Below are 57,671 nucleotides of genomic sequence, written 5' to 3' on the forward strand. Positions count from 1 at the left end.
TTGTTGCACAATATTTGGTTAAAGAACTCAAAGAACTTGGTTTATCGCCAACAATTCAAGAAGGTTTCACGCTTTCAGATGGCGGAACTTTAGTAAAATCCAAAAATATTTTAGCCAAAATAAAAGGCAGTTCAAGCGACAAAGCTTTGTTATTGCTTTCGCATTATGATTCTGCGCCACATTCACTTTCGCCTGGCGCAAGTGACGATGCTTCTGGAGTTGCCACAATTCTTGAAAGCGTTCGTGCTTTTTTATACAACAAAACAGCGCACAAAAACGACATCATTATTCTTTTTAGCGATGCCGAAGAATTAGGATTAAACGGTGCGGCACTTTTTGTAACCCAACATCAATGGGCAAAAAACGTTGGATTGGTTTTGAACTTTGAAGCACGTGGCAGTTCTGGTCCAAGTTATATGTTGATGGAAACCAATAAAGGAAATGCCAATATGGTCAAAGCATTTACCGATGGAAAAGCTGATTATCCCGTTTCTAATTCATTGATGTACAGCATTTACAAAATGTTGCCCAATGATACCGATTTGACCGTTTTTAGAGAAAGCGGAAAAATTCAAGGTTTCAATTTTGCCTTTATCGACAGTCATTTTAATTATCATACTGAAAGAGATAATTTTGAAAATCTTAGCCCAAAAACATTGGCACATCAAGGAAGTTATCTTTTTCCGTTGTTGAATTATTTTTCAAATGCTGATTTATCTAATTTAGATTCCAATGATGACAATGTGTATTTCAACATACCATTTGCGTTTGTAAGCTATCCTTTTTCGTGGATTATTCCGATGTTAATTATTGCTTTTGGATTGGTTTTTACTTTTTTATTCATCGGTTTTGGCAAGCATGTTTTGCGAATAGATGAAGTCCTGAAAGGATTTGTTCCTCTATTGTTATCGCTTATAGTTACTGGAGGAATTACGTATATCGGATGGAAATTATTACTCGAATTTTATCCGCAATATCAAGATATTCTTCACGGATTTACCTATAACGGACACGATTATATTTATGCTTTCACGAGTTTATCGATAGCGATTTGTTTCCTTTTTTATCAAAATTCAGGAAAACGAAATGCCGAAATGAACCAAGCTTTTGCGCCATTATTTCTTTGGTTACTTTTAAATCTTGGTATTGTAATTTTCTTAAAAGGTGCAGGGTTTTTAATTATTCCGGTAATTTCAAGCGCATTGATGCTTGGAATTTATGTTTTAACACAAAAATCAAATTGGTTAATCAATTGCATTTTGGCCATTCCAACTTTAATAATTCTTCCACCATTTATTCAAATGTTTCCTGTTGGTTTAGGTTTAAAAATACTTTATGGAAGTGCGATTTTAACCGTTTTAACCTTCGGATTATTAATTCCTGTTTTTGGTTCATTCAACAAAAAAGGAATTTGGTCAGCCGTTTTCTTTTTGCTGAGCATCGGATTATTCGTAAAAGCGCATCAAACCTCTGATTATACAATTGAACGACCAAAACCAAACAGCTTGGTTTATCTTCATGATGCTGACGCAAATAAATCGTATTGGACAACGTATGATGTGAATTTAGACGAATGGACGAAAGGTTATTTAGGCGAAAATCCCAAAAATGCCGAAACGCTGAATACCAATAAATTGTACAGCAAATATGGTTCTCAATTTACATTTATGAGCGACGCGCCAAACAAAAATATTGCAACACCAACGATTGAGTTTCTTCGTGATACTTTGAAAGGAAACCAACGTTTGTATCAAATAAAAATCACACCAAATCGTGCTGTAAACCGTTATGATATTTTCAATGCGAATAACGCAAAACTTCATAATTTGGTTGCTAATGGTGCCAAAGCAATTGATTTCAAAAGCAACATCAGCGGAAGAAATTCGGGTAAAATTTTGAGTTATTATGTAGTGAATAACGAACCGTTGATTTTAAGTTTTTCAATTTCAAATGAAAACAAACTCGATTTGAATTTGGTGGAAAGTTCGTTTGATTTATTAACCAATCCAAAATTTACTGTTACCAAAAGAAAAGATTGGATGATTTCTACGCCATTTGTATTGAATAATGCGATTATTATTCGTCAAAAAATAAAACCAACGCCAGTTTTAGAAGACAATCCAAAACCTCAACTTTACCGAAGAAACGTTGCTTCACGCGACAGTTTATCAGTAAGAAATGATAGTTTACGATAATGACTATTTCGATTTTAGGTTGCGGTTGGTTGGGTTTTCCTTTGGCAAAATCACTTTTGAAAAAAGGGTTTTTGGTAAAAGGTTCAACAACAACTTTGGAGAAAATATCAGTTATGGAAAATGCTGGAATTGATGCTTTTCATATTGCTTTATCCGAAGTAGAAATTGTTGGCGAAATGGATGCTTTTTTGTCCAATTCAGAAATCTTAATTATTGATATTCCACCAAAATTAAGAGGAAATTCTAATGAAAATTTTGTTGCTAAAATTCAAAATCTAATTCCGTTCATAGAAAAATCATCGGTTGAAAAAGTGATTTTTGTGAGTTCTACTTCGGTTTATTCTGATGCTATTTCTATAGATTTAATAACTGAAAAGACCATTCCAAATCCTGATACAGAAAGTGGAAAACAACTTTTGGAAGCCGAAAAAATATTGCAAAATAATTCCAATTTCAGAACTACCGTTATTCGTTTTGGTGGATTGATTGGCGAAGATCGACATCCAATAAAGTTTTTAGCCGGAAGAGAAAATCTTGAAAATCCTGAAGCACCAATTAATTTAATTCATCAATTAGATTGCATTGGAATTATTACAGAGATTTTAGAGAAAAATTGTTTTGGTAAAACATTTAACGCTGTTTCGCCATTTCATCCGACACGAAAAGTTTATTATTCTAAAAAAGCGTTGGAACTTAATTTACCATTACCAAAGTTTGACGAAAGCAAACCTTCGGTTGGGAAAATCATTTCTTCAGAAAAAATTGAAACCGTTTTAAAATATACTTTTCAGAAACCTGAGTTATAATAAAAAAACCTGACAGGTTTTGAAAACCTGTCAGGTTTAAAATTTCATTAACTTGTAATTACCAAATTTTCACTCGTTTTTCTGGAGCTAAATACATTCCGTCGCCAGGTTTTATATTGAACGCTTGATGGAAGGTTTCCAAGTTCAACAACGGAACGTAAGCGCGGTACATTCCTGGTGAATGCGGATCGGTTTTCACTTGATTTTTGATGGCTTCGTCACGCATTTTGCTTCTCCAAATGGTTGCCCATGAAATGAATAATCGTTGTTCTGGTGTAAATCCATCGATTAATCCTGGGTTTCCATTTTCTTTTAAATACAATTGTAAGCCGTCATAAGCTGCGTTAATTCCACCTAAATCACCAATGTTTTCACCCAATGTAAATTTTCCATCAACTTTTGTTCCCGGTAATGGTTCCAATGCTGAATATTGTTCGGCCAACGCAGTTCCAAGTGCTGTGAATTGTTTTAAATCTTCGTCTGTCCACCAGTTGACCAAGTTTCCGTCGGCATTATATCGTGAACCTGAATCGTCAAAACCGTGTGAAATTTCGTGGCCAATTACTGCTCCAATTCCACCATAATTTACAGCTTCATCGGCTTTGTAATCATAAAATGGCGGTTGTAAAATTGCCGCTGGAAATACGATTTCATTGTTTGACGGATTGAAATAAGCATTTACTGTTTGTGGCGACATTCCCCATTCGGTTTTGTCAACTGGTTTTCCTAGTTTGTCGATATTTTTCTTGAAACTCCAATTGGCAATATTTTTAGAATTTTCAAAATAGCTTCCTCCTTCGGCTGGACTTTTAATTATTAATGCCGAATAGTCTTTCCATTTATCAGGATAACCAATTTTTACGGTCATTTTATTTAATTTTTCAATGGCTTGTTTTTTGGTAGTTTCTGACATCCAAGGCAAGTTGTTGATACGGATTTCATAAGCACGAATTACGTTTTTAATCATTTTTTCGGCTTTGGCTTTAGCTTCTGCTGGGAACATTTTTTCTACGTACAATTTACCTAAAGCTTCGCCAGTTGCGCCATTAATTACTTGTAATGCATTTTCGTTTCTTGGTCGTTGTTTGATTGCACCGCTTAAGGTTTTGCTGTAAAAATCCCAATTGGCTTTTTCAATATCGGTTGAAAGTTTGCTTGCAGCATTGTTCAACAAAGTCCAACGCATATAAGCTTTCCAATCGTCAACTTTATTTTCTGCAAAAATAGTTTCCAAAGCTTGCATGTATTTAGGTTGCGATACAATTAACGTATCTACTTTTGGCAAACCAATTCCGGTGATGTATTTTTCCCAATTTACTGAATTTGTCAATTTTTGCAAATCGGCAATCGTCATCGGGTTGTATGATTTTCTTCTGTCGCGACGTTCTACTCTGTCAAATCTTGGTTTAGACATGGCAATTTCTAAAGCCAAAATTTTCTCTGCATTCTTTTGAGCCACTGCTGGTTTGTCGCCAAGAAATTATAACATTCTGGCTACGTGTTTTACATATTTTTCGCGTTTTTCTTTAGAATCAGCATCGTCAGAAACATAATAATCTCTATCAGGCAAACCAACTGAACCTGGACCAACGTTTACCACATTTTTGTTGCTGTCTTTAGCATCTGTTCCAACACCAACACCAAAAAAACCAATTCCGCCTTGTGGTGCCATTTCAATCATCAATTTTTGTAAATCGGCTACATTTTTTACTGCATTTATTTTTGCCAAATAAGGTTTTAATGGAGCAATTCCCGCTTTGTTTCGGGCAATGGTATCCATGATGGTTTTGTATAGATTTACTGCTTTTCCTTGATCAGTAGCCGAAGTATATTTTGGATCTTTTGACGCTTCATCCAAAATTTTCAATGCGTCAATATCGGTTTTTTGGCGAAGCTCATCAAAACTTCCCCAACGCGTTCTATCAGCAGGAATTTCAGTATTGTTCAACCAGGTTCCATTTACAAAACGGAAGAAATCATCACTTGGTTTTACCGATTTATCCATAAGTGAAACATCAATTCCGGAGTGTTTTTGTTGTGCATTTGTTTCATTGATTCCCAAAGCAATCAATAATGCCAAGAAAGTTTAGTACTCGTTTTTCTCATAATTAAACAATTGTAGTTTCTACAAATTTATCGATAATAACTCGATTTTACCATTTTTAACAAAATTATAAGACTTGATAAAGTGATAAAAATTAGTCGTTGCCGATTGCTTTTGTACTTTTGTAAAAAAATAATTATGCTTGCTTTTTTCAAAAAATATAAGCTTTTCTTCATCGGACTTTTTGTTTTTTCAGTTGTAACCATTGCTTTGTTTTACAATGCTTTGAAACCTGAAAAAGAGTTGCCAATCTTCAATCCATCTGATGTAAATTCTGAATTGGTTGATAGTACCGTTCAACATGTTGGGAAATATCATACGATTGCCGATTTTTCTTTTACCAATCAAAACGGAAAAACAATAACTCAGAAAGACTATGAAGGAAAGATTTATGTAGCCGATTTTTTCTTTACTACTTGTCAAACGATTTGTCCAATCATGACAACAAACATGACCGAAGTTCAAAAAGCTTTCAGTAAAAATCCGAAAGTGATGATTTTATCACATACCGTTACGCCTGAAATTGACAGTGTTCCGGTTTTGAAACAATATGCTTTGAAACAAAATGTTGATGATAGCAAATGGAATATGGTAACTGGCGATAAAAAGGACATTTATTACATTGCTAGAAAATCTTATTTAGCAGTGAAAACAGGTAAACCAGAAGAAATGTATGATATGGTTCATACCGAAAATTTTGTTTTAGTTGATACAAAACGAAGAGTTCGCGGCTTTTATGACGGAACAAAAAAAGAAGATGTTCAGCGGTTGATTGAAGACATTAACTGGTTATTGGAACACGATTAATTTGCCAAAATTGATAATTATCATCCTTTTTCCTTTTCTATTTTTTATCTTTGTATTTTAATTCAATCTAAATAAGATTTGCAAACAACTATCGACACACTTCAAAAAGGTCAAAAAGCAGTCATCCTTTCATTTGACGACGCTATCATTCCGTTGAAACTCATAGAAATGGGTTGCATGGAAGGAAATTTTGTAGAAGTAATACAAATTGCGCCACTTGGAGATCCGATTTTTTTATCAGTAAATGACACAAATCTTGCTATTAGAAAAGAAATGGCAAGCAGGATTTTTGTGGAAATACAAAAGTAAAATGACAAAAAACGACACTTTAAAAATAGCTTTAGTTGGTAATCCAAACACAGGAAAGACTTCGTTATTCAACTCGCTTACAGGTTTGCGTCAGCAAGTAGGAAACTATCCTGGAATTACGGTTGAAAAAAAACAAGGTTCGTTTCATTTAGAAAACCATCAAAAAGTTACCGTAATCGATTTGCCTGGAACGTATAGTTTAAATCCAAGTTCGATTGACGAAAGTGTTACCACTGAATTTTTGTTAAACAATGAAGACAAAAATTTTCCTCAAGTTGCTATTGTCGTTGCCGAAGCCGAAAATTTAAAGCGAAATCTGTTGCTTTTTACACAAGTAAAAGATTTAGGAATTCCAACGATTTTGGTCATCAATATGGCAGACAGAATGCAATTGAAAGGAATTTCGATAAACAAAGAAAATCTGGAAAAACAACTCGATACCACCATAATTTTAACTAGTACTCGAAATAATTCTGGAATTTCTGAACTGAAAAATTGTATTCAGAATTTTCAAAAATTATCTGGAAAACCACTTTTTTCAAACGATATTTCAACCTATAAAGATTGGCTTTCTTCTACCTATAAAATTGGTTTTGTTGAAATTGAAGACAAACAAAAACAAATTGCTGTAAAAAAAGAACAACATCAAGAAACCGTAAAACGATACCAATTTATCAATTCGGTTTTAAAAGGAAATTTTGAAAAAGACAAGACAAAAGCAACCGATTTTGATTCGAGATTGGACAAAATCCTGACGCATAAATTTTTTGGTTATATTATTTTTTTAGTGTTGTTAATGCTAATGTTTCAGGCGATTTTTTCTTGGTCTGGACCGTTTATGGATTTCATTGACGAAAGTTTTGCTTCTTTGTCTGAAACTATAGCTTCAATTTTACCCGAAGGAAAAATTAATGAACTCATTAGTCAAGGAATTATTCCTGGAATTGGCGGAATTGTGATTTTTGTGCCACAAATTGCCATGCTATTTCTATTCATTTCCGTTCTAGAAGAAAGCGGTTATATGTCGAGAGTTGTGTTTTTGATGGACAAAATTATGCGAAAATTTGGACTGAACGGAAAAAGTGTCGTGCCATTAATCTCCGGAAATGCTTGTGCCATTCCAGCCGTTATGGCAACTAGAAATATTGAAGATTGGAAAGAACGATTGATTACTATTCTGGTAACGCCATTTTCGGTTTGTTCTGCACGATTACCAGTTTATACCATATTAATTTCGCTAATTGTACCTGAACAAAAAATCTTAGGGTTTATCAATTCGCAAGCTTTAGCTTTGTTAGGAATGTATGTTTTTGGGATTGTTTTGGCTTTACTTTCATCCATTATTTTGACCAAAATCATTAAGGCAAAAAGCAAATCCTATTTTGTTATCGAAATGCCTTCGTATAAAATGCCACTACTTCAAAACGTTTTTTACACAGTTTTTGAAAAAACAAAATCATTTGTAATTGATGCCGGAAAAATCATTTTGGCGGTTTCGGTTGTGCTTTGGTTTTTGGCTTCTCATGGCGGAGAAACTTTTGACAATGCTGAAAAAATTGTGAGTAGTCAACTTGAAAATCAAAACCTTTCTGAAGCGGAACTTACTGCAAAAATTGCTTCGTTTCAAATTGAAAACTCCTATATTGGAACAATGGGAAAAGCTATCGAACCTGTAATAAAACCTTTGGGTTACGATTGGAAAATTGGAATTGCAATCATTACTTCATTTGCCGCAAGAGAAGTTTTTGTTGGAACATTAGCAACGATTTATAGCGTTGAAAATGCTGAAGACGAAGGAACGATAAAATCGAGAATGCAAACCGCAACGTTTACTAACGGCGAAAAAGTATTTACTACTGCAACCGGAATTTCATTATTGTTCTTCTATGCCATTGCTATGCAATGTGGCGCAACTGTTGCTATTGTAAAACGCGAAACCAATTCGTGGAAATGGGCTTTACTTCAACTTTTCGGGCTAGGAATTATGGCTTATTTAGCCGCATTAGTCGCTTATCAAGTGCTAAATTAGTTCAACAAAAGTTAAACTTTTTTTCTATTTTTTTGATATTCATTTAATTATAAAATATTTTAAATTTTAATTATTTATAATTTGTCTAAATAAATATTAGATAGTATTTTTGCAGCGTAGATTTAATCTAAATAAAATGAAGCGAATACTATTTGCCCTTTCCGTACTAACTTGCAGTACACAAATTCAAGCTCAAGAAAAACAAAACAATCAAAAGCGACAAGATAGCACAAGTACTTTGAAAGAAGTAGTTATCAATGCTAGTAAAATTTTAGGAAGTAAATTTGAAGCCGAAAACAGAACTGGTTCCGCTTCTTATATTTCGCCCGAAGATTTAAAAAAATTCAATTATACTGACGTTAACCGCATTTTGAGAACCGTTCCCGGTGTGAATGTTTTTGAAGAAGATGGTTTTGGACTTCGACCAAACATCAGTTTGAGAGGAACTTCAGCTGAAAGAAGTTCAAAAATTACATTAATGGAAGATGGTGTTCTAATTGCACCGGCACCATACAGCGCACCAGCAGCTTATTATGTTCCGTCGTTAGCCAGAATGAACGCTGTAGAAATCTTAAAAGGAAGCAGCCAAATCCAATATGGTCCGTTTACAACTGGTGGTGCAATTAACTTTATTTCTGCTCCAATCCCAAATAAATTCAGCGGAAGTATCATCAGCGATTATGGCAGTTTTAATACGAGTAGAACCAATGCTTCAATTGGTGTTGCCGACAAAAATGTTGGTGTTTTGGTACAATACTTAAACTTTAATTCGGATGGTTTTAAAAACCTATTGAATGATCAAAATACCGGTTTTGACAAAAATGATTTCATGGCAAAACTGCATCTTACAACAGATACTGATAAAAAAATAGTCAACTCATTGGACTTGAAAATTCAATATGCAGATGAAGATGCCAATGAAACCTATTTAGGTTTAACTCAGGCTGATTATGACAAAAATCCGTTTATGCGATATGCATCGTCTCAAAAAGACAATATCACAACAAAAAACAACCATATTGCCATAACACATACTCTAAAAGTTGATAAATATTTCAGTTTGACGACTACAGCTTACCGAAATCATTTTTCAAGAAATTGGTATAAATTGGATGCTGTGAGTTTTGGCGGAACTAAAAAAGGAATTTCAGAAATTCTAGAAAATCCAGAAACTTTAAGCAATTATTATGCTATAATCACAGGAGAAACTGATGGTGCAAATAATTCTTTATCGGTAAAAGCAAATAACAGAAACTATTTATCACAAGGTATTCAAACTAAATTTGATTATCATTTTGCTACCGGAAATGTATTCCACGATGTAGAAATTGGCGCAAGACTTCACAAAGATGAAGAAGATCGTTTTCAATGGGCTGATGGTTACAACATCGTTAATAATGTTATGAATTTGACAAATGCTGGAACGGCAGGTTCTGATGATAACCGAGTTGCTCATGCAAAAGCACTGGCATTGCATATTCAATACAAATTAAAATACAACAAATTAACCGTTACTCCTGGATTACGTTTTGAAACTATTGATTTATGGAATCAAAACTATGGAAAAGTTGATCCAACAAGAACCGGAGCTAATTTGGTTGAAAATGATAACCATGTTAAAGTTTGGTTACCCGGAATTGGAGCAAACTACAAATGGAACAACAATGTATCTGTTTTTGCAGGCGTTCACAAAGGATTTGCACCACCAACGAACAGAACTGGTCAAGATGCCGAAAGTAGCATAAACTATGAATTAGGAACTCGTTTTAGAGTGAAAAAATTATACGCAGAAATAGTTGGTTTCTACAACGATTACAGCAACATGTTAGGAAGTGATTTAGCAGCAAGTGGCGGAAGCGGAACCTTAGACCAATTCAATGCCGGAGAAGTTCGCGTTAACGGAGTTGAAGTACTTTTAAACTACAATGTTTTAGCGGAAACAAGCAAATTCAAAGTTCCTGTAACGTTTAGCTATACCATGACCAATACCGAATTCCTAAATGATTTTGCAAGCACTGACGGAACTTGGGGAACAATTTCAAAAGGCGACGAGATTCCATATATTTCAAAACATCAATTTCAATCGTCAATTGGTGTTGAGCACGAAAAATTTGAAGCAACCGTTTCTGGTAGATTGAATGGAAAATTCAGAACGCAAGCCGGAAAAGGTAGTATTCCTGCAAACGAATTGGTTCCAAATAGCTTTGTAGTTGATTTTGCCGCAAAATACAATTTGAACAAATACATTGGCATCATAGGAAACATCAACAATGTTTTTGATACTACTTATTTGGTATCGAGAGTTCCGGCAGGTTTACGTCCGGGAATGCCATTTTTTGCTTCAGCAGGTTTGGTAGCACAATTTTAATTTTCATCATGTTTAGTTAATAAAAAAGCAATCTTAGTAAATTAAGATTGCTTTTTGTTATTTTTGATAAATGGATATACAAGAAATTTTGGTTTATGTAGTTTTGGCAGTAGCAATCGTTTTCCTACTGAGAAAATTTGTGTTTAAACCTAAAAACAAAAAAGGGAAATGTGATACCGATTGCGGTTGTCATTAACCCAAAGCCACGTCAAGTGTCATCATCACTATAAATCCGCCAATAAAACCAAGTGTAGCAATATCGGTATTTTTGTCTTGTTGCGTTTCGGGAATTACTTCTTCAACTACTACAAATATCATTGCGCCTGCGGCAAATGCCAAAGCATAAGGTAAAATTGGAATAAAAAACATTACTGCAACTGCGCCCAAAACTCCAGCAATTGGTTCTACTAATGCCGATGATTGTCCATACATAAAACTTTTGGTTCTGCTCATTCCCATTCGTCGTAGCGGCATCGAAACCGCAATTCCTTCAGGAAAATTTTGAATTCCAATTCCAATTGCCAAAGTCACAGCTCCAGCAATTGATGCTTCGGGAATTCCTGCAGCAACTCCGCCAAACAAAACTCCAACCGCTAAACCTTCGGGAATATTGTGTAAAGTAATCGCTAAAACCAATAGCGTTGTACGTTGCCAAGGCGATTTTATACCTTCGGTTTCTTTGAAATTAATGTGTAAATGAGGTAATGTTTTGTCTAATGCAAAAATGAAAAGTGCGCCCATTAAAAACCCAACTGCAGCCGGAATTACCTTTACAAAACCTTCGCCTTTACTCATTTCAATGGCTGGTGCCAATAAACTCCAAAAACTTGCTGCAACCATTACACCACCTGTAAAACCAAGCATTCCATCAAGAACAACACGGTTCATAGTTTTAAAAAAGAATACAAATGATGCACCAAGTGCCGTTAAAAACCAAGTAAATAAAGTAGCATACAATGCAGCTAAAACTGGATTTATACTTTCGAAATATTCAATTATTGTTTCAAACATAATTATTGAACGTATAAGTTATTTGCAATTTTATTGGAAATAGTAATCTGTTTTGAATTGACTTCAACTAATAATGTATCGTCAAAACTTTCTTTTTCTTTTACTACAAAAGTGGAACCCAATGCAATTTTTTGTTTGTCTAAATATTTCAAAAACTCCGAAGAAGAGTCTTTCACACCAACACATTGATATTCTTTGTTGATTTCAACTTCTGAAAGTAATAATTTGTTCACTTTTTTCATCACGCCGTTAACATCAGGAATTGGATCACCATGAGGATCAAATGCAGGAAAATCCAAGTATTCATCCAATTTATTAATCAAAGTTTCCGATTTTATATGTTCCAATTCTTCGGCAATATCATGAACTTCATCCCAAGCAAAACCCAATTTTTCTACCAAAAAAACTTCCCATAAACGGTGCTTTCTCACAATCATTTTGGCAGAACGAAAACCATTTTCAGTTAATGTTACGCCTTGATATTTTTGATAAGCAACCAAATCTTTCTCGGATAGTTTCTTCAACATATCGGTAACCGAAGATGCTTTGGTATCAAGCATTCCGGCAATAGCATTGGTGTTTACGCCTTTGGGAGAAACCAGCGATAAATGATAAATTACTTTTAAATAATTTTCTTCTGAAATTGTCATTGAAAACGAATTATTTACAGCAAATAAAAGAAATTTATTTCTACATATAAAAATAAATTTTTAGTTTTGTCTAAATTTTTATTTTGATTAATGAAAAATATTTGGATAGTTTTCCTGTTTTCAACTTTTTCTAGTTTTGCACAACAAAAAGATACCATAACTCAAAAAACGGAAAATCAACTCGAAGAAGTGGTTATTTCTGGTACTTTGAAAGCGGTAAAACGATTGGAAAATCCTGTTCCAGTAGAAGTTATTACGGCTACTTTTTTAAAACAAAATCCAACTTCGAATGTATTTGATGCTTTGCAAAATGTAAACGGCTTGCGTCCACAAAACAACTGTAATGTTTGCAATACTGGCGACATTAGAATTAACGGACTTGATGGTCCATATACAATGGTAACGATTGACGGAATGCCGATTGTTAGCGCGTTGGGAAGCGTTTATGGTTTGTCGGGAATTCCAAATTCGATGATAGAAAGAATTGAAGTCGTAAAAGGTGCTGCTTCTACTTTGTATGGTAGCGAAGCCGTTGGCGGATTGATTAATATTATTACTAAAAGACCAAAAGCTGTTCCGCAATTCACTGCCGATATTTTCTCAACTTCTTGGCTCGAAAACAACATCGACATTGGTTATCGCACTTCTTTAGGCAAAAAAACAGATGTTTTAATCGGAATTAATTATTTCAATTACAATAATAAAATTGACAACAACAACGATAATTTTACAGATATGTCGTTGCAAAACCGCGTGTCTATTTTTAGTAAATGGAACTTCAACCGAAAATCAGAAAAAGAATTTAGTCTAGTTTCACGTTATTTATACGAAGATCGTTGGGGTGGCGAAATGCAATGGAATAAAAACTATCGCGGCGGAGATGAAGTTTATGGCGAAAGTATTTACACTTCACGTTGGGAACTTTTAGGAAAATATCAATTGCCAACAACTGAAAAAATGTTTCTTCAATTTTCATTAATCGGTCACGACCAAAATTCGGCTTATGGAAATTCGTTTTTTCTTGCCAATCAAAAAATTGCATTCGGACAATATCTTTGGGACAAAAACCTAAAAAATCATTCGTTGCTTTTCGGTACGGCGTTTCGTTATCAATATTATGACGATAATACGCCAGCAACTAATTCCAGTAATTCGTCTGAAATTTATAGTTTGTTTGTTCAAGACGAAATTCAATTTTCTGAAAAATCGAGTATTTTGTTGGGTTCACGATACGATTACAATTCGGCTCACGGTTCGATTTTTACACCAAGATTGGCAGTAAAATGGAAACCAACCACCAATGATATTTTGCGATTAAACTTTGGAACAGGTTTTAGAATTGTTAATCTTTTTACCGAAGATCATCAAGCATTATCCGGTTCGCGAGAAGTAATTTTAACCGAAAATCTAAAGCCTGAAACATCCTATAATTTGAATTTGAATTATTTAAAAAAATACGTTTTGAATAATTCTGGTATTATCAATCTTGAATTTTCGGCTTGGCATACCTATTTTACCAACAAGATTTTTGCCGATTATGATGTCAATCCCAATCAAATTGTTTACGATAATTTGAACGGTTATTCCAAAATTTTCGGACTAAGTACCAATGCCGATTGGATTACGCCTTTTGGTTTAAAAGCAACCATTGGAGCTAGTTTTTTTGATGCCAAAACGAAACAAGACAACCGAAAATTCACACCACTTTTTACCGAAAAATATACAGTAAATTGGGCAATTAACTATGAAATTCCCAAGTGGTTTGTATCGTTTGATTACACCGGAAATCTTACCGGAAATATGCGCTTGCCGTTACTTGGCGAACTCGATCCAAGACGAGAATATTCGCTTCCGTTCAGCATTCAGAATATTCAAATTACGTATAAAAAAATTCACGATTTAGAAATTTATTCGGGTGTAAAAAATCTTTTTAATTGGACACCAAATCGTGGAAATCCGTTCATTATTTCGCGTTCAAATGATCCTTTTGACAAAAATGTACAATTTGACACTTCAGGAAATGTAATTCCAACTCCTGACAATCCTTACGGACTGACATTTGATCCAACGTATGCTTACGGTCCAAATCAAGGAATTCGATTTTTTCTGGGATTGCGCTATCATATTGATTAACATTTGTTTGATTTCATATTCCTTTAGATTGCTTATTTTTGAAACATGCAACACTATCATTACATTTTTACAGGTTCAGGATTATCCGCGTTGATGACGGTTTATGAAATGATTTTATCAAAGAAATTTAACGATAAATCCATTCTAATACTTGATCAAAACCCAAAAAAAACCAACGACCGAACTTGGTGTTTTTGGGACGAAAAACAATCTTTTGATGAAATAGTTTCAAAAAAATGGGAGGTGGCACTTTTTGCTGATGAAAACTTTCGAAGAGATATAGATTTGCATCCGTATCAATACAAAATGGTTCGCGGATTGGATTTTTACAATCTAGTTTTCGATTTAATTTCTAAGCAAAAAAATATCCGCTTTGTAAACGAAAAAGTAATTGACTTTGAAGAACTTGGCAATCATTGTGTGGTAAAAACAGAAAGTGAAAATTTTACTTGTAACAAAATCTTCAATTCTATTTACAACCCAGAAATTGTAAAAAATCAATCGAAATATCCGTTGTTGCAACAGCATTTTATCGGTTGGTTTATACAATCCGAAGAAAAAGTTTTCAATCCAGCCAAGGCAACTTTTATGGATTTTTCGTTGGAACAAAAAGGAAATACCCGATTTATGTATGTCTTGCCAACTTCCGAAACAGAAGCTTTACTGGAATACACATTATTTTCGCCAGATTTACTTTCTAAGGAAGAATACGAAAACGAAATTCAAAATTATATTCAAAAATTAGGAATCACCAACTACAAAATCATCGAAAAAGAACACGGAAACATTCCAATGACATGTTATGCTTTTTGGAAACACAACACTAAAAACATCATCAACATTGGTTCTGCTGGTGGATGGACAAAAGCAAGTACCGGTTATACTTTTGCCAATACCATAAAAAAATCAAAAGCTTTAATTCGATTTTTATCGAAAGAAACCGATTTTCGAAAATTCCATAAAAAAGATAAATTTTGGTTGTATGACCTATTGTTTATCGATGTTTTATTCCGAAGAAATGATTTAGGTTCAACTGTATTTTCGGCTTTATTTAAAAAAGGAAATCCAAGCTTGATTTTCAAATTTCTTGATGAAGAGACCACGCTTTGGGAAGACTTGCAAGTCATTTGGAAATGTCCGAAAGGATTGTTTGTTAAAGCATTATTTGGAAGAATTTTTTAGTCATAAATTGACTATCAAACCATAACAAATCTTTATGATTCGGTTTCTCATAAAAAGCGAAAAACTTTGTAACTTTGCAGTAGATTTTTTAAATCTAAAATTTAATATCAAATATTTAATATCAAAAAATATGTATCCAGAAGAAATGGTAAACCCGATGCGTGCTGAACTAACAGATGCCGGTTTTCAAAATTTATATAATGCAGAAGAAGTAAAAAATGCGATTAAAGCAGAAGGAACAACATTAGTTGTGGTAAATTCAGTATGCGGCTGTGCAGCAAGAAATGCTCGTCCAGGAGCAAAAATGAGTTTGGATGGAGCCAAAAAGCCAGATCATTTAGTGACTGTCTTTGCAGGAGTTGACAAAGAAGCAGTTGATGCTGCAAGAGAAGAAATGTTTCCTTTTCCTCCATCTTCTCCAAGTATGGCGTTGTTCAAAAATGGTGAATTAGTTCACATGCTAGAACGTCATCACATTGAAGGTCGTCCGGCAGAAATGATTGCAGAAAACTTAAAAGACGCTTACGCAGAATTTTGTTAATTTTTGCATTCTTAAAAATTGCAACCCTTCTTGAATATAAAATTCTAGAAGGGTTTTTTTATTTCCTAACGCAACCTTTTATATTTTTCTCATCTTACTATTAAAACCTATCAAAAATCTATGAAGAAAATTTTACTCCTAGCCGTTTTTCCGCTTTTTGCATTTCAATGTTCTGAAAACAATGATGCTAATTTAAGCGATGAATTGACAGAAAAAAAACAAGAAATTGTTGACTATATCAATAGTTTTGACTGTACTGAAAGTTGTAGCTATATCGCTTTTGGTTCTAAACCTTGCGGCGGACCAAGAGAATATTTGTTATTTTCGAGCAATGTAAATTTGGGACAATTACAACAAATGGTTGCAGAATATAACGAAATGGATCATCAAAATAATATTCAAACTAACGCAGTTTCTGATTGTGCTGTTGAATTACCTCCAAACGCTGTGGATTGCGTAAACGGTGATTGTGTGGTTATAAATTAAAGGTTAAATTTGCTATGAAGAAGAAATCCCTTTCCGTTGAAAAACGGTTAGGGTTTTTTGTTTTTTTAAACCACAAAGAATACAAAGAAAGCACAAAGAACACTATTACTTTAGCAGTATTTTATTCTTTGTGATCTTAGCGTATTCTTAGCGCACTTTGTGGTTAAATTAAAAAATGTAAATTTGCACTCGAATTCTTCCATTTAGAATTCCTAACATATTTCTCACTTAAACGTTTATAGCATGCAACTGTATAACACCTTAAGCGCAGAAGAAAGAGCACAATTAATTGATGAAGCCGGACAACAACGTCTTACATTATCTTTCTATGCGTATGCCAAAATTGAAGATCCTAAAAAATTTCGCGACGATTTATTTATCCAATGGAACAAGCTCGATGCTCTTGGTCGAACCTATGTAGCCAAAGAAGGTATTAATGCTCAAATGAGTGTTCCAGCCGAAAACTTTGAAGCTTTTCGTGAAACTTTAGAAGCGTATGATTTTATGCGTGGCATTCGTTTGAATGTTGCTGTTGAACACGATGATCATTCTTTCTTAAAACTAACCGTAAAAGTTCGTGACAAAATTGTAGCCGATGGTTTAAATGACGAAACCTTTGATGTAACCAATATCGGAGTTCATTTAAAAGCAAAAGAATTCAACCAAATCTTAGAAGATCCAAACACTATTGTAGTTGATTTTAGAAATCATTACGAAAGTGAAATTGGTCATTTTAAAGGTGCAATTACGCCAGATGTAGAAACTTTTAGAGAAAGTTTACCAATTATCAACGAGCAATTAAAAGATTTTAAAGAAGATAAAAATCTGGTAATGTATTGCACAGGCGGAATTCGTTGCGAAAAAGCTTCGGCTTATTTCAAACATCAAGGTTTTAAAAATGTATTCCAATTGGAAGGCGGAATTATCAATTATGCAAAACAAATCAAAGAAGAAGGTTTGGAAAGTAAATTCATCGGAAAGAATTTCGTTTTCGACCACAGATTAGGTGAAAGAATTACCGATGATATCGTTTCACAATGTCATCAATGTGGAAAACCTTGTGATAATCACACAAACTGTTTAAATGATGGTTGCCATTTATTATTCATCCAATGTGACGAATGTAAAGCAGCAATGGAAAATTGTTGTTCAACCGAATGTTTAGAAATTACACATTTGCCATTAGCCGAACAAGTTAAACTTCGTAGAGGAAAACAAGTTGGGAATAAAGTATTTAGAAAAGGGAAATCAGAGAATTTGAAATTCAAACATTCAGGTGAACTATCCGATATTGCTTTAGCAAAAACACAAGAGACAAAAGACATTCGTCAAAAGATAAAAATCAAAAAAACACTTGTCGGTAAAGCCGAACATTATTTTGTAAAAGCACAAGTTGCACTTTTTGTTGTAGAAAAAAACGAAATAAAGCTTGGCGACAAAATCTTAATTTCTGGACCAACAACTGGAAATCAAGAATTGGTTTTAGAAAAAATGTTCGTCAACGGAAGCGAAAATTCATCAGCAAAAGTTGGTGATAAAATCACATTCGAAGTTCCATTTAGAATTCGATTATCGGATAAATTGTATAAATTAGATGCCTAATCAAGTTTTAAATGGATATTTACAAAATACTAAAGTTCAATAATGCCATAAAAAATCACCGAGTTAAATTTCTCGGTCTTTGGTTGCTTTCGGTTTTGAACAAACGGTATTTGGCCATACAATTGGATCCAGTTCTAGCGTGTAATCTTCGTTGTAAAATGTGTTATTTTACCGATGATGACTATGTTAGAAAAAACATGAAAGGCATTTTTAAAGAAGAAAGTATAGACGAAATTGCCAATGTTATTTTCAAAAATGCTTTGAAATTACAAATCGGTTGCGGTGCTGAACCAACACTTTTTAAACACAACACCAAGCTGATTGAAACGGCAAAAAAACATCAAGTTCCATATATAAGTATGATTACCAATGGTAATTTGCTTGAAAAAGAAGATGTAGAAAGTTTTTCCAATGCAGGTTTGGACGAGTTTATTTTGTCGATGCATGGCGTTACTAAAGAAACCTATGAAGACATGATGGATAAAGGAATTTATGAAAAATTCCATGATATTTTAAGGTTTATTACTGAGCAAAAAAAGGTTAATCCAAAGCTTCGTTTACGAATTAATTATACGTTTAATCAAGATAATTTTCACGAATTAAAAGATTTTTTCAAGGTTTATGATGAATATGACATCGATATTATTCAGCTACGACCAATTGATAAAATTGGAGAAACAACCTATAACGAATTCAGTTTAAAAAAAATTGAAAGCGATTATTTTGAAGTTTCTAATTTTCTTAAAAATGAAACCCAAAAAAGAAAAATAACACTGCTTTATCCGCAATCAATTTATAGAAACGAAACCCAATCGCTGAAGGTAAAAACGCAAAACGACAGTTCTTATCTTATTCCTTACACCTATTGTTATGTTTCGCCAAAATATTTTTGGAAAGACGATTTCGATTGGAAAAACGAAACTTTTTCTTCTTGGAAAAAACGAAATAATTGGAATTTTACGCTGCTAAAAAACGTGTTCAAATCCCGAAAAAAACTTGATGAAACTAATCGAAATATGCTAAATTATTCAGTAGAAATAAATTAAACAAATACCAAAACGCCAATTTTAAAGTTGGCGTTTTTATATTAATTAGCTTCTTGTATAAACCTCAATTACAGACTCATCATCTCCATCACCATCGAAGTCATAATTAACTTTCACTCTTAATGTAGATGAGGATAACTCAACTATTTGAGCAGTTGCAGATTCTCCACCCATAGTAATCGTGATTGAATTTGATGTTTTTGTATAGGTAAAATTTTCAGAATCTTCTTCACAATCCCAAACATCAACCGATCTTCCTGTTCCATTTGAGTTAAATTGAATATAGTCTTTACCACATTCTTCGTGATCGTCATACGGAATTGTTTGACCAGCAACTTTATACTCTTTATTGTACCATTTTCCAGTTAATTCTCCTGAAGTACTTGGTCCATCATCAGACGAACACGAAAACACCAAAATGCTCGTAGCAATTACGGCAGATAATTTTAATACTTTCATAATAAATTGATTAATAATTTTTACAAATCAAAAAAAAAAAAACGAAAAAAACAAAGAATTTTAGTATAAAAAAGAATAAACTCAAAACCATTTTTTGAAGTTTAAAAAATACTATCTTTACACTTTTAACGTTATCTATGATAAGTAGTCTCGGTTATACGTCGAGATGACCACTATATATTTCAAATTATGGCATGTACAAGTTGTTCAACGTCTGATGGCAGTTCGCCTAAAGGATGCAAAAATAATGGGACTTGCGGCACCGATAGCTGCAACAAATTAACGGTTTTCGATTGGCTTTCAAACATGAGTCCTTCCAATGGCGAAACGCCTTTTGACTGTGTTGAAGTACGTTTTAAAAACGGAAGAAAAGAGTTTTATCGAAATACAGAAAAATTAACTTTAAGTATTGGCGATATCGTTGCAACTGAAGCTTCGCCAGGTCACGATATTGGAATTGTTACACTTACAGGTGAATTGGTTAAAATCCAAATGAAGAAAAAAGGTGTAAATCCTACTTCAGCTGAAATCCAAAAAGTTTACAGAAAAGCATCCCAAAAAGACATCGATATTTGGAGTGAAGCTCGCGATAAAGAAGAACCAATGAAAGTAAAAGCACGTGAAATTGCCATTGCTTTAAAACTTCAAATGAAAATTTCAGACATCGAATTTCAAGGCGATGCATCCAAAGCTGTTTTTTATTACACTGCCGAAGATCGAGTTGATTTTAGACAATTAATCAAAGAATTTGCCCAAGTTTTCAAAATTAGAATTGAAATGAAGCAAGTTGGTTTTCGTCAAGAAGCAGCACGACTTGGAGGAATTGGTTCTTGCGGAAGAGAATTATGCTGTTCAACTTGGCTAACCGATTTTAGAAGTGTGAATACATCTGCAGCACGTTACCAACAACTTTCGCTAAATCCACAAAAACTGGCTGGTCAATGCGGAAAATTAAAATGCTGTCTAAACTATGAATTAGACACTTACATGGATGCGCTGAAAGATTTTCCCGATTTTGAAACCAAACTTTACACCGAAAAAGGCGATGCAATTTGTCAAAAACAAGATATTTTCAAAGGATTAATGTGGTTTGCTTACACCGATAATTTTGCCAATTGGCATGTGTTAAAGATTGATCAGGTAAAAGAAATCATCGCTCAAAACAAACAAAAAATTAGAGTTTCTGCCCTTGAAGATTTTGCCGAAGAAATTGTAACTGAACCAGAAACTAGGTTTAGTAACGCTATGGGACAAGAAAGTCTTACTCGTTTTGACCAACCTAAAAAGAAAAAGAATAACAACAAAAAAAGAAGACCAAACAATCAAAATAAAAAGCCATCAACCAATAACCGAAATGAACAAAAAAAATAGTTTAATTCTTGTTTTATTGTGCTGTTTTTTATTCTCTTGTGACAAAAAGAGAGTTTTTGACGAATACAAATCCGTTGGAAAATCATGGGATAAAGACAGTATTGTTTCTTTTGAATTGCCTCAACTTGATAGTAATAAAAACTATGATATGTTTGTAAACGTTAGAAACAATGATAATTACCAATTCAGCAATTTATTTCTAATCGTTTCGTTAGAACAACCTAACAGAAAAGTTAAAGTAGATACGCTCGAATACATCATGACAAATCCTGACGGCACACTTCTTGGTGAAGGTTTTACTGATGTTAAAGAAAGTAAATTATTCTATAAAGCAAACGAAAAATTTGACCAAAAAGGCGTTTACAAAGTAACCATTAAACACGCCGTGAGACAAACCGGAAAAATTGAAGGTGTAAAAAATCTCGAAGGTATTACCGATGTTGGTTTTAGAATAGAATCAAAAGAATAGATGTATGGCTCAAAAAAATAATACAACCGTAAAAGACATAAACTACTACAAAAAGAAATTTTGGAAACTATTTTTCTATAGTTCTGGAGCAGTAATTCTATTCTTTTTGTTGGCTTCTTGGGGATTTTTTGGCGCAATGCCATCCTTTGAAGATTTAGAAAATCCTGAATCTAATTTAGCTACAGAAATTATATCTTCTGATGGTGTAACTATTGGTAAATTCTACAACGAAAACAGAACGCCAATCAAGTTTGAAGATTTGCCACCACATTTAGTAAACGCATTAGTCGCAACCGAAGACGAACGTTTTTACGAACATTCAGGCATTGATGCTCGAAGAACTTTTGGTGCAGCGCTAAAATTAGGTCAAGATGGTGGAGCAAGTACAATTTCGCAACAGTTAGCCAAGCAGTTATTTCACGGCGAAGGTTCAAGTTTCAAAGTTTTTCGTATAATTCAAAAAGTAAAAGAATGGATTATCGCAATCAAACTTGAAAGACAATATACTAAAAATGAAATCATTGCCATGTATTTCAATGTATATGATTTCAATAATTACGCAATCGGAATTCGTTCAGCATCAAAAACTTATTTTTCAAAAGAACCCAAAGATTTAACCATAGACGAAGCGGCAATTTTAGTTGGAATGTTCAAAAATTCCTCGCTTTACAATCCGGTTAGAAATCCTGTTGGTGTAAAAAACAGGAGAAATGTGGTGCTTTCGCAAATGCTGAAATCAAAAATTATTACACAGTCACAAAAAGAAAGTCTAAGCAATTTACCAATCAAACTGGATTTCAAACTCCAAACTCACAAAGAAGGAATCGCAACCTATTTCCGCGAATACCTTCGTGAATACATGAAAAAATGGGTAAAAGAAAATAAAAAACCAAACGGCGAAGATTATGATATCTATACCGATGGATTAAAAATCTACACAACCATCGATTCCAAAATGCAAGAACACGCCGAAGAAGCGGTTCAAGCACACATGAAAAATCTACAACAAGAATTTTTTCATCAGCAAAAAGACAATAAAAACGCACCATTCATCAACATTACTGATGCCGAAACAAATCGCATTATGACCAATGCTATGAAAAACTCAGAACGTTGGCGCGTAATGAAAGATTTAGACAAAACTGAAGAAGAAATCCTCGCTTCATTTGATGTAAAAACTAAAATGAAAATCTTTTCATGGAAAGGTGAAATCGATACGTTAATGACTCCAAAGGATTCCATTCGTTATTATAAACATTTCCTTCAAGCAGGTTTAATGTCGCTTGAACCGCAAACTGGTCATATAAAAGCTTGGGTTGGAGGAATTAATTACAAATATTTTCAATACGATCACGTTGGTCAAGGCGCAAGACAAGTAGGTTCGACATTCAAACCCTTTGTTTACGCTACAGCAATCGAACAATTAGGAATGTCGCCATGTGATTCAATCATCGACAGTCCTTTTATGATTCACAAAGGAAGACACCACGTAACTGCCGATTGGGAACCAAAAAATTCCGATCGTCAATACCGTGGAATGGTAAACTTAAAACGTGCTTTAGCACTTTCTATTAATACCGTTTCAGCAAAATTAATCGACAAAACTGGTCCAGAAGCCGTAGTAGCTTTAACCAAAAAACTTGGCGTAAATTCCGAAATCCCAAACCAACCTTCTATTGCACTTGGTGCTGTTGAAATTACCGTTCAAGATATGGTTGCTGCTTACAGTACATTTGCTAATCAAGGCGTTTATATGAAACCACAATTTATCTCTAGAATAGAAGATAAAAACGGTGTTGTTTTATATGAACCAATCCCAGAATCACACGATGTATTAAATAAAGACATTGCCTATGCGGTTATTAAACTTCTCGAAGGTGTGACCGAAAGTGGTTCTGGAGTTCGACTTAGAACTCAAGGTGGCGGAAGTGGTGACAATCGTTGGACTGGTTATCCTTATATGTTTACCAATCCAATTGCAGGTAAAACCGGAACATCTCAAAATCAATCTGATGGTTGGTTTATCGGAATGGTACCAAATCTCGTAACCGGAGTTTGGGTTGGATGTGAAGATCGTTCCGCGCGTTTCAAAAGCATAACCTATGGTCAAGGTGCAACAGCAGCTTTACCAGTTTGGGGATATTTTATGAAAAAATGCTACGAAGACAAAGATTTACAAGTCTCCAAAGATCCATTTGAACGACCAGATAATTTATCCATAAAAGTAGATTGTTGGACGCCACGAAAAGTAGAAACCGATTCAACAGCCGTTGATACCGAAGAACAAGATATCGACGAATTCGGATTATAATTTTTAGGAGCTGATTCCTGCTGTACGCTATATCTTTTTTGTTTTGTCACCCTGAGCTCAGTCGAAGGGCAATTTCTAACAAAACAAAAAAGGATGCCGCTTCCATCAGGGCTAAAACTGAAACAAACTAACACAATATGATTAACAAAAAAGTAAACTCTGTTCAAGAAGCACTACAAGGTATCGAAGACAACATGACCATTATGCTTGGCGGTTTCGGACTTTGTGGTATTCCCGAAAACAGCATCGCCGAACTTGTAAAAAAAGGCGTTACTAATCTAACCTGTATATCAAACAATGCTGGAGTTGATGACTTCGGATTGGGATTATTGCTTCAAAAAAGACAAATCAAAAAAATGATATCTTCCTATGTAGGAGAAAATGCCGAATTCGAACGCCAAATGCTTTCTGGCGAACTTGAAGTTGAACTTACACCACAAGGAACATTAGCCGAAAAATGTCGTGCTGCACAAGCTGGAATTCCAGCATTCTTCACAACTGCAGGATTTGGAACCGAAGTTGCCGAAGGAAAAGAAACTCGCGAATTCAACGGAAAAATGCACGTAATGGAACTAGCATACAAAGCCGATTTTTCGATTGTAAAAGCGTGGAAAGGTGACGAAGCAGGAAACCTAATTTTCAAAGGAACAGCTCGAAATTTCAACGCAGTTATGGCTGGCGCAGGAAAAACAACCATCGCCGAAGTAGAAGAATTACTTCCAGCTGGAAGCTTAAATCCAAACGAAATTCACATTCCCGGAATTATGGTACAACGTATTTTTCAAGGAGAGAAATTTGAAAAAAGAATTGAGCAACGTACAACGCGTAAAAAAGAATAGTCATGGCTTTAGATAAAAATCAAATTGCAAAACGAATAGCTAAAGAAGTAAAAGATGGCTATTATGTAAATTTAGGAATTGGTATTCCAACTTTGGTTGCCAATTATGTTCGCAATGACATTTCGGTAGAATTTCAAAGTGAAAATGGCGTTCTAGGAATGGGACCATTTCCTTTTGAAGGCGAAGAAGATGCAGACATTATCAACGCAGGAAAACAAACCATAACAACATTACCTGGCGCAAGTTTCTTCGATTCGGCTTTTAGTTTCGGAATGATCCGTGCTCAAAAAGTAGATTTAACCATTCTTGGTGCGATGGAAGTTGCCGAAAACGGAGATATTGCCAATTGGAAAATTCCGGGTAAAATGGTAAAAGGAATGGGCGGAGCAATGGATTTAGTAGCTTCTGCAGAAAATATTATCGTTGCCATGATGCATGTCAACAAAGCTGGTGAAAGCAAAATTCTAAAAAAATGTACGCTTCCGTTAACTGGCGTTGGTTGTGTTAAAAAAGTAGTAACCGAATTAGCCGTGATGGAAATTACGCCAAAAGGTTTCAAATTATTAGAACGCGCACCAGGAATTTCGGTGGAAGAAATTATAAAATCAACCGAAGCTGACTTAATCATCGAAGGAGAAATTCCTGAAATGATGATTAATTAATAAAACCCGATTACAACACAAACCTGACAGGTTTTGAAAACCAGTCAGGTTTTTTCAATTTAATAAATAATGAGTTTCCCAAAAGTTATATTAAAATCAGGAAAAGAAAAATCCATTCAACGTCGTCATCCTTGGGTTTTCAGTGGAGCAGTTTTTGGCGTAAGCCGAGAAATTAATGATGGTGAAATGGTTGAAGTTGTCGATTCAAAAAACATTCATTTAGCAAATGGTTTTTTTAGTGATAAAGGAAGTATTGTCGTTCGCATTCTAACTTTTGGAACTGAAACTTTTGATGACACTTTTTGGCAGAAAAAACTACAATCTGCTTGGGAATTGCGTACTCAATTATTGGATTTTGAACAAACCAATGCTTTTCGTGTGATTCACGGCGAAGGCGATGGAATTCCGGGATTAATCATCGATTATTACAATAAAAATTGGGTAATTCAAGCTCATGCTTCTGGAATTTATTTGCAGATGGAAGCAATTGCCAATGCTGTGAAATCTACTTTCCCCGATTTTTGTGAAACGATTTATTGTAAAAGTAGTGGCACACTTCAAAACACAGGAACTGATTATTTTCTTTTTGGAACCAATGAAGAAACAGTTGCTAAAGAAAACGGTATTTTATTTTCAGTAAATTGGGTTGAAGGTCAAAAAACAGGTTTTTTTCTTGACCAACGAGATAACAGAAAATTGTTAGGCGAATTTTCCAAAGGAAAAAAAGTGCTGAATACATTTTGCTACACCGGAGGTTTTTCTATTTATGGCATGCAAGCGCAAGCCGAATTGGTTACTTCTGTTGATATTTCGCAAAAAGCGGTTGATTTAGCTGCTAAAAACATGGAATTAAATTTCCCAAATGCCAATCATAAAGCCATTGCAGATGATGTTTTTAACTTCATGAAAGAAAACCATCAAATTTATGATGTGATTGTGCTTGATCCGCCGGCTTTTGCTAAAAGTATTAAAAGTAAACACACCGCAACGCAAGCCTACAAACGTCTAAATATTGCTGGATTAAAAGCTTTGGCGCCAAAAGGAATTTTGTTTACATTTTCGTGTTCACAAGTGATTGATGATGTATTGTTCTACAATACAGTTGCTGCTGCAGCTATTGAAACCGGCAGAACAATAAGGGTTTTACATAAACTTACTCAAGGTCCAGATCATCCAACGAATATTTATCATCCCGAAGGTCATTACTTAAAAGGTTTGGTTTTGTATGTAGAATAAAAGCTAAAAAAGCATGTCAAAGTTTAAAAATGACATGCTTTTTTTTAATTTTTACTTTCTAAATACTCCAAAATCACTGGCGAAGCATGAGTGAAACTCGGAAACTGTTCAATGACCGAAACAGCTCTTTTTTTATTTAATTTATAAGTCAAATCAAACTCGGTTGTAAAAAGAATAGCCGATAAAAAAGGATTGTTTATAAATTCCAATAATCGAGGAAAAGCACTATCGATAGTATGAATTTCAAATAGTTCTTCTCGCTGAAACTTAAATTTCAATTCCAGTTTTAATCTATTTTCATCTAAAATCGGACGGACATAAATATTCATCAAATCGGTATTTCCAATGGTTTTTGCTAATGTTAATTTGGCAAAAGTTCCATCTTCTAAACTCAGTTTGACTTTAGAATAAAACTCTGAAAATGTTTCTGTGAAAAGCATAAATTATAGCATTTGTAAAAGTTAACCGCAAATTCACAAATTAACTAAAAATAGTTTTAGTTAAAAATTTGCGAATTTGCGGTAATTCATAAAATTACAAATTAGCAAAGAAATCATTCCCTTTATCGTCAGTAATGATGAATGCTGGGAAATCTTTTACTGTAATTTTACGAACGGCTTCCATTCCAAGTTCTTCGAAATCAACAACCTCAACAGCAAGAATATTTTCTTTTGCCAAAATCGCCGCTGGTCCGCCGATAGAACCCAAATAAAATCCGCCGTACTTTTTACAAGCATCGGTTACTTCTTTTGTTCGGTTTCCTTTGGCAAGCATAATCATGCTTCCGCCTACTGCTTGAAATTCATCAACATACACATCCATTCGTCCAGCAGTTGTTGGTCCAAAACTTCCTGATGGCATTCCGTCTGGCGTTTTTGCTGGTCCAGCATAATACACAGGATGATTTTTGAAGTATTCTGGCATTGGTTTTCCAGAATCTAAAAGTTCTTTGATTTTAGCATGAGCAATATCTCTTGCAACGATAACGGTTCCGTTTAGTTTCAATCGAGTGGTAACTGGATATTTTGATAATTCAGCCAAAATTTCTTTCATCGGTCGATTTAAATCTACAATAACCGGTTCTTCTAAATGTGGCGGAACTTCAGGTAAAAATTGTTTTGGATTGATTTCTAATTGTTCCAAAAAGATACCGTCTTTGGTGATTTTTCCTTTGATATTTCTATCTGCCGAACACGAAACACCTAATCCAACCGGACAAGAAGCTGCATGTCGCGGCAAACGAATTACGCGAACATCATGAGCAAAATATTTTCCGCCAAATTGCGCTCCGATAGCACTTTCTTGGCAAATTTCAAGTACTCGTTTTTCCCATTCTAAATCGCGAAACGCTTGACCTGCCATGTTTCCAGTTGTTGGCAATTCGTCAAAATATCCTGCAGATGCTTTTTTCACCGCAGCAAGATTGGCTTCGGCAGATGTTCCACCAATAACTAATGCCAAATGATATGGTGGACAAGCTGATGTTCCTAAATCTTTTATTTTTTCACGAACGAATTCGTCTAATGATTTTTCGTTTAAAAGTGATTTTGTTTTTTGGTATAAGAATGTTTTATTTGCACTTCCGCCACCTTTGGCTAAAAACAAAAACTCATAACTGTTTCCTTTTTTGGCATAAATATCAATTTGTGCCGGAAGATTGGAACCCGAATTTTTCTCCTCAAACATCGAAATCGGAACGATTTGTGAATAGCGAAGATTTTTCTTTTGATAGGAATTGAAAATCCCTTTGGATAGCCATTCGGCATCATCAACTCCAGTGTAAATGTTCTCGCCTTTTTTTGCCATTACAATTGCCGTTCCGGTATCTTGACATGAAGGTAATTCGCCTTCAACAGCAACCGCAGCATTTTGCAATAAATTGTAAGCTACAAATCGGTCGTTATCCGTTGCTTCAGGATCGTGAAGAATGTTTTCTAACTTTTTTAAATGAGCCGTTCGCAACATAAACGACACATCAATCATCGCTTCTTCTGCCAAAAGTTCTAATCCTTTTGGATCAACGGTAAGTATTTCTCTATCGCCAAGTTTTTCGACTTTAACGTAATCAGAAGTGAGTTTTTTGTACTGTGTATCGTCTTTCAAAATCGGATACGGATCTTGATATATGAAATCCATTTGTTTGTTTTTTTATTGAACTGTAAAGTTAGGGAAACTGCATGGCTTCTGCAATTATTTGAAACGCATAGGTTGTTATTTAGAACGCATTAAAAAAACCAACTCGCTACAAAAATCGCAGTAATCACACAAATAACATCTACTATAAGCATTGCTCCTAAAGCATATCGGCTATTTTTTATATTAATCGATCCAAAATAAACGGCAATAACATAGAACGTACTTTCAGCACTACATTGAAAAATACTGCTCAATCTTCCTGTCATCGAATCGGCACCAAATGTATTCATAGAATCAATTAAAAACCCTCGTGAACCAGCCGAACTAAAAGGACGAAGCAATGCAACAGGTAAAGCATCCGTAATTTCTTTTGCCACACCTAAATTAGAAAAAATAAAAGCAATCCAATTGCTAATAATTTCAAATAAACCACTATTTCTGAACAACGAAATGGCAACTAACATTCCTAAAACATAAGGAAATATTGTAACCCCAGTTTTAACTCCATTATTTGCTCCAACCACAAATGCTTCATAAACGGTGGTATTTGCTTCTGTAAATTTCTTTTCTTTTATGAATGATAATATCAATGTGAAAACAATAATTACAACCAAAATCAAAGCCGAAAGATTGGAAGTAAAATAATTTTTACCAATTAAATCCAGATGATTTACATACATCAACAATCCAATAATTGCACCTATCAATCCCATTAACCCTGCAACCAAAGATGCACTTTTGAAGTTAATTTTTTGCTTAATTCCTACAATTAAAAACGCAGCAATTGTACCAATAAACGAAGTAATTATACAAGGCAACATTACATCAGCTGGATTTGCTGAACCTGCAGCAGCTCGATATCCAATGATTGAAGTTGCAATTAAGGTAAGTCCAGAAGCGTGTAAACACATGAACATAATTTGCGCATCGCTAGCTTTGTCTCTTTCAGGATTTATTTCTTGTAAACTCTCCATCGCTTTCAATCCAAATGGTGTTGCTGCTGAATCTAATCCAAGGAAATTGGCAGCAAAATTTAGCGTCATATAAGAAATTGAAGGATGATTTTTTGGAATACTTGGAAATACTTTTACAAAAACTGGGCTTAATATTTTTGCCAGTTTTTGCGATGCTCCTGAAATAATTAACAATTCCATCAATCCGCAGAAAAAAGCCAAATATGCCATAAGTGGCAAAATTAAATCGAGCAAAGTACTTTTACAGGTTGGCAACAATCCATCTGATTTTTGTTTTCCACTATAAATTTTTACAACTTTATTAGAAAAGACATAAGTAGTATCAGCATTTGAAATGTCGCGATTGATGACAAATGTTTTTTCGTCATTTTTTTGAATACTATCTTGAATAAATTTTGGAATTTCATTTAGGTATTTTTCCGAAATTAAAATTGGATCGTCCTTTTTACCATTCAAAACAAAGTCAATAGTATAGCTATTTCCGGAGAATAAACTAAAAATCACAAAGATTATTGATGAAATAAAGATAACGAGCCAAAATCTGCTTAAAACCATGATTTGTTTTTTTGTAAAAGTAATAAAAAGACCTGACAGGTTTTTAAAAACCTGTCAGGTCTAAAATTAAACATGAATTATTTCGTCCTCAATTAATAAATCTTCTCTGCGAAGACGAAGAAAAATTTGTGCTACCGCAATAGTATCTTTTTCGCAGTAGGTAATAATTCGGTCAATATCTTTTTCTACATAAAAAACGTGTCCAACTTGACTGCCATCAATGTCTCCTTTTGGAGATGGAATTCCGAGGATTTTTGTCAATAATTTTAAAGACGTAAAATGTTTGTAATCGCCAAATTTCCACAATTCTAATGTATCCAAATGTGGAATTTCCCAAGGTTTTTTTCCAAATAAATTCAGTTTCGCTGGAATTGCAATTTGGTTGATAATCATTCTTCGGACAATAAACGGAATGTCAAATTCTTTGGCATTATGTCCGCAAAGCAGATGTTGCGCACCATTGAAATGATTATCCAACAAAGCTGAAAAGTCTTTTAAAATTTTCTTTTCATCACCAAAAAATGAGGTTACTCTAAAGTTTCGGATATCACTTTTATTGACAAAATAACCCACAGAAATACAGATGATTTTTCCAAATTCAGCCCAAATTCCAGCTCGATCATAAAACTCTTCGGGAGTAAAATCTTCTCTTCGCTGATATTGTGTTTTTTGTTCCCAAAGTTCTTTTAATTCATTATCTAAACCATTAAAATGTTCTTCTTGTGGAACGGTTTCTATATCGAGGAAAAGAATATTATTGAGGTTTATTTTTTCTATCATAATTTTTAGCCATAAAATACACTAAAAACGAATGTAAAAAAAATTACGTTAATTCTTATGATTTACGATGAAAAATTTAGAACAAACTTTGCTGATTTGTTGGGTTTTCGTGTTCAAGCAACCATTTTTTTCGCCACAAACCTCCAGCGTAACCAGTTAATGAACCATCTGTTCCAATAACGCGATGACACGGAACAACTATCCAAAGTGGATTTTTACCATTAGCAGAAGCAACAGCACGAATGGCTTTTACGTCGCCGAGTTTTTTTGATAAATCTAGATATGAAATGGTTTTTCCAAATGGAATATTGCCTAATTCTTGCCAAACCTTTTGTTGAAAATCGGTTCCTTTTGGATTTAATTTGAAGTTGAAATCTTTACGTTTTCCATCAAAATAGTCGCTTAGTTGTTTAGCTGCTTCTTGTAATTCGAGTGGAATTGTTTTGGAAACTTCTCCTTCTGATGTAACAGAAATTTCGGAAATTCCATTTTCATCGCCAACGATTTTGGTAATTCCTAGTGGTGAATTGATAAAGCAGGTTTCCATACAGTAAAAATAGTGATTTAACCACAAAGTACACAAAGAAAGCGCAAGGTTCCCAAAGATTTATTTTGCAAAACTTAACATATACGCTTCCAATGCTTTTAGTTCTTCATCACTCATTTGCTTGGTGATGGCGAAGTTGGTTTTCATTACTTCGTATTGGCTTGGATCAACGATGGGTTCGGCTTCTTCTTTTAGGAAAGAAACGATGCTAGCGTTTTTTTCTTTGTAGATTTTGGCAATTTCGGTGATACTTGGTCCGATTACTTTTTGGTCAGATAAATGACATGCTGTACAGGTTCCTTTGCCTGAAAATAATTCTTCGCCTGAAACTGCAACCGAAGTTTCGTCGTGTTTTGGTTGTCCGTAATTGGTTTCGGTTTCTTTTTTACATGAAATGAAAATTCCGATAAAAACCAATAATACAATTTTTTTCATTTTAAAAATATTTTCAAAATCTATATGAATCTATTACACAAAGTTCCACAAAGATTTCACAGAGTTTCACAAAGTCAAAGTTTGAATAAGATTATTTTTGGTTTAACAAAATGGCGGCTTCTTTGGCAAAATAAGTTGAAATTAGACTTGCTCCAGCACGTTTGATACACATTAATTGTTCCATCATGATTTTGTCGTGGTCGAGCCAACCTCTTTCGGAAGCGGCTTTTATCATGGCATATTCGCCCGAAACATGAAAAACGGTAACTGGTACATTTACGGCATTTTTTACCTCACGAACGATGTCAAGATAGGCAATTCCGGGTTTTACCATGACCATATCGGCACCTTCTTCTACGTCCATCAAGGCTTCTTTGATGGCTTCGATGCGGTTGGAATAATCCATTTGGTAGGTTTTTTTGTCTTTTGGAACGACAACGTCGGCTTCTCTTGGCGCGCTATCTAAAGCATCGCGAAATGGTCCGTAAAACGCCGAAGCATATTTTGCTGAATAACTCATAATGCCAACATTTGGAAATCCTGCTGCGTCTAAACCTTGGCGTAAACGTAAAACTCTTCCGTCCATCATATCACTTGGTGCAACGAAATCGGCTCCGGCTTGTGCGTGAGAAACCGCCATTTTTACTAAAGCATCGTTGGTTGCATCGTTAGCAATATCGCCGTTCTCGATAATTCCGTCGTGACCATAAATGGAATATGGATCTAAAGCTACGTCAGGCATTACTATCATTTCTGGACACGCGGTTTTGATGGATTTGATGGCGCGTTGCATCAATCCGTTTGGGTTCCAAGCTTCTTTTCCGGTGTTGTCTTTTAAGCTTTCATCGACTTTTACGTAAATGTTTACGGCGCGAATTCCGAGTGCGAAAAGTTCTTTGACTTCTTCAACGGTTAAATCGATGGAACGACGAAAAATTCCGGGCATTGATGGAATTTCTACTTTGTAATTTTCGCCTTCTGCGATGAACATTGGGAACATAAAATCGCTTGGACTTAATGTGGTTTCACGAACTAAGGAACGAATGGATTCGTTAACGCGTAATCTTCTGCCTCTTTGTAATGGGAACATACTATTTTAGATTTTAGATATTAGATATTAGATATTTTGCAATCTAAATCCAATCAATTGGTGATTCTAATACTTTAATTAATTTTTCTTCTTGGCTGCCAACTTCTGGATGATGGTCGTAAACCCATTGCACGTTTGGTGGCAAAGACATTAATATACTTTCAATTCGTCCGTTGGTTTTTAGTCCAAATAAAGTTCCTTTGTCGTGAACTAGATTGAATTCTACATATCGACCACGACGAATTTCTTGCCAAATTCGTTGTGCTTCAGTATAAGGTAAATCTTTTCTTCTTTCAACAATTGGAACATACGCTTCCAGAAAACTGTTGCCGACTTCGGTTACGAAATTGTACCAATCTTCCATAGACATTTCTTCGGATTCTTTGCAATAATCGAAGAATAATCCGCCTAAACCACGAGCTTCGTTTCTATGAGCGTTCCAAAAATAGGTATCGCATTGTTTTTTGTATTTTGGATAAAACTCCGGATTATGTTTGTCGCAAGCGGTTTTACACGTTTGATGAAAATGTTTTCCGTCTTCTTCAAACAAATAATAAGGTGTTAAATCTTGTCCACCGCCAAACCATGAATTGATTACATTTCCAGCAGCATCATACATTTCAAAATAACGCCAATTGGCGTGAACGGTTGGCACCATCGGACTTTTAGGATGGATAACCAAACTCAATCCGCAAGCAAAGAAATCGGCTTCGCCAACATTGAATAACTTTTGCATAGAATCGGGTAATTTTCCGTGAACTGCTGAAATATTTACGCCGCCTTTTTCAAAAACTTTTCCGTTTTCAATAACTCGTGTTCTTCCGCCGCCACCTTCTGGACGTTCCCAAATGTCTTCACGGAATTTGGCAACGCCATCCACTTCTTCTAGTTTGGAAGTGATTTGGTCTTGAAGGTTTTGAATGTATTGATAGAATTTATTTTTCATAATCTAAATAGAATAATCAACAATAAAATTATTGAAGGTACAAAAGCATAAAAAAGATCCGAATAAATTTTTGTCTTCATAAATAAATTTGAAATCACCATATAAATTATTGTTCCTAATAAAATTAAACCCGTAAAAATTAACATTCCGAATATTAAATAACTCGCACCATCGGGTTTTTCCTTTTCAAATTGAGGAACTCTAAAAACAAATTGATACAATAAAAAGATAGACCAAATTATATTAATTGAAACTGGAATTGTATTATTTCTATTTGAAACCCTTATCCTCATTATTGTTTATACTCTTTCACCGCCTCAACAAAAGCCTTCGCATGATCTACTGGAATATTTGGTAAAATTCCGTGACCAAGGTTTACGATATAGTTGTCTTTTCCGAATTCGTCTATCATTTCGTGTACCATTTTTTTGATGGTTGGAATTGGGGAAAGTAATCGGCTTGGATCAAAATTTCCTTGTAATGTGATTTTTCCACCTGACAAATAACGTGCATTTCTAGCTGAACATGTCCAATCTACACCAAGTGCCGATGCTTTGGATTTTGCCATATCATTCAAGGCGAACCAACATCCTTTTCCGAAAACAATCACTTTTGTGTCTTCAGAAAGTGCTTCCACAATTTGATTGATGTATTTCCATGAAAATTCCTGATAATCTACTGGTGAGAGCATTCCGCCCCAAGAATCAAAAATCTGAACGGCATTGACACCTGCTTTTACTTTTTCTTTTAAATATAAAATAGTTGTGTCGGTGATTTTTTGCAATAATGTATGCGCTGCTACAGGATTAGAGAAACAAAAACCTTTGGCAGTATCAAAGCTTTTTGAACCTTTTCCTTCTACTGCGTAACAGAAAATTGTCCAAGGTGAGCCTGCAAAACCAATCAACGGAACCTCTTCATTCAACATTTCTTTGGTCAATTTTACGGCATCCATAACATAACCCAAAGTTTCTTCAATATTGGGAACAAAAACTTGATTTACTTGTTCCATGGTTCGGATTGGATTTGGAATAATTGGCCCCAAATTGTCTTTTAATTCTACGTGAATTCCCATAGCACGTGGCACAACCAAAATATCTGAAAATAAAATAGCAGCATCGGGTTTTACGATTCTGATAGGTTGAACGGTAATTTCGGCAGCCAACTCTGGCGTTTCGCAACGAGTGAAAAAATCATATTTGTCGCGTAATGCTCTGAATTCGGGTAAATATCTTCCGGCTTGACGCATCATCCAAACTGGTGGACGTTCTACGGTTTCGTTGTTTAAGGAGCGAAGGAATAGGTCGTTTTTGATCATTTTATTGATTTTTTGCCACAAATTTCACGAATTATCACGAATTATTGTAGCTGGTTCAACTGTAATGTTTTATTACTTCTGCAATCACGTTTTCAATTTTGGGTTGTGATGCAATGATGGTATTTTCTGTTATTTCTTTTAATGTTTCGGCGGTTGTATAACCAATGCAGAAACAGGTTTTATTGCTAATTTCGTTTTCTTTCAAATAACTTTCTACGGCAGAAGGACTGAAAAAAAGAACGGCATTGTGTTTTGTATCAATTTTATGTGATGTTAAAACGGTTTGATAGACTTCGATTTCATCCATTTTTATTTGTGCCAGTTGTAACGCATCGGGCAAAATATTGCGACGAATGTTTCCGCTAAAAAAAGTGAAACTGTTTTTGTCGTATTGGTTACAAATTACCGAAGCTAATTCGGCTGCATAATCTGAAAATAGGACAACTTCAAAACCATTTTGCTCCAAAAGTTTTTTGGTTTTTTCGCCTACACAAAATGCTTTTTTGGTTTTAATTCGGTCACTATCTTTATGTAAAAGAACGCTTTCTACCGCATTTTGGCTGGTAAAAATCAAATAGTCGTTTAATTCCTCAAAATTGAAATCATGATATTTGATACTAATAAAATCTTTATCAATTACCGAAAAATTCGCGCTCAACAAGGGTAACTTTTGGTCTTCCGAAAGCACTTTAGTTGATACTATGCGAATTTCATTTTCCATATTTATTTTTTCAACTGTTTCTTAATTTCTGTCATTAGCTCATTTCCTCCGTTTTCCAAAATTTCTTTGGCACAAGAGAATCCTAGTTTTTTCCATTCTGAGATGTCGACTTCTTTGTTAATTGCTAACTTTTGTTTTCCATCAACCGAAAGCAAAACGCCCTGAAATTCGATGGTGTCATTTGGTTCATTATATTTTGCCAAAGCTCCAATTGGTGCTGTACATCCGCCTTCGAGTGTTCGAAGAAATTGTCTTTCTATATAGGTACAAATTTCGGTTTCTACATCGTTTAATTGTGAAACGGCATCGATAGTAAATGCGTCATTTGCCATTGCAACCACAACCATTGCGCCTTGTGCTGGAGCAGGAATCATCCAATCGAGATTGGTATAATTTCCTGGTTTTAGATTTATTCGTTCCAAACCTGCAGCAGCAAAAACGGCTCCGTTCCAATCGTTATCACTTAATTTTTGCATTCGTGTGTTTACATTTCCACGTAAATCTACTACTTTGTGATTTGGGAATTTATTCCACCATTGTGCTTGACGACGCAAACTTCCAGTGGCGATAGTTCCATCGTTTTCCAAAAAATCTAAATTCCCTTTGTGAACCAAAATATCCAAAACATTGGCACGTTCTAAAACGGCTGCTTGCACAATTCCTTCGGGTAAAGCCGTTGGTACATCTTTCATGGAATGAACCGCAATGTCAACTTGACCAGAAATCATGGCAATGTCGAGTGTTTTAGTGAAAATTCCGGTGATGCCAAGTTCATATAACGGTTTGTCGAGAATAATATCGCCTTGCGACTTCACGGCTATAATTTCCGTTTTATAACCTAAATCGTTTAGTTTATTTTCGACGGTTTTGGCTTGCCAAAGTGCGAGTTCGCTGTCTCGTGTTCCTATTCGTATTGTTTTATTTTTCATTTAGTTTCGAGGAAAAAGGGAAAAGGGAAAAGTTTTTCTAATACCTATTACCTTGTAACTTATGCTTTGTTTTCAAGTTGAAATATTTTCTCAATCCATTCGATGCTTTCGTCCACCAAAGTGTTATCGTCTTTAAGGTGATTTGCAAAGTGATTGGTTATTTTCTGTATGATTCTGGCACTAATTAATTCAGCTTGTTCTTCATCAAAATTTGCCATTTTTTTACGCTGAACATTTAATTCTCCGTCTTTAATGGAATTCAATTTTTCTTTTAATGCGTGAATGGTTGGTGCAAATTTTCTTTGCTTAGTCCAAGATATAAATTCGTCTTTGATTTCTTCGATAATTGCTTCGGCTGCTGGAATATGTTTTTTACGATTTTCCAGCGTTTCATCAGTCATTTGTGACAAATGATCCATGTGAATTAATGTTACATCATCAATATCTTGAACATTTTCGTTTACGTTTTTCGGAATTGATAAATCGAGAATCAACAATGGTTTTTTCAGATTTAAAATCGTTTTGTCAACTGTTGGATTTTGCGCTCCAGTTGCCACAACCAAAACATCTGCTTTTTGGATTTCAACTTGTAAATCGGCATAATCTTTTACAATCAAATCTAGTTTTTTTGCCAATCTTTCGGCTTTATCTTTAGTTCGATTGATTAAGGTAATTTGCTCGTGTTTGGTATGTTTTACAAGATTTTCACAGGTATTTCTTCCGATTTTTCCGGTTCCGAAAAGTAAAATATTTTTGTTGGCAATGTCTTCAACCGTATTGAAAATATAACGTACCGCTGCAAACGATACCGATGTTGCTCCAGATGAAATTTCGGTTTCGTTTTTAATTCTTTTGCTTGCCTGAATTACCGCATTCACCAATCTTTCCATAAAAGCATTGGCTAAATTCAGTGATTTACTTTGAACAAAAGCTGATTTTATTTGACTAATAATTTCAAAATCGCCAAGAATTTGACTGTCTAAACCAGTTCCAACGCGAAACATATGAGAAACGGCTTCTTGATTTTTATAAACGTAAGCTACTTTTTGGAAATCTTCTACTGTTCCTTGACTGTTTTCACAAAGTAGTTTGATTAGTTGAAACGGATGTTGTGCAAAACCATAAATTTCGGTTCTGTTACAAGTAGAAGTAACAATTAATGCTACAATACCTTCTTTTTGGGCTTGAATTAAAACATTCTCTTTACCATTGTCATCCAAGCTAAATTTACCTCTTATTTCGGCATCAGCTTTTTTATAACTTAAGCCAACAGCATAAAAAGTAGTGTGCTTTGATATATTTCCGTTTTCCATAAATTACTCTTACCTAAAAAGTGAAACAAAATTATAGCTATCTATTTTATAAAAATAACGCTAGAAGAACTTTTTGTGTCGCTGTGAGATATTTTTAACACGTTTCGCCTTTTTATCGTTATTTCTTTTAATTTTGTAATGAAATCAAGTGCTAACAATTTTACTATATAGATTAATTCTAAATAAGTAAATTTGATGTTCACAAAAGTATATACGAAAAAATGTCGCTATGGGTTCAAAAGAAGAAATAAAAATTGACGATGATTTTATTTTAATTCGTTTTCAGAATGATACTGATGCTGCTACAGTAATTGAAAGACCTGTAACCATGGGATTGATTCAGTTTCACTTTGGATTAAAAGGAAAAGCAAAATTTAGTTTCAACCAAGGAAGTTATAATTTGGATTTGAACGAAGAAAAATGTCTTTTGTTTTACAATCCACAAAAAGAATTACCTCTAAATGTTGAAGTTGCTCCAAAATCATGGTTGATTTCAGTTTTAATTTCCATCAAAAAATTTCACGGTCTTTTTACTACCGATGCCGAACATATTCCGTTTTTAAGTCAAGAAAATCAAGACAAAAAATATTATAACGAAAGTGATATTAGTCCATCGATGGCAATTGTTTTGAACCAAATGTTTCATTACAACTTGAATCCTTCGATTAAAAATTTGTATTACAAAGGAAAAGGTTATGAATTACTGAGTTTATTTTTTAACCGAAATGAAGATCCAAATGCAGAACAATGTCCGTTTTTAATTGACGAAGAAAACGTTTTGAAAATAAAAAAAGCCAAAGAAATCATCATTGCCAACATGGCTGAACCGCCAGGATTGGAAGAACTTTCGGAACAAGTTAATCTGAGTTTGAAGAAACTAAAAATGGGTTTCAAACAAATTTATGGCGACACGGTTTATGGCTTTTTATTTGATTATAAAATGGATTATGCCCGACAATTATTGGATTCAGGTTCTTACAATGTAAATGAAGTTGGACTGAAAATTGGTTACAGCACCGGAAGTCATTTTATTGCTGCCTTCAAAAAGAAATTTGGCACAACACCCAAAAAATATTTAATGAGTTTGAGTTCAAATACCTAATTTAATCAATTTCGTATATCAAACAATCAATAAAAAAAGTATAATAATAAAAAGTAAAACAGTAGTCATTTTTACTTTTGCAAAAAAAATACCACTATGAAAGGAGTTTTATTAGTAAACCTGGGTTCGCCCGAAAGTCCAACGCCAAAAGACGTAAAACCTTATTTAGATGAATTTTTAATGGATAAATATGTGATTGATGTTCCGTATTTATTGCGTGCTTTATTAGTTCGAGGAATTATTTTACAAACAAGACCAAAAAAATCAGCAGAAGCTTATGCACAAATTTGGACAGATGAAGGTTCGCCGTTGATTGTTTTTTCCAAAAGAATGCACGAAAAAGTTCAAAAACAAGTGGACATTCCAGTGGCTTTAGCGATGCGATATGGAACCATGAAAATAGAAAAAGGTTTGCAAGAATTAAGAGAAAAAGGCGTAACCGATGTCATGCTTTTAGCTTTGTATCCACAATATGCTATGGCTTCAACTACTACGATTTGGGCATTGGCAGATGAATTGGTTGCAACAAAATTCCCAGAAATGAAGTTAACCAAAGTTCCAGCGTTTTACAACAAACCCGATTTTATTCAAGCCTTGGCAAATTCCATAAAAAAGCATTTGGAAGGATTTGATTATGACCATTTATTATTTTCCTATCACGGAATTCCAAAACGTCATATTCGCAAAACCGATGTAACCAAATCGCATTGTACCATCGATGGAAAATGTTGTGTAACCGATTCGCCTGCGCACGAATTTTGCTATCGTCATCAATGTTATGAAACTACACGAAAAGTGGTTGAATTACTTGGAATTCCTGAAGATAAATACAGTCAAACTTTCCAATCAAGATTGGCTGGTGACAAATGGTTAACTCCATATACTGATGTTGAAATCAACAAAATGCCAGCCAAAGGAATTAAAAAATTGGCGGTTGTAACTCCAGCTTTTGTTGCTGATTGTTTAGAAACTTTGGAAGAAATTGCCATGCGAGCTAACGAAGAATTCAAAGAAAATGGTGGCGAAGAATTTTTGGCTGTTCCATGTATGAACGATGAAGACGAATGGTGTACTGTTGTCGCTAATTGGATTAAGGATTTTAAACAAAGTAATTAGTAAACAGTGATTAGTAAATAGTTTTTAACATGTACGAATACATAAAATCGCTTCATTTAATATTTGTAATCACCTGGTTTGCAGGTTTGTTTTATATTGTTCGCTTATTTGTATATCAAATTGAAGCCAACGAAAAACCTTCGCCGGAAAGAGAGATTTTATTAAACCAATACAAAATAATGACCTATCGATTATGGTATATCATTACTTGGCCAAGTGCAGTTTTGGCAACAATTTTTGCACTTTGGTTGTTACATTTAATGCCTGAATGGTTGCAAATGCCGTGGATGCAAGTCAAATTAGGTTTTGTAGTTTTGCTTTTAGCCTATCATTTTAAATGTCATCAAATTTATAGACAATTACAAAACGACCAATTTCAATACAGTTCAAATTTTATGCGACTTTGGAACGAAGGCGCAACAATTATTCTTTTTGCAGTTGTTTTTTTAGTAATTTTAAAAAATGCAATCAACTGGATTTATGGCGTAATCGGAATTGTTTTATTTTCGGTATTGATTATGCTTGGATTTAAGTTTTACAAAAGAATAAGAGAAAAGAAGTAATTAGTAATTAGTGAATAGTAATTAGCATTTTTCTATTCACTAATAACTATTCACTAATCACTAACAAATGAGCAACTTCAAAATATCACGACTTTCCCTTCGAACGAGAATTTTCTTGTCGATGATTGTTTTGATTGTTATTGCTTCTATTTTGATGGCATCAATTTCGGTTATTCAATTTAAAAATGAAGCCAAAGAATACCATCAAGAACGTTTGGACCGAAAAGAGTTTGCCATAAAAGAACACATTAATTATGTGCTTTCCACTACAACTTATCCGTTAACGCCCGAAAATCTTCCGCTGGTTTTCAAAGATAAAATTCACGAATTAGCCGATATTCACAACGTAGAAATCAATATTTATTCTCTTGAAGGAAAGCTAGTTAAATCGTCTAAAGCTTCGTTTTCGGTTGATAAAGTGGCACCGCCAATTCCAAATTATGTTCTAAAATTGGTACAATCTTCGGTTGACAAACGCTATGTTGACATTAAAAGCATAAATGGTGTAAAAAACCGTTCTTCATTTAGTCAAATCAAAGATGAAAAGTTTAAACCACTCGGAATTTTAAATATTCCTTATGTAGAAGACGACGGATTTTATGAAAAAGAATTGCGTCAGTTTTTAATTCGATTAAGTCAGGTTTATTCGTTTATGCTTATTATTGCTTTTGCTTTGGCTTACTTTTTAGCCAGTTATATTACCAAATCTCTAAAAACCATTTCTGATAAAATCAACGAAACCAGTTTGAACCAAAAAAACGAGAAAATCGTGATTGAAGCCAATAGTCGTGAGATTAATTCCTTGATAAATGCTTATAATCAAATGGTTGATAAACTAGAAGAAAGTGCGAGCAAACTAGCACAAAGTGAACGTGAACAGGCTTGGCGCGAAATGGCGAAACAAGTAGCACACGAAATTAAAAATCCGCTGACGCCAATGCGATTGACGGTGCAAAGTTTTCAACGAAAATTTGATGCAAACGATCCAAATTTGAAACAAAAATTAGACGATTATACCAAAACCTTAATTCAGCAAATTGATACCATGACTTCGGTAGCATCGGCGTTTTCTAATTTTGCTTCGATGCCAGCACAACAAAACGAAACACTAAATGTTGTTGAAGTGGTCGAATTTTCACTGGATATTTTCAACGAAGATTTTATTCAATTTAAAAGCGAAAAACAAGAAATCATTGCGGTTTTAGACCGAACACAACTCATCAGAATTATTACCAATTTGGTTAAAAACGCAATTCAATCTATTCCTGAAGAACAAGATTTAAAAGTCGTTTTGGTTTCGGTTAACGAAAAAGAAACCATGGTTGAAATTACCGTTACCGATAACGGAATTGGGATTGAAGAAATCAATCGGGAGAAAATTTTTGAACCAAAATTTACTACCAAAAACAGCGGAATGGGATTAGGTTTAGGAATTATCAAAAACATTATCGAAAATTACAAAGGAACTATTACATTTGAAACAGAACTCGGAAAAGGAACAACGTTTACAGTTTCTTTGCCTAAAAAATAAAAATTATGAACTTCGAAAACATACTCATTACCACTGAAAACGGCATCGGACAAGTAACAATTAATCGTCCATCAAAATTAAACGCATTAAATAAAGTTACTATTCAAGAACTTCACGATGCTTTTGAAAACCTTGAAAAAGACGAAAATGTTCGCGTAATTATCATTACTGGTGAAGGCGAAAAAGCATTTGTTGCTGGAGCCGATATTTCGGAATTTGCTAATTTTTCGGTAGAAGAAGGCGCACAATTGGCAGCTCAAGGACAAGAATTATTATTTGATTTTGTAGAAAAACTAAAAACTCCGGTTATTGCTGCTGTGAACGGTTTTGCACTTGGCGGCGGATTAGAATTAGCCATGGCGTGTCATTTTAGAATTGCTTCCGATAATGCCAAAATGGGATTACCAGAAGTTTCCCTTGGAGTTATTCCAGGTTATGGCGGAACGCAACGTTTACCGCAACTGATTGGAAAAGGTCGTGCGATGGAATTAATCATGACTGCTGGAATGATTGATGCCGAAACGGCAAAATCTTATGGATTGGTAAATCATGTTGTTCCACAAGCTGAATTAGTAGAATTTACCAAAGGAATTGCTGCTAAAATCATGAAAAATTCCCCAATGGCAATCGGTAAAGCCATCAAAGCAATAAATGCTAATTACAAACACGATGTTGACGGATTTGATGTAGAAATTAGAAACTTCGGAAAATGTTTTGGCACCGAAGATTTTAAAGAAGGAACAACTGCTTTCTTAGAAAAACGAAAAGCAAGTTTTACTGGGAAATAAATTATAAAGCAAAAAGAGAATCAATTTAGGTTCTCTTTTTTATTTCTCGCCTTCCCATTCGGCATAAAATTGGGACAGGAAATTTTCCATGTATTTATGGCGTTCCAAAGCGATTTTCTTTCCTGTTTCGGTGTTCATCTTGTCTTTTAAGAGCAGCAATTTTTCGTAGAAATGATTTATCGTCGGCGAATCACTGTTTTTATATTCATCCTTGGTCATATTCATTTTTGGAGGAATTGCTGGATTGAATAATGCTCTATTTTTAAATCCGCCATAGTTGAAACATCTTGCAATTCCAATTGCGCCAATGGCATCCAACCTATCGGCGTCTTGAACAATTTCGAGTTCTTTTGAAGTAAATTTCTTTTCAAAATTTCCACCTTTAAACGAAATATTCTCAATGATATTTACCACATGTTGAATGGTTTCTTCAGGAACATTCTCTTTTTCGAGAAAATTTCGAGCTGTTTTTGGACCAACCGTTTCGTCTCCATTGTGAAACTTACTATCTGCAATATCGTGAAGCAAAGCACCGAGTTTTACAACTTCCAAATCACATTCTTCTTCTCTCGCAATCAATAATGCGTTTTTATACACTCGTTCAATATGAAACCAATCGTGTCCACCTTCGGCATTTTCTAATTGTTGTTTTACAAAAAGTATGGTATTATCTATTACTGACATAAATTTTGGTTTAAAAAAATCCTTTCTTTCGGAAAGGATTTAGTTTATATTTCTTTTACTTGATTAAAGCTGGTTCAACCCATTTGAAGATTTTAGTATCATCTGGCAATACTAATCGTTCCGATATTTTTGCCATTCTAGCTGGTAATTTCATTAAATAATCACGGGCTTTTTCGGCTTCATCGGTTAGATTAGTCATTTTTGAAATTTCCCATTTATCGACTAATTTCTGCAAAATTTCCACATAATCATTAGCTGTATAAACTCCAATTTTTTGAGCTGAATTAGAAAACTCTTCAAATGCTGTGCTTATTTTTTCTCCTGATTCTCTCAAGAAATGAGCTGGCATCGTAATTTTTTGCTTCATCATATATTGAAAAGCCAACATCATTTCGGAAGGATCAACTTTAAAAATTTGAGTTACAAATTCCGAATACGCATGATGATGACGCATTTCGTCACCAGCAATCATTTTGCAAAGTTTAGACAATTTTTTATCGCCATATTGTTTGGCTAATTGTGAAACCCTATTGTGAGAAATATAAGTCGCTAATTCTTGGAAACTAGTGTAAACGAAGTTTTTATACGGATCTTTTCCGGTTCCAATGTCGAATCCGTCATTGATTAAATGTTGTGTTGTAACCTCAACTTCACGCATATTTACACGACCTGATAAATACAAATATTTATTCAACAAATCACCGTGACGATTTTCTTCGCCAGTCCATTGTCGAACCCATTTTGACCAACCATTTCGACCTTCGTTATCAACACCTTCAACTTCCATTAGCCAAGATTCGTATGTAGGCAAAGCTTCTTCAGTAATCGTATCGCCAACCATTACAACCCAAAAATCATAGGGTAAATCTTTGGCTATTTCGCGTAATTCTTTTACTTCTTCAATGAAGTTTTCGTTTTCCGAATTGGGTAAAAAATCAGAAGGTTGCCAAATTTTTTCTACCGGAATCAAAAACTGATCGACAAAACTATCGACGTTTTTTTCCAAAAACTGCATTACTTCCAATCGGACATTTTTTAATGACATTCTATTTATTTTTAATTATATTTTGATAGCGCTTACAACAGCACTTTCTGTTTTTTGCATTATTTCTTCAAATGAATAATCCTTTACCGCCATTGGTTCGTGAATTATAAATTCTAATTTATTTCCTAATCCCATTGGAAAAGCGCCAAATTTGACCATTTTCCATGAATTATTAATTGAAATTGGAACTATGTAAGCATTCGGTGCATATTTACATAAAATCTTCAAACCGCTTTGAGCAAATTCCTTTGGTTTTCCAGTTTTGCTTCTCGTTCCTTCCGGGAAAATTACTGCTGAACGTTTATTTTTTTCAATGTATTCACCCAATCCTTTAATTACTGGCAAAGCTTGTTTTGGATCTTTTCTATCGATTAAAACTGAACCTCCGTGACGCAAATTATAAGAAACACTCGGAATGCCTTTTCCTAATTCTTTTTTGCTGACAAACTTAGCATGAAATCTTCGTAAATACCAGATAATCCCAATGATATCATACAAACTTTGATGATTTGCCACAAAAATTATCGGGACATTATTTGGAATGATTTCTTTGTTTTTAACCGAATAAGTTGTTCCTAAAATATTCGTACATCTGACTAAAAACAAGTTAAGATAATCTACACTTTTTTTGTGCGCTTGATATCCAAAAACATTGAGACAAATCCATTGAATTGGATGAAAAATAACCAATGTCAATCCGAAACACAAATAATAAACGACTGATATCGGGTAAGAAACCAGTTTTTCCATAGTTTTCAAAAATAGAATACAAAAGTACGGATTATATTTGGCTTTAGATTGTTTATAAATCTTAAATTATTGTTGAATTTCACATCAAAAAAAGCATTATTTTTACGAAAAATAAGTGCAAATCAATTTATAAAAGAGAAAATGAGTTCAGAAAAAGAAGCCAAATTAAAAGCATTACAATTAACATTAGACAAACTAGATAAAGCTTACGGAAAAGGAACCGTTATGAAAATGGGCGACAGAGCTGTTGAAGAAGTAGAAGTTATCTCTTCGGGTTCGCTTGGTCTTGATTTAGCTTTGGGTGTAAATGGTTATCCAAAAGGAAGAATTATCGAAATATATGGTCCGGAATCTTCGGGTAAAACAACGTTAACACTTCACGCCATTGCCGAAGCACAAAAAGCTGGCGGAATTGCAGCATTTATTGATGCCGAACATGCTTTTGACAGACATTATGCTGAAAAATTAGGTGTTGATATTGAAAATCTTATCATTTCGCAACCTGATAACGGAGAGCAAGCTTTGGAAATTGCCGAAAACCTTATCCGTTCAGGAGCAATTGATATTGTGGTTATTGACTCGGTTGCCGCTTTAACACCAAAAAGTGAAATTGAAGGCGAAATGGGCGATTCAAAAATGGGATTACACGCTCGATTGATGTCACAAGCCTTGAGAAAATTAACTGGAACAATTAGTAAAACACATTGTACTGTATTTTTCATCAATCAGTTGAGAGAGAAAATTGGTGTAATGTTTGGAAATCCTGAAACAACAACTGGAGGAAATGCTTTGAAATTCTATGCTTCAGTTCGTTTAGATATTCGTCGCGCTTCACAAATCAAAGACGGTGAAAATGTAATTGGTAACAGAACCAAGGTAAAAGTAATCAAGAACAAAGTTGCACCACCATTTAAAACCGCTGAATTTGACATCATGTATGGCGAAGGTGTTTCAAAAACTGGAGAGATTTTGGATTTGGCTGTTGAATTTGAAATTATCAAAAAAGCAGGTTCGTGGTTCAGTTACGGCGATACAAAACTTGGACAAGGTCGTGATGCCGTAAAAGCTTTAATTAAAGACAATCCAGAATTAGCCGACGAATTGGAACAAAAAATCAAAGAGTATATCAAAGAAAATAATGCTTAAAATGTTAAATCCCGTTAAAAGCGGGATTTTTTTATAAAACTAACGCAACCATTAGTAAAATAGAACATCTAACTGAAAAAGAATACCAAAAATGAAGAAGTTTATTTTTATAACATTATCAAGTATACTATTGTTTTCATGTAGTCTTGAGAACACAAATGAAGGGTTTAATCCAGAAATTGTACCCGTTTCAAGTGTAGAAATGCCAACTAAATTTAGGGTTGATAGCATTACTGAAATTCCGGTTACCTACATAAGACCAACATCATGTCACGTGTTTTCGAATTTTTATTATAACAGCATTGGTAACGAAAGAACAGTTGCTGTTTATTGTTCAAAAGTTAGTAATTCCAATTGTATAGATGGTAGCGGAAATGATTATCCGCTAACAGTTCCTTTGAGTTTCAAACCAAAAGCTATAGGAACATATAATTTCAGATTTTGGACAGGAGTTGATACTAACGGAACTGACCAATATATTGAGCACGAAGTAGTTGTTGATCATTAAATAGTAGACTTTGAGTATAGAACAACTCATAAATGATTGTAAAAAGAATGACATAAAAGCACAAGAACAATTATACCGACAGTATGCTCCAAAATTGTTTTCTGTTTGCTTAAAGTATTCTCGTAACTATACCGAAGCACAAGATAATTTGCAAGATGGATTTTTACTCATTTTTGAAAAAATTCATCTGTTTTCTTTTAAAGGTTCTTTTGATGGCTGGATTAAAAAAGTAATGGTTAACTTCATTCTTCAACAATATCGAAAAGAAACCTTTTTGAGTTTAGTAAACGACAATGTTCCCGAAGAAATAGACGTAGAAATTGAAAACGAAGAGGAAATATCCATCGAGTTTTTAACCAAAATCATTCAGGAATTACCCGATAGATATCGATTGGTTTTCAATCTTTATACTATCGACGGCTATTCACATCAAGAAATTGCAGACATGCTTTCGATAAATATTGGCACATCAAAATCCAATTTATCCAGAGCAAAAATGATTTTAAAAGAAAAAATAGAACAAAATACTGGTAGTAAAAAAATACCATCCGTAAAATGAGTACAAGAAAAAATTTAGACCAACTCTTTCAGGAGAAATTTCAAAATTTTGAAGTCAATCCGCCAGAATCTGTTTGGGAAAACATAGAAGAAAAACTAAAAGAAAAGAAAAAACGACGCGTAATACCTTTTTGGTGGATATCATCTGGTGTTGCAGCACTTTTCGTGGTTGGTTTATTGGTTTGGAATTCCAATACCAATCAAACCATAAATCCTTCTAACGGTATTGTCATTAATGACAACAACAAACAAAGTTCTGATGAAAATGATACGTTAGACAATAAAAAATCTGATGCTATTTTTAACAAAAATGCATCTGAAAACAATCAAAACGCCATTGTCTCAACCGAAAATAATAATTCATCCGAAAGCAATTCTTCTGACGAAACTATAAACGAATCAAATTCATCGGAATCAACAAAATTGAATACAAACAACAAAAAGAAAAAAACGGTTCAACAAAAAAATTCTGGAATTATTATAGCTAAAGAAGAAGCTGTTGCAACAAAAACAGAACTTAAAAAAGCGAACCACAAAAACAGTAAATTCAACTCTGTATCTGAAAACTCTGCTGCATTTGAAAATAATAAAAATCCTTTAGCCGAAAACAATTTGGCTAACGATATTAAAGAAAAAAACAATTCAACTTTGATTGAAAATCAAAATCCGTTGAAAACAGAAAACAATATTGGAACTGATAAAATTGCTATGAAAAATCAAGACAATATTGCTATAAAAGGTGACATTACTATTCCAAAAGATTCTACAGCTGTTGCTACTGTAGAAAAAAACGAATTGGAAGAATTGCTAAATGAAAAAGAAAAACAGATTGCCAAAGAACAAAAATTAAATAGGTGGCAAGTTACACCTAATCTTGCGCCTATTTACTTTGGTTCTTTCGAAAACGGTTCGCCGCTTGACAATGCTTTGGATGAAAATACCAAAAGCTACAATAACAACATTAGTTATGGTGTTGCCGTTGATTATGCTGTGTCCAAAAAAGTAAAAATTAGAACTGGAGTTAATGCTTTTACTGTTAATTATAACACCAATGATATTACATTTTTTCAAAATAGTAACGCCAGAATGATGCGAAATGTTGATCCAACGCTTCAAGGTTCATTAATAGAAATTGTTCCTATTAAAAATGTTGTAACAACTTTTAACCGAACACAAGGAGAACAAAATCTTGGTGTCTTAAACCAAAAAATGGGTTACATCGAAATGCCTTTCGAGGTTTCTTATAAATTAGTTGACAAAAAATTTGGCGTAGAAATCCTTGGTGGAATGAGTACTTTATTCCTTAATGAAAATGAAGTTTTTCTTCAAACCGATGATATGACGATGAAAATTGGCGAAGCGACTAACTTGAATTCTGTCCATTTTAGTACCAACTTTGGTGTTGGTTTAAACTATGGTTTTTTAAAGAATTTTCAAGCGCGAATTGAACCAACATTCAAATACCAACTCAATACTTTCACCCGAGATTCACAAAATTTCAAACCCTATATTTTTGGAATTTACACTGGTGTAAGTTATCGATTTTAAGTTAAGTTTAGTTTAAAGATAGTTAAGTGGTGTTATTGGCTTTCGAGCGATAACTAAAAAGAGTTTCGAAATTCGGAACTCTTTTTTATTTTAAATCATTTTGCAATTCAGCTAAAATCACATTTCTCACTTCTTCTTTCAATGTTTTTTTATACTCGGGATTTTGATTTTTAGTTTCAAAAAAACGATGCACTTTTGCTCGCATCAATCCTGGACTTCCGCTAAAAAAAGTATATGAAAAAAGACGTTTGTTGTCATAAAAAGTCATTGGAACGATTGGAAGTTCGTGTTCAAGTGCCAATCGAAAAGCACCATCTTTAAATTCATCTAACAAAATACTTTCGTCAGGAACGCCACCTTCGGGAAAAATACAAATACTCAAACCTTGATTGATACGTTTTTGCGCACGTTGAAAAACTTCCATTCTACTTTTGGAACTGCTTCTGTCAACCAAAATACAGGTTCGTTTATAGAAAAATCCAAATAACGGAATTTTCGAAAGTTCTTTTTTACCAACAAAAACAAACGGATTTTTAGCAATAGAAAGCATCAGCATAATATCAGTCATCGAAGTATGATTGGCAACAAACATATAACTTTTTCCTTCTTCTATTTCTTGATCAAAAGTAACTTTAGTTGGAAAACCCATTCCAAAAAGAATACATTTTGCCCAAATTCTTGCCATGATAAAAAAGTAAGGATACCATTTTTCCGAAAGTATCGAAATGAACAAAAACGGAAACATCACTATTATTGGAATCGCCATTAGGATATAAAACCAAACTCGATATAATGTCCAAAAAATAATTTTTACTGTTCTCATGTTGTCAAATGTAATAAAACGTATGCAATTTTTGTAACAAAGGATTAACTTTGCGGTAAAATCAAAAAAAATGTCAAGAATATTAACCGGAGTACAAAGTACAGGAACGCCACATTTAGGAAATTTATTAGGAGCAATTATTCCAGCCATTGAGTTATCAAAAGACGAAAAAAACGAAACTTTTCTTTTTATCGCCGATTTGCATTCGATTACTCAAATAAAAGATGGTGAAACGCTTCGAGCAAATACATATAGTGTTGCGGCAACTTGGCTTGCTTGTGGTTTAGATATAAACAATGTTGTTTTCTATCGTCAAAGTGATGTAGCGCAAACGGCTGAATTATCTTGGTATTTGAGCTGCTTTTTTCCGTTTCAACGCTTGACTTTAGCTCATTCTTTTAAAGACAAAGCCGATAGATTAGCCGATGTAAATGCCGGATTATTTTCTTATCCAATGTTGATGGCTGCAGATATTTTGTTGTATGACATCGATTTTGTTCCTGTTGGAAAAGACCAAATGCAACACATCGAAATTACTCGTGATGTTGCTTCAAAATTCAACAATCAAATGGGCGAAACTTTTGTACTTCCTGAAGGAAAAGTACAAGAAGAAACCATGTACATTCCTGGAACTGACGGACATAAAATGAGTAAATCTCGTGGAAATATCATCAATATTTTCTTAGATGATAAAGCATTGCGCAAGCAAATTATGAGCATTGAAACCGACAGCACGCCACTTGAAGAGCCGAAAAATCCAGATACGTGTAAAATTTTTGCGATTTATAAATTAGTTGCCAATGCTGAGCAAATTGCTGAGATGAAAGTGAAATACCAAAACGTTAATCGTGATTTTGGTTATGGTCATGCTAAACAAGCATTGTTTGAACTTATCGTGGAACGTTTTAAAACCGAAAGAGAAAAATACAATTACTATATCAACAACCTAAATGAAGTGGACGAACTTTTAAAAGAAGGTGCCAAAAAAGCTTCCCTAGTTGCTGATGGTGTTTTGAATAAAGTAAGAGAAAAATTGGGGTTTGAAAAAAATTAAACCGCTTCAAATAATTTTCCTGGCAACGGACGAATTACGCCTTTTAATTCCATATTCAGTAATATAGAAGAAATTTTAAATATCGGAAAATCACAATCGAGAGCAATTACATCTAGTAGTTGCTTTCCATTTTTAAGAAGGTAATCATAAATTTTTTGCTCGTCATTATCTAAGGAAACAAAAAGTTGTTTTTGTACCGATTTTGTCGGTTTGCTTTCCAATTCCCAATTGAGATTGTAAATTAAATCTGCCGCCGATGTCATTAAATTAGCGCGTTGGGTTTTAATCAAATCGTTGCAACCTTGGCTATATTTATCGGTTGTTCTTCCTGGAACGGCAAAAACATCTCGGCTGTAATCATTAGCAATATTTGCCGTGATTAACGAACCACCTTTTTCGGCACTTTCAATTACAATCGTGGCTTCGCTCATTCCAGCAACAATCCGATTTCTGCGAACAAAATTTTCTTTATCAGGATTTGAATTACTCCAAAACTCGGTTAGAAAACCACCGTTTTGTTCCATTTTGGCAACATATTTTTTGTGGGTTTTCGGATAAATCTGATTTAATCCATGTGCCAAAACACCAATAGTTTGAAGGTTATTATCCATTGCGGCTTGATGTGCTACAATATCAACGCCATAAGCAAATCCACTAACAATAATTGGGTTAAAAACAGCTAAATCTTCGATTAGTTTTTTGCAAAATTCGGTTCCATAAGAAGTAATTTGTCTAGTTCCAACTATGCTAATCATTCTTCGGTTATTGAAATCCAAATTTCCTGCAGTAAAAAGAAGAATTGGTCCATCGATACAATGTTTTAATCTGTCAGGATAATTTTCGTTTTGATAATAGCAAAAGTTGATATTTTCGGCTTCAATGAATTTTAATTCTTGTTCCGCTTTTTCATGAACGGTTTTATCCTTCAAATTTTTAATCAAAACATCGCCAACTCCGTCAATACTTTTTAGGTGTTGCGATTTCGAATTAAAAACTTCTTTCGCTGAACCACAATGATTAATGAGTTTTTTGGCAACAATATCGCCAACACCTTCTACTTTTTGCAAAGCCAAAACATACTGTAAATCGTCTGAAATCATCCTAACTATTTGTGAGGCAATATATACATTTTTTTATTTCGATTGTTAATAAATATTGTGAATATTTTTTTGTCAAAAGTATTGTTTATCTAAATTTGCTACTATGAAGATTGAACACCATATTTCCCAATTATTATACCGCTATCAATGTGTTACCGTGCCAGGATTTGGTGCGTTTTTAACCGAATTTCAGTCGGCACAAATTGACGAAAGTTCACATTCATTTTTTCCTCCAAAGAAATCTATTTCGTTTAATCCTTATTTAAAAAATAACGACGGATTACTGGCAAATCATTTGGCGCAAGCCGAAAAAATAACCTATGAAGTTGCTGTAACTGTTATTCAAAATGAAGTAAATCTTTGGAAAAACACGATTCAGGAAATTGGTCAATTTACGTTAAAAAATGTTGGAGGTTTCAGTTTAAATTCTGAAAAAAATCTAGTTTTTATTCCTGTTGACCATGTTAATTATCTAAAAGAATCATTCGGATTAAGTTCCTATACTTCGCCATCGGTTCAACGAGAAACACTACGTGAAGTTTATAAAGAGCAAGTGGAAACTTTGGAAGAAATTGCTCCAATTACTATTACTCCAGAAAAAAGAAATAATAGAAATTGGTTAAAATATGCCGCTGTTTTTGTGCTTACTGCTGGAATTTCAAGTGCTGTTAGTTTTAAATTGTATGAAAACTACGAAAACCAAATTGCTCAAGAAACACTTTTAGTAGAAACTAATGTTCAGAAAAAAGTAAATCAAAGAATTCAAGAAGCTACTTTTTTTATTGATAATCCGTTGCCGAGTGTAACGTTAACTGTTCCAAAAAGCGAAGACAAACAACCTTATCACGTTGTTGCTGGTGCTTTTAGAATAGAAAGTAATGCCGAAAACGCATATAAAACATTACTTCGATTAGGCTTTAAAGCGAAACGTTTGCCAGCAAATAAGCACGGTTTATTTCCTGTTCTTTATGGAAGTTTTTCTTCTTATGCCGAAGCTCACGATGCGATGAAAGACATCAAAAAGCTAGATAATAAAGATGCTTGGTTACTAATTGAAGAATTATAAAATATATCCTGAGAAATCAGGATTTTTTATTTGCAGTAATTACCTTTGCAAAAAAAAAGTATGAACCCAAAACATCCTTCAGAATCGTTAACGATTTTAACCGACTTAGTTTTACCGAGTGAAACCAATCCTTTAAATAACCTATTTGGTGGCGAATTATTGGCTAGAATGGATAGAGCTGCAAGTATTGCTGCACGAAGACATTCACGTAGAATAACTGTAACCGCATCGGTAAATCACGTAGCGTTTAACAAATCTATTCCGCTGGGAAGTGTTGTTACTGTTGAAGCCAAAGTTTCGCGTGCCTTCAACTCTTCGATGGAAATTTACTTGGATGTTTGGATTGAAGACAGAGAATCTGGTAGTAAAACCAAAGCTAACGAAGCTATTTATACTTTTGTAGCTGTTGATGAAACCGGAAATCCAGTTCCGGTGCCACAAATTATTCCTGAAACCGAAGAAGAAAAAGCACGATACGATGCTGCTTTACGTAGAAAACAATTGAGTTTGGTTCTTGCTGGAAAAATGAAACCTCACGATGCTACCGAATTGAAAGCGTTGTTTGTATAATGAAAAAATCCCGAAAATTTTCGGGACTTTTCTTTTTATCTCGGTGCTAACCAAGTTGTTGGATTAAAATAATTTGAGTTTTGAGAAACCACAAATTTTAATACTGTTCGTCCATCGCCATCAGTTCTAATTTTTCCTATAACTTCTTTGGCAGAAACTTTGTCTCCAGCTTGAACATTTACCGAACTTAAATTTTGATATACCGTAAAGAAATCTCCATGTTTTACAACAACTGCCTTTTTAACTGGCGTGATTAATTGAACTTGGGTTACTTCGCCAGCAAAAACTGCTCTAGCCGATGCACCGCTTTCAGTAGAAATTTCAATTCCGCTATTGTGAACCGTCAAGGATTTGAAAACTGGATGCGGTTGATCGCCATACCCTAAACTAATCGCTCCTTTTTCAACTGGCCAAGGCAATCTTCCTTTATTAGCTTTAAAATTATCGGAAACAATTTTTCCTTCTGGTGTTAAAATAATCTTATCTGATGATTCTATTGCTTTTTTCTCGGTTGCAGTTGTTTTTGGGTTAGATTTTGCTTTTTCAGCTGCTGTTTTTCTATTGGCTGCGGCAATTGCATCGCGAATTAATTTCTTAATTTGGGCATCTATCTTTTTGGTTTCAGCTTGCTTTTTCTTGATTTCAGCTGATATTTTTCCTTTCTCCTTTTGAATTTGTTTGGCTAATTTTTCTTGTTCTTGTTTTTCTTTTTCAAGCTCTTGTTTTTCCTTTTCGTTTTCAATAATTAGCTTTTCTTTTTCTTGTTTTTGAGCGCCAATTTTTTCGTTATACGCAATTAATTGAGCTGATTTTTGCTTAATCTCATCGCCTTGCATTTTTCTATAACTAGCATATTGCTTCATGTATTGCGCACGCTTGTAGGCTTGTAAAAAGTTTTCCGAAGACAATAAGAACATGGCGCGACTTTGCTCAGAACGACTTTTATACGACTTGCGAATCATCTCAGCATAATCTTCTCTAAGTTCAGTTAAATCTCTATTTAATTGGTTAATTTTTAGTTGATTGGTATAAATATCATCACTCAAAAGCTTGGTTTGTTTTTCAGTAGTTCGGATGAGTTTTTCTTTTAATCCAATTTTTTCTTTCTGGATTAATAACTGACTAACAACTGATTTTTCTTTGCTCTTAACCGATTTTAAAAGCTCTTGTTTTTCCTGAATTTCTTGCTGAATTTTTAGCTTTCGTTCTTCCAATTGTTCTTGTGTGAGTTGACTCCACATTGGCGAAGCAAAACATAAAAAAAGTAAACCTAAAACGTATTTAGACATAGTAAATCGGTGTATTTTATTTAATAAAAATTCTTTCATAACCTTCTGGAACACTGTATGGAAAATTAAAACTTTCGTCTACAGCTATTGATTTATATTCAATATCAATATTTGTTTTTTTGTCTCCTTGATTGGCAGAAATTGACATATTTGTTGGTAAAATTAATGAAGCAACATTTTGAAAATTTGGATAACTAACCGTTACCATTCTGTTTTTATCAAATTGAGTAATCTCTTGTTTTTTTAATAAAAATCGTTCTGATTCAAAGGAAAATGCTTTTTCGATGTTGTTGTCTTTAGCAAACAATCGGTATAATTTATCAGCGATTTCTTCCTTATAATTTCCGTTTTCTAGATTGTCCATTGGTTTTCCAAGAAGCATGTTTTGTACTTTTTGAAAATCCAATTCGGTTCCAAGCCATTGACTTAACGATTCATAATTTCCTTCAAAATAAGTTCCGTTAATTACTTCATAATACTTCACTTCATCAGGTGTAATCAAGGCTTTTGCCATTGTTATTCCAAGAAAACGAATGCTTACCAAGATTTTTTCATCCTTTTTTATTCGAATATCAGCCGAAACATTTTGCTTTTGTTTATCATCTTCATATCGAGCCGATGCTTTAATGTATAACGTTTTATAGTCTAATTTATTGTTGTAATGATTTTCAATTATTTTTTTGGCACTTAAAACGTCGTCCGCTTTTCCTTCGGAAAGTACTGCTTTTGATTTACATGAAATCAAAAAAAGAAACACAAGAGCTGGCGCAATTTTCTTTATCATTATCTTTTTTGTTTTTTAATTAAAGCATCTGCTTTAGTGAAATATTGTTCTTTCTTTTTCATGTCGCCCAAACCGTTAAACGCTTCGCCTAGTTGTACATAAAAATTGATCTCCAATGAAGCATCATCAATGATTAAATCTACTCCGGTTTCGAGAAATTCTTTGGCTTTTTTGAAATTACCCAACTGATTATTTCCCAAACCTGCATAGTAATAAAACTCGGGTTGATTAGGAAATAGTTGCGTCAATTCATCAGCCGTTTTAGAAACATTTTCAAATTGTGATAATTCGGTAAATGTTTGTAGCAAAAGTAATTGCGCTTCGATATCATCTTGAGCTGATTTCAAATGCATTTTCAAATATTTCTCCGCTTTGTTCCATTCTTTTTTTAGGTAATAAAACTTGGCAATTTCTTTGGAAACTTTTACATCTTTATCGTCATTAAAGTAACCTATAGCTTTGTCTAAATCGGGTTCAAACTGTGGGTTTTTTTTAGCAAAAATCAAAAACTCGTTTAAAATTCGGTGTTTGATTTTTGAATCAATTTTATCGCTTGGCAAAACGATATTCATCGATTTTACGGCTTTTTCACCATCATTATTATTCAAATGAAATTTGAAAAGACTTACTTGTGCCCAATCGGATGTTGGGATTTCTTTTTCTAATTTTTGAGCGATTTCTAATGCCTTTTCTTCCTGATTGCTTTGTGAATACATATAAATCAAAGCAATATAATTGGATTCTTCTTTCGGATTTTTTTTGATTTTATTCAGCAAATCAACTTTTTCAACACTTTGATATTTAGCATCTTTTAGAATATCGGCTTTGTATAATTCTCGCTTGTCTGATTTTCCGACGGTTTCATTCAACTCGTTTATCAATTGTAAAGCTTTGTCAAACTGCGCTGTTTTCATATATAGAGAAACCAAATCTTCTTTGTATTCGCTCTTGAATTCAACTAGTTTTTGTACCAAAATTATGGCTTGATTGTAATCTTGCGTATCATAACAAACGTCATACATTCCAACCCAAGCCCAACGATTCTTAGGATCGATTTTGGTTACTTTTTCAAAATTATCATAAGCATCTTTGTATTTTTTTTGTGCCAAATAATTTTTGCCTAATTCAAAAAACACAACCGGATTATTAGGTTCCAATGCTAAACATTTTTCTAAAGAAATGATAGCTTTATCATAATTTTCTATTCCTTTTTGCTTCAGCGATTCATAATAATTATCCTGAAATTCACTGGAAACAGTAGCAATATCTTCGGGTTCAGTTTGAGC

The 57,671-nt window shown here is 34.0% G+C and carries 54 protein-coding genes and 1 pseudogene (2 of these 55 cut by a window edge); 31 read left to right on the forward strand and 24 right to left on the reverse strand.

Annotated elements, in window-relative coordinates; all coding sequences use genetic code 11:
* Window positions 1–2,195 carry the 3' portion of a M28 family peptidase gene (locus G6042_RS10560; RefSeq protein WP_235933284.1) on the forward strand. Its footprint begins 196 nt before the window's first position, so the window shows 2,195 of its 2,391 coding nt (coding positions 197–2,391); its start codon lies beyond the left edge, outside the window; the stop codon is at window positions 2,193–2,195.
* A complete protein-coding gene (locus tag G6042_RS10565) occupies window positions 2,195–3,001 on the forward strand; it encodes a Rossmann-fold NAD(P)-binding domain-containing protein (protein ID WP_169524404.1) in 807 nt (268 codons plus the stop codon). The genes G6042_RS10560 and G6042_RS10565 overlap by 1 nt, the downstream gene beginning before the upstream one ends.
* A gap of 58 nt (window positions 3,002–3,059) precedes the next feature.
* Here the strand turns inward: G6042_RS10565 and G6042_RS10570 are convergent.
* Window positions 3,060–5,081: pseudogene (locus G6042_RS10570) on the reverse strand (M13 family metallopeptidase).
* Between the two features lie 162 nt (window positions 5,082–5,243).
* Here G6042_RS10570 and G6042_RS10575 point away from each other — a divergent pair.
* From G6042_RS10575 to G6042_RS10595, 5 genes are all read left to right on the forward strand, one after another.
* Window positions 5,244–5,912 carry an SCO family protein gene (locus G6042_RS10575; RefSeq protein ID WP_169524405.1) on the forward strand — a complete coding sequence of 223 codons (669 nt, stop codon included), beginning with the start codon at window positions 5,244–5,246 and terminating at the stop codon, window positions 5,910–5,912.
* A gap of 78 nt (window positions 5,913–5,990) precedes the next feature.
* Entirely contained in the window at window positions 5,991–6,221 is a 231-nt protein-coding gene (locus G6042_RS10580; protein WP_169524406.1) for a FeoA family protein, read from the forward strand.
* Between the two features lies 1 nt (window position 6,222).
* Entirely contained in the window at window positions 6,223–8,250 is a 2,028-nt protein-coding gene (gene feoB, locus G6042_RS10585; RefSeq protein WP_169524407.1) for a ferrous iron transport protein B, read from the forward strand.
* Between the two features lie 136 nt (window positions 8,251–8,386).
* Complete coding sequence (locus G6042_RS10590; protein ID WP_169524408.1) at window positions 8,387–10,618, forward strand: TonB-dependent receptor family protein; 2,232 nt, start codon at window positions 8,387–8,389, stop codon at window positions 10,616–10,618.
* A 70-nt stretch (window positions 10,619–10,688) separates the two neighbouring features.
* Entirely contained in the window at window positions 10,689–10,814 is a 126-nt protein-coding gene (locus G6042_RS10595; protein ID WP_169524409.1) for a FeoB-associated Cys-rich membrane protein, read from the forward strand.
* On the opposite strand, the gene G6042_RS10600 is transcribed toward G6042_RS10595, so the two are convergent.
* Together G6042_RS10600 and G6042_RS10605 are read right to left on the reverse strand one after the other, a co-directional pair.
* Window positions 10,811–11,629: a ZIP family metal transporter gene (locus G6042_RS10600; RefSeq protein WP_169524410.1), complete on the reverse strand. Its 819-nt coding sequence runs from the start codon at window positions 11,627–11,629 to the stop codon at window positions 10,811–10,813. The genes G6042_RS10595 and G6042_RS10600 overlap by 4 nt on opposite strands.
* A gap of 2 nt (window positions 11,630–11,631) precedes the next feature.
* Window positions 11,632–12,279, reverse strand: coding sequence for a metal-dependent transcriptional regulator (locus G6042_RS10605; protein ID WP_169524411.1), 648 nt, complete (start codon window positions 12,277–12,279; stop codon window positions 11,632–11,634).
* 90 nt (window positions 12,280–12,369) lie between these two features.
* On the opposite strand from G6042_RS10605, the gene G6042_RS10610 reads away from it, so the two are divergent.
* From G6042_RS10610 to G6042_RS10635, 6 genes are all read left to right on the forward strand, one after another.
* Window positions 12,370–14,412: a TonB-dependent receptor plug domain-containing protein gene (locus G6042_RS10610; RefSeq protein WP_169524412.1), complete on the forward strand. Its 2,043-nt coding sequence runs from the start codon at window positions 12,370–12,372 to the stop codon at window positions 14,410–14,412.
* Window positions 14,413–14,457: 45 nt separating this feature from the next.
* On the forward strand, window positions 14,458–15,594 hold the full coding sequence (locus tag G6042_RS10615) for a lycopene cyclase family protein (RefSeq protein ID WP_169524413.1): 1,137 nt from the start codon (window positions 14,458–14,460) through the stop codon (window positions 15,592–15,594).
* 130 nt (window positions 15,595–15,724) lie between these two features.
* Window positions 15,725–16,135: a BrxA/BrxB family bacilliredoxin gene (locus G6042_RS10620; protein ID WP_169524414.1), complete on the forward strand. Its 411-nt coding sequence runs from the start codon at window positions 15,725–15,727 to the stop codon at window positions 16,133–16,135.
* A gap of 120 nt (window positions 16,136–16,255) precedes the next feature.
* The gene (locus G6042_RS10625; RefSeq protein ID WP_169524415.1) at window positions 16,256–16,621 is read left to right on the forward strand and encodes a hypothetical protein; all 366 of its coding nucleotides are present in this window, start codon (window positions 16,256–16,258) and stop codon (window positions 16,619–16,621) included.
* Window positions 16,622–16,864: 243 nt separating this feature from the next.
* Window positions 16,865–18,223, forward strand: a complete 1,359-nt coding sequence (gene trhO / locus G6042_RS10630) for an oxygen-dependent tRNA uridine(34) hydroxylase TrhO (RefSeq protein ID WP_169524416.1) — start codon at window positions 16,865–16,867, stop codon at window positions 18,221–18,223.
* An 11-nt stretch (window positions 18,224–18,234) separates the two neighbouring features.
* Entirely contained in the window at window positions 18,235–19,269 is a 1,035-nt protein-coding gene (locus G6042_RS10635) for a radical SAM protein (RefSeq protein ID WP_169524417.1), read from the forward strand.
* Window positions 19,270–19,314: 45 nt separating this feature from the next.
* Here the strand turns inward: G6042_RS10635 and G6042_RS10640 are convergent, their stop codons facing one another.
* Complete coding sequence (locus G6042_RS10640; RefSeq protein ID WP_169524418.1) at window positions 19,315–19,728, reverse strand: lipocalin-like domain-containing protein; 414 nt, start codon at window positions 19,726–19,728, stop codon at window positions 19,315–19,317.
* 189 nt (window positions 19,729–19,917) lie between these two features.
* On the opposite strand from G6042_RS10640, the gene G6042_RS10645 reads away from it, so the two are divergent.
* The 6 genes from G6042_RS10645 to G6042_RS10670 all read left to right on the forward strand — a co-directional run bounded on the left by G6042_RS10645 (window position 19,918) and on the right by G6042_RS10670 (window position 26,616).
* On the forward strand, window positions 19,918–21,099 hold the full coding sequence (locus G6042_RS10645) for a PSP1 domain-containing protein (protein ID WP_169524419.1): 1,182 nt from the start codon (window positions 19,918–19,920) through the stop codon (window positions 21,097–21,099).
* On the forward strand, window positions 21,083–21,568 hold the full coding sequence (locus G6042_RS10650) for a gliding motility lipoprotein GldH (RefSeq protein WP_169524420.1): 486 nt from the start codon (window positions 21,083–21,085) through the stop codon (window positions 21,566–21,568). Before G6042_RS10645 ends, G6042_RS10650 begins: the two co-directional genes overlap by 17 nt.
* 4 nt (window positions 21,569–21,572) lie before the next feature.
* The gene (locus tag G6042_RS10655; protein ID WP_169524421.1) at window positions 21,573–23,879 is read left to right on the forward strand and encodes a penicillin-binding protein 1A; all 2,307 of its coding nucleotides are present in this window, start codon (window positions 21,573–21,575) and stop codon (window positions 23,877–23,879) included.
* Between the two features lie 137 nt (window positions 23,880–24,016).
* On the forward strand, window positions 24,017–24,718 hold the full coding sequence (locus tag G6042_RS10660; protein ID WP_169524422.1) for a CoA transferase subunit A: 702 nt from the start codon (window positions 24,017–24,019) through the stop codon (window positions 24,716–24,718).
* 2 nt (window positions 24,719–24,720) lie between these two features.
* Window positions 24,721–25,380 (forward strand): CoA transferase subunit B, encoded by a 660-nt coding sequence (locus G6042_RS10665; protein ID WP_169524423.1) that lies wholly within the window; start codon window positions 24,721–24,723, stop codon window positions 25,378–25,380.
* Between the two features lie 69 nt (window positions 25,381–25,449).
* A complete protein-coding gene (locus G6042_RS10670) occupies window positions 25,450–26,616 on the forward strand; it encodes a class I SAM-dependent rRNA methyltransferase (protein ID WP_169524424.1) in 1,167 nt (388 codons plus the stop codon).
* A 44-nt stretch (window positions 26,617–26,660) separates the two neighbouring features.
* Here the strand turns inward: G6042_RS10670 and G6042_RS10675 are convergent, their stop codons facing one another.
* From G6042_RS10675 to hemA, 12 genes are all read right to left on the reverse strand, one after another.
* Entirely contained in the window at window positions 26,661–27,056 is a 396-nt protein-coding gene (locus G6042_RS10675) for a hypothetical protein (protein ID WP_169524425.1), read from the reverse strand.
* A gap of 94 nt (window positions 27,057–27,150) precedes the next feature.
* Complete coding sequence (locus G6042_RS10680) at window positions 27,151–28,752, reverse strand: fumarate hydratase (RefSeq protein WP_169524426.1); 1,602 nt, start codon at window positions 28,750–28,752, stop codon at window positions 27,151–27,153.
* Window positions 28,753–28,841: 89 nt separating this feature from the next.
* Window positions 28,842–30,281 (reverse strand): nucleoside recognition domain-containing protein, encoded by a 1,440-nt coding sequence (locus G6042_RS10685; protein ID WP_169524427.1) that lies wholly within the window; start codon window positions 30,279–30,281, stop codon window positions 28,842–28,844.
* Window positions 30,282–30,347: 66 nt separating this feature from the next.
* Window positions 30,348–31,061 (reverse strand): 3'-5' exonuclease, encoded by a 714-nt coding sequence (locus tag G6042_RS10690; RefSeq protein ID WP_169524428.1) that lies wholly within the window; start codon window positions 31,059–31,061, stop codon window positions 30,348–30,350.
* Window positions 31,062–31,137: 76 nt separating this feature from the next.
* Window positions 31,138–31,608 (reverse strand): methylated-DNA--[protein]-cysteine S-methyltransferase, encoded by a 471-nt coding sequence (locus G6042_RS10695; protein ID WP_169524429.1) that lies wholly within the window; start codon window positions 31,606–31,608, stop codon window positions 31,138–31,140.
* Window positions 31,609–31,668: 60 nt separating this feature from the next.
* Window positions 31,669–32,043: a c-type cytochrome gene (locus G6042_RS10700; RefSeq protein ID WP_169524430.1), complete on the reverse strand. Its 375-nt coding sequence runs from the start codon at window positions 32,041–32,043 to the stop codon at window positions 31,669–31,671.
* A gap of 91 nt (window positions 32,044–32,134) precedes the next feature.
* On the reverse strand, window positions 32,135–33,133 hold the full coding sequence (hemB, locus tag G6042_RS10705; protein WP_169524431.1) for a porphobilinogen synthase: 999 nt from the start codon (window positions 33,131–33,133) through the stop codon (window positions 32,135–32,137).
* A 43-nt stretch (window positions 33,134–33,176) separates the two neighbouring features.
* On the reverse strand, window positions 33,177–34,079 hold the full coding sequence (hemF, locus tag G6042_RS10710; RefSeq protein ID WP_169524432.1) for an oxygen-dependent coproporphyrinogen oxidase: 903 nt from the start codon (window positions 34,077–34,079) through the stop codon (window positions 33,177–33,179).
* A gap of 292 nt (window positions 34,080–34,371) precedes the next feature.
* Window positions 34,372–35,397 carry a uroporphyrinogen decarboxylase gene (hemE, locus tag G6042_RS10715; RefSeq protein ID WP_169524433.1) on the reverse strand — a complete coding sequence of 342 codons (1,026 nt, stop codon included), beginning with the start codon at window positions 35,395–35,397 and terminating at the stop codon, window positions 34,372–34,374.
* A 55-nt stretch (window positions 35,398–35,452) separates the two neighbouring features.
* Window positions 35,453–36,118, reverse strand: coding sequence for a uroporphyrinogen-III synthase (locus tag G6042_RS10720; protein ID WP_169524434.1), 666 nt, complete (start codon window positions 36,116–36,118; stop codon window positions 35,453–35,455).
* A gap of 2 nt (window positions 36,119–36,120) precedes the next feature.
* The gene (gene hemC, locus G6042_RS10725) at window positions 36,121–37,047 is read right to left on the reverse strand and encodes a hydroxymethylbilane synthase (RefSeq protein WP_169524435.1); all 927 of its coding nucleotides are present in this window, start codon (window positions 37,045–37,047) and stop codon (window positions 36,121–36,123) included.
* A 59-nt stretch (window positions 37,048–37,106) separates the two neighbouring features.
* Window positions 37,107–38,360: a glutamyl-tRNA reductase gene (hemA, locus tag G6042_RS10730; protein WP_169524436.1), complete on the reverse strand. Its 1,254-nt coding sequence runs from the start codon at window positions 38,358–38,360 to the stop codon at window positions 37,107–37,109.
* Between the two features lie 229 nt (window positions 38,361–38,589).
* Here hemA and G6042_RS10735 point away from each other — a divergent pair, with 229 nt between their 5' ends.
* From G6042_RS10735 to G6042_RS10755, 5 genes are all read left to right on the forward strand, one after another.
* Complete coding sequence (locus G6042_RS10735) at window positions 38,590–39,462, forward strand: helix-turn-helix domain-containing protein (RefSeq protein ID WP_169524437.1); 873 nt, start codon at window positions 38,590–38,592, stop codon at window positions 39,460–39,462.
* Window positions 39,463–39,558: 96 nt separating this feature from the next.
* Window positions 39,559–40,578 (forward strand): ferrochelatase, encoded by a 1,020-nt coding sequence (gene hemH / locus G6042_RS10740; RefSeq protein ID WP_169524438.1) that lies wholly within the window; start codon window positions 39,559–39,561, stop codon window positions 40,576–40,578.
* 29 nt (window positions 40,579–40,607) lie between these two features.
* A complete protein-coding gene (locus G6042_RS10745; protein ID WP_169524439.1) occupies window positions 40,608–41,141 on the forward strand; it encodes a CopD family protein in 534 nt (177 codons plus the stop codon).
* A 121-nt stretch (window positions 41,142–41,262) separates the two neighbouring features.
* A complete protein-coding gene (locus G6042_RS10750) occupies window positions 41,263–42,672 on the forward strand; it encodes a sensor histidine kinase (protein WP_169524723.1) in 1,410 nt (469 codons plus the stop codon).
* 5 nt (window positions 42,673–42,677) lie between these two features.
* Window positions 42,678–43,460, forward strand: a complete 783-nt coding sequence (locus tag G6042_RS10755; RefSeq protein ID WP_169524440.1) for an enoyl-CoA hydratase/isomerase family protein — start codon at window positions 42,678–42,680, stop codon at window positions 43,458–43,460.
* A gap of 39 nt (window positions 43,461–43,499) precedes the next feature.
* Here the strand turns inward: G6042_RS10755 and G6042_RS10760 are convergent, their stop codons facing one another.
* From G6042_RS10760 to G6042_RS10770, 3 genes are read right to left on the reverse strand one after another with little or no spacing between them, the layout of a single operon-like run.
* On the reverse strand, window positions 43,500–44,144 hold the full coding sequence (locus G6042_RS10760) for an HD domain-containing protein (protein ID WP_169524441.1): 645 nt from the start codon (window positions 44,142–44,144) through the stop codon (window positions 43,500–43,502).
* Between the two features lie 55 nt (window positions 44,145–44,199).
* Window positions 44,200–45,189, reverse strand: coding sequence for an acyl-ACP desaturase (locus tag G6042_RS10765; protein WP_169524442.1), 990 nt, complete (start codon window positions 45,187–45,189; stop codon window positions 44,200–44,202).
* 15 nt (window positions 45,190–45,204) lie between these two features.
* Window positions 45,205–45,939, reverse strand: a complete 735-nt coding sequence (locus G6042_RS10770) for a lysophospholipid acyltransferase family protein (protein ID WP_169524443.1) — start codon at window positions 45,937–45,939, stop codon at window positions 45,205–45,207.
* 141 nt (window positions 45,940–46,080) lie between these two features.
* Between G6042_RS10770 and recA the strand changes: the two genes are divergently transcribed.
* The 4 genes from recA to G6042_RS10790 all read left to right on the forward strand — a co-directional run bounded on the left by recA (window position 46,081) and on the right by G6042_RS10790 (window position 49,699).
* A complete protein-coding gene (gene recA, locus G6042_RS10775) occupies window positions 46,081–47,085 on the forward strand; it encodes a recombinase RecA (protein WP_169524444.1) in 1,005 nt (334 codons plus the stop codon).
* A gap of 91 nt (window positions 47,086–47,176) precedes the next feature.
* Window positions 47,177–47,593, forward strand: a complete 417-nt coding sequence (locus tag G6042_RS10780; RefSeq protein ID WP_169524445.1) for a hypothetical protein — start codon at window positions 47,177–47,179, stop codon at window positions 47,591–47,593.
* Between the two features lie 10 nt (window positions 47,594–47,603).
* Window positions 47,604–48,152: an RNA polymerase sigma factor gene (locus tag G6042_RS10785; RefSeq protein ID WP_169524446.1), complete on the forward strand. Its 549-nt coding sequence runs from the start codon at window positions 47,604–47,606 to the stop codon at window positions 48,150–48,152.
* Window positions 48,149–49,699 (forward strand): outer membrane beta-barrel protein, encoded by a 1,551-nt coding sequence (locus G6042_RS10790; RefSeq protein ID WP_169524447.1) that lies wholly within the window; start codon window positions 48,149–48,151, stop codon window positions 49,697–49,699. Before G6042_RS10785 ends, G6042_RS10790 begins: the two co-directional genes overlap by 4 nt.
* A gap of 85 nt (window positions 49,700–49,784) precedes the next feature.
* On the opposite strand, the gene G6042_RS10795 is transcribed toward G6042_RS10790, so the two are convergent.
* On the reverse strand, window positions 49,785–50,522 hold the full coding sequence (locus G6042_RS10795; RefSeq protein WP_169524448.1) for a lysophospholipid acyltransferase family protein: 738 nt from the start codon (window positions 50,520–50,522) through the stop codon (window positions 49,785–49,787).
* A 70-nt stretch (window positions 50,523–50,592) separates the two neighbouring features.
* Here G6042_RS10795 and trpS point away from each other — a divergent pair, with 70 nt between their 5' ends.
* On the forward strand, window positions 50,593–51,576 hold the full coding sequence (trpS, locus tag G6042_RS10800) for a tryptophan--tRNA ligase (protein ID WP_169524449.1): 984 nt from the start codon (window positions 50,593–50,595) through the stop codon (window positions 51,574–51,576).
* Here the strand turns inward: trpS and dprA are convergent.
* Window positions 51,573–52,676: a DNA-processing protein DprA gene (dprA, locus tag G6042_RS10805; RefSeq protein WP_169524450.1), complete on the reverse strand. Its 1,104-nt coding sequence runs from the start codon at window positions 52,674–52,676 to the stop codon at window positions 51,573–51,575. The genes trpS and dprA overlap by 4 nt on opposite strands.
* Window positions 52,677–52,779: 103 nt before the next feature.
* Between dprA and G6042_RS10810 the strand changes: the two genes are divergently transcribed.
* A complete protein-coding gene (locus tag G6042_RS10810) occupies window positions 52,780–53,742 on the forward strand; it encodes an HU domain-containing protein (protein WP_169524451.1) in 963 nt (320 codons plus the stop codon).
* A 60-nt stretch (window positions 53,743–53,802) separates the two neighbouring features.
* Entirely contained in the window at window positions 53,803–54,312 is a 510-nt protein-coding gene (locus tag G6042_RS10815; protein ID WP_169524452.1) for an acyl-CoA thioesterase, read from the forward strand.
* Between the two features lie 35 nt (window positions 54,313–54,347).
* Here the strand turns inward: G6042_RS10815 and G6042_RS10820 are convergent, their stop codons facing one another.
* The 3 genes in view from G6042_RS10820 to G6042_RS10830 are tightly spaced (at most 16 nt apart) and all read right to left on the reverse strand, a layout consistent with a single transcriptional unit that may run on beyond the window.
* Window positions 54,348–55,601, reverse strand: coding sequence for a murein hydrolase activator EnvC family protein (locus G6042_RS10820; protein WP_169524453.1), 1,254 nt, complete (start codon window positions 55,599–55,601; stop codon window positions 54,348–54,350).
* A 16-nt stretch (window positions 55,602–55,617) separates the two neighbouring features.
* The gene (locus tag G6042_RS10825) at window positions 55,618–56,385 is read right to left on the reverse strand and encodes a DUF4292 domain-containing protein (protein ID WP_169524454.1); all 768 of its coding nucleotides are present in this window, start codon (window positions 56,383–56,385) and stop codon (window positions 55,618–55,620) included.
* Window positions 56,385–57,671: the 3' portion of a tetratricopeptide repeat protein gene (locus tag G6042_RS10830; protein WP_169524455.1), read on the reverse strand. 63 nt of this gene lie beyond the right edge of the window; only the last 1,287 of its 1,350 coding nucleotides appear in the window; the start codon falls outside the window, past its right edge; its stop codon occupies window positions 56,385–56,387. The genes G6042_RS10825 and G6042_RS10830 overlap by 1 nt, the downstream gene beginning before the upstream one ends.

It is taken from the genome of Flavobacterium solisilvae (assembly GCF_012911605.1).
GTDB lineage: Bacteria > Bacteroidota > Bacteroidia > Flavobacteriales > Flavobacteriaceae > Flavobacterium > Flavobacterium solisilvae.

Excerpts from the sequence above, each read along its gene's own strand:
- G6042_RS10750 (WP_169524723.1), top strand. The coding sequence starts at position 41,263 with ATGATTGTTTTGATTGTTATTGCTTCTATTTTGATGGCATCAATTTCG.
- G6042_RS10655 (WP_169524421.1), top strand. The coding sequence starts at position 21,573 with ATGGCTCAAAAAAATAATACAACCGTAAAAGACATAAACTACTACAAA.
- G6042_RS10590 (WP_169524408.1), top strand. The coding sequence starts at position 8,387 with ATGAAGCGAATACTATTTGCCCTTTCCGTACTAACTTGCAGTACACAA.
- G6042_RS10820 (WP_169524453.1), bottom strand. The coding sequence starts at position 55,601 with ATGTCTAAATACGTTTTAGGTTTACTTTTTTTATGTTTTGCTTCGCCA.
- trpS (WP_169524449.1), top strand. The coding sequence starts at position 50,593 with ATGTCAAGAATATTAACCGGAGTACAAAGTACAGGAACGCCACATTTA.
- G6042_RS10770 (WP_169524443.1), bottom strand. The coding sequence starts at position 45,939 with ATGGAAAAACTGGTTTCTTACCCGATATCAGTCGTTTATTATTTGTGT.
- G6042_RS10695 (WP_169524429.1), bottom strand. The coding sequence starts at position 31,608 with ATGGAAACCTGCTTTATCAATTCACCACTAGGAATTACCAAAATCGTT.
- hemA (WP_169524436.1), bottom strand. The coding sequence starts at position 38,360 with ATGGAAAACGGAAATATATCAAAGCACACTACTTTTTATGCTGTTGGC.
- G6042_RS10575 (WP_169524405.1), top strand. The coding sequence starts at position 5,244 with ATGCTTGCTTTTTTCAAAAAATATAAGCTTTTCTTCATCGGACTTTTT.
- G6042_RS10605 (WP_169524411.1), bottom strand. The coding sequence starts at position 12,279 with ATGACAATTTCAGAAGAAAATTATTTAAAAGTAATTTATCATTTATCG.
- G6042_RS10595 (WP_169524409.1), top strand. The coding sequence starts at position 10,689 with ATGGATATACAAGAAATTTTGGTTTATGTAGTTTTGGCAGTAGCAATC.
- G6042_RS10690 (WP_169524428.1), bottom strand. The coding sequence starts at position 31,061 with ATGATAGAAAAAATAAACCTCAATAATATTCTTTTCCTCGATATAGAA.
- G6042_RS10720 (WP_169524434.1), bottom strand. The coding sequence starts at position 36,118 with ATGGAAAATGAAATTCGCATAGTATCAACTAAAGTGCTTTCGGAAGAC.
- G6042_RS10645 (WP_169524419.1), top strand. The coding sequence starts at position 19,918 with ATGGCATGTACAAGTTGTTCAACGTCTGATGGCAGTTCGCCTAAAGGA.
- G6042_RS10675 (WP_169524425.1), bottom strand. The coding sequence starts at position 27,056 with ATGCTTTTCACAGAAACATTTTCAGAGTTTTATTCTAAAGTCAAACTG.
- trhO (WP_169524416.1), top strand. The coding sequence starts at position 16,865 with ATGCAACTGTATAACACCTTAAGCGCAGAAGAAAGAGCACAATTAATT.
- G6042_RS10610 (WP_169524412.1), top strand. The coding sequence starts at position 12,370 with ATGAAAAATATTTGGATAGTTTTCCTGTTTTCAACTTTTTCTAGTTTT.
- hemF (WP_169524432.1), bottom strand. The coding sequence starts at position 34,079 with ATGAAAAATAAATTCTATCAATACATTCAAAACCTTCAAGACCAAATC.
- G6042_RS10765 (WP_169524442.1), bottom strand. The coding sequence starts at position 45,189 with ATGTCATTAAAAAATGTCCGATTGGAAGTAATGCAGTTTTTGGAAAAA.
- feoB (WP_169524407.1), top strand. The coding sequence starts at position 6,223 with ATGACAAAAAACGACACTTTAAAAATAGCTTTAGTTGGTAATCCAAAC.
- hemC (WP_169524435.1), bottom strand. The coding sequence starts at position 37,047 with ATGAAAAATAAAACAATACGAATAGGAACACGAGACAGCGAACTCGCA.
- G6042_RS10700 (WP_169524430.1), bottom strand. The coding sequence starts at position 32,043 with ATGAAAAAAATTGTATTATTGGTTTTTATCGGAATTTTCATTTCATGT.
- G6042_RS10615 (WP_169524413.1), top strand. The coding sequence starts at position 14,458 with ATGCAACACTATCATTACATTTTTACAGGTTCAGGATTATCCGCGTTG.
- G6042_RS10600 (WP_169524410.1), bottom strand. The coding sequence starts at position 11,629 with ATGTTTGAAACAATAATTGAATATTTCGAAAGTATAAATCCAGTTTTA.
- hemE (WP_169524433.1), bottom strand. The coding sequence starts at position 35,397 with ATGATCAAAAACGACCTATTCCTTCGCTCCTTAAACAACGAAACCGTA.
- G6042_RS10625 (WP_169524415.1), top strand. The coding sequence starts at position 16,256 with ATGAAGAAAATTTTACTCCTAGCCGTTTTTCCGCTTTTTGCATTTCAA.
- dprA (WP_169524450.1), bottom strand. The coding sequence starts at position 52,676 with ATGATTTCAGACGATTTACAGTATGTTTTGGCTTTGCAAAAAGTAGAA.
- G6042_RS10635 (WP_169524417.1), top strand. The coding sequence starts at position 18,235 with ATGGATATTTACAAAATACTAAAGTTCAATAATGCCATAAAAAATCAC.
- G6042_RS10670 (WP_169524424.1), top strand. The coding sequence starts at position 25,450 with ATGAGTTTCCCAAAAGTTATATTAAAATCAGGAAAAGAAAAATCCATT.
- G6042_RS10795 (WP_169524448.1), bottom strand. The coding sequence starts at position 50,522 with ATGAGAACAGTAAAAATTATTTTTTGGACATTATATCGAGTTTGGTTT.
- G6042_RS10825 (WP_169524454.1), bottom strand. The coding sequence starts at position 56,385 with ATGATAAAGAAAATTGCGCCAGCTCTTGTGTTTCTTTTTTTGATTTCA.
- hemH (WP_169524438.1), top strand. The coding sequence starts at position 39,559 with ATGAAAGGAGTTTTATTAGTAAACCTGGGTTCGCCCGAAAGTCCAACG.
- G6042_RS10685 (WP_169524427.1), bottom strand. The coding sequence starts at position 30,281 with ATGGTTTTAAGCAGATTTTGGCTCGTTATCTTTATTTCATCAATAATC.
- G6042_RS10620 (WP_169524414.1), top strand. The coding sequence starts at position 15,725 with ATGTATCCAGAAGAAATGGTAAACCCGATGCGTGCTGAACTAACAGAT.
- G6042_RS10780 (WP_169524445.1), top strand. The coding sequence starts at position 47,177 with ATGAAGAAGTTTATTTTTATAACATTATCAAGTATACTATTGTTTTCA.
- G6042_RS10815 (WP_169524452.1), top strand. The coding sequence starts at position 53,803 with ATGAACCCAAAACATCCTTCAGAATCGTTAACGATTTTAACCGACTTA.
- G6042_RS10745 (WP_169524439.1), top strand. The coding sequence starts at position 40,608 with ATGTACGAATACATAAAATCGCTTCATTTAATATTTGTAATCACCTGG.
- hemB (WP_169524431.1), bottom strand. The coding sequence starts at position 33,133 with ATGTTCCCATTACAAAGAGGCAGAAGATTACGCGTTAACGAATCCATT.
- G6042_RS10810 (WP_169524451.1), top strand. The coding sequence starts at position 52,780 with ATGAAGATTGAACACCATATTTCCCAATTATTATACCGCTATCAATGT.
- G6042_RS10755 (WP_169524440.1), top strand. The coding sequence starts at position 42,678 with ATGAACTTCGAAAACATACTCATTACCACTGAAAACGGCATCGGACAA.
- G6042_RS10565 (WP_169524404.1), top strand. The coding sequence starts at position 2,195 with ATGACTATTTCGATTTTAGGTTGCGGTTGGTTGGGTTTTCCTTTGGCA.
- recA (WP_169524444.1), top strand. The coding sequence starts at position 46,081 with ATGAGTTCAGAAAAAGAAGCCAAATTAAAAGCATTACAATTAACATTA.
- G6042_RS10650 (WP_169524420.1), top strand. The coding sequence starts at position 21,083 with ATGAACAAAAAAAATAGTTTAATTCTTGTTTTATTGTGCTGTTTTTTA.
- G6042_RS10790 (WP_169524447.1), top strand. The coding sequence starts at position 48,149 with ATGAGTACAAGAAAAAATTTAGACCAACTCTTTCAGGAGAAATTTCAA.
- G6042_RS10665 (WP_169524423.1), top strand. The coding sequence starts at position 24,721 with ATGGCTTTAGATAAAAATCAAATTGCAAAACGAATAGCTAAAGAAGTA.
- G6042_RS10735 (WP_169524437.1), top strand. The coding sequence starts at position 38,590 with ATGGGTTCAAAAGAAGAAATAAAAATTGACGATGATTTTATTTTAATT.
- G6042_RS10760 (WP_169524441.1), bottom strand. The coding sequence starts at position 44,144 with ATGTCAGTAATAGATAATACCATACTTTTTGTAAAACAACAATTAGAA.
- G6042_RS10640 (WP_169524418.1), bottom strand. The coding sequence starts at position 19,728 with ATGAAAGTATTAAAATTATCTGCCGTAATTGCTACGAGCATTTTGGTG.
- G6042_RS10660 (WP_169524422.1), top strand. The coding sequence starts at position 24,017 with ATGATTAACAAAAAAGTAAACTCTGTTCAAGAAGCACTACAAGGTATC.
- G6042_RS10680 (WP_169524426.1), bottom strand. The coding sequence starts at position 28,752 with ATGGATTTCATATATCAAGATCCGTATCCGATTTTGAAAGACGATACA.